At 70.4% G+C, this 57,671-nt stretch carries 48 protein-coding genes and 1 other RNA gene (1 of these 49 running past the window's edge); 31 read left to right on the forward strand and 18 right to left on the reverse strand.

The genetic code is table 11. The features are described from left to right. Positions 1-168: 168 nt before the first annotated feature. Both AC4IJH_RS24070 and AC4IJH_RS24075 read left to right on the forward strand, forming a co-directional pair. Positions 169-933, forward strand: a complete 765-nt coding sequence (locus AC4IJH_RS24070) for a class I SAM-dependent methyltransferase (protein ID WP_490853905.1) — start codon at positions 169-171, stop codon at positions 931-933. Next, entirely contained in the window at positions 930-1,997 is a 1,068-nt protein-coding gene (locus AC4IJH_RS24075; RefSeq protein WP_490853906.1) for a prenyltransferase, read from the forward strand. The genes AC4IJH_RS24070 and AC4IJH_RS24075 overlap by 4 nt, the downstream gene beginning before the upstream one ends. Before the next feature lie 9 nt (positions 1,998-2,006). Here AC4IJH_RS24075 and AC4IJH_RS24080 read toward each other — a convergent pair whose 3' ends face one another. Continuing rightward, complete coding sequence (locus tag AC4IJH_RS24080) at positions 2,007-2,306, reverse strand: hypothetical protein (RefSeq protein ID WP_490853907.1); 300 nt, start codon at positions 2,304-2,306, stop codon at positions 2,007-2,009. Positions 2,307-2,501: 195 nt separating this feature from the next. On the opposite strand from AC4IJH_RS24080, the gene AC4IJH_RS24085 reads away from it, so the two are divergent. Both AC4IJH_RS24085 and AC4IJH_RS24090 read left to right on the forward strand, forming a co-directional pair. Then, the gene (locus tag AC4IJH_RS24085) at positions 2,502-3,059 is read left to right on the forward strand and encodes a hypothetical protein (RefSeq protein WP_490853908.1); all 558 of its coding nucleotides are present in this window, start codon (positions 2,502-2,504) and stop codon (positions 3,057-3,059) included. Positions 3,060-3,088: 29 nt separating this feature from the next. Then, entirely contained in the window at positions 3,089-3,889 is an 801-nt protein-coding gene (locus AC4IJH_RS24090; protein WP_490853909.1) for a maleylpyruvate isomerase family mycothiol-dependent enzyme, read from the forward strand. 12 nt (positions 3,890-3,901) lie between these two features. On the opposite strand, the gene AC4IJH_RS24095 is transcribed toward AC4IJH_RS24090, so the two are convergent. From AC4IJH_RS24095 to AC4IJH_RS24110, 4 genes are all read right to left on the reverse strand, one after another. Then, complete coding sequence (locus AC4IJH_RS24095; RefSeq protein WP_490853910.1) at positions 3,902-4,912, reverse strand: LLM class F420-dependent oxidoreductase; 1,011 nt, start codon at positions 4,910-4,912, stop codon at positions 3,902-3,904. Between the two features lie 171 nt (positions 4,913-5,083). Further along, positions 5,084-5,938 (reverse strand): DUF5336 domain-containing protein, encoded by an 855-nt coding sequence (locus tag AC4IJH_RS24100; RefSeq protein ID WP_490853911.1) that lies wholly within the window; start codon positions 5,936-5,938, stop codon positions 5,084-5,086. Positions 5,939-6,181: 243 nt separating this feature from the next. Beyond that, complete coding sequence (locus tag AC4IJH_RS24105; RefSeq protein ID WP_490853912.1) at positions 6,182-7,180, reverse strand: N-acetylmuramoyl-L-alanine amidase; 999 nt, start codon at positions 7,178-7,180, stop codon at positions 6,182-6,184. 70 nt (positions 7,181-7,250) lie between these two features. After that, positions 7,251-7,895 carry a class I SAM-dependent methyltransferase gene (locus AC4IJH_RS24110; protein ID WP_490853913.1) on the reverse strand — a complete coding sequence of 215 codons (645 nt, stop codon included), beginning with the start codon at positions 7,893-7,895 and terminating at the stop codon, positions 7,251-7,253. 331 nt (positions 7,896-8,226) lie between these two features. On the opposite strand from AC4IJH_RS24110, the gene AC4IJH_RS24115 reads away from it, so the two are divergent. The 4 genes from AC4IJH_RS24115 to gcvH all read left to right on the forward strand — a co-directional run bounded on the left by AC4IJH_RS24115 (position 8,227) and on the right by gcvH (position 12,316). After that, positions 8,227-9,417, forward strand: a complete 1,191-nt coding sequence (locus tag AC4IJH_RS24115; RefSeq protein ID WP_490853914.1) for a lipid-transfer protein — start codon at positions 8,227-8,229, stop codon at positions 9,415-9,417. A 160-nt stretch (positions 9,418-9,577) separates the two neighbouring features. Beyond that, positions 9,578-11,038: an MFS transporter gene (locus AC4IJH_RS24120; RefSeq protein ID WP_490853915.1), complete on the forward strand. Its 1,461-nt coding sequence runs from the start codon at positions 9,578-9,580 to the stop codon at positions 11,036-11,038. Further along, entirely contained in the window at positions 11,010-11,870 is an 861-nt protein-coding gene (locus AC4IJH_RS24125) for an SDR family NAD(P)-dependent oxidoreductase (RefSeq protein ID WP_490853916.1), read from the forward strand. Before AC4IJH_RS24120 ends, AC4IJH_RS24125 begins: the two co-directional genes overlap by 29 nt. A gap of 50 nt (positions 11,871-11,920) precedes the next feature. Next, positions 11,921-12,316 carry a glycine cleavage system protein GcvH gene (gcvH, locus tag AC4IJH_RS24130; protein ID WP_490853917.1) on the forward strand — a complete coding sequence of 132 codons (396 nt, stop codon included), beginning with the start codon at positions 11,921-11,923 and terminating at the stop codon, positions 12,314-12,316. Positions 12,317-12,353: 37 nt separating this feature from the next. On the opposite strand, the gene AC4IJH_RS24135 is transcribed toward gcvH, so the two are convergent. Continuing rightward, positions 12,354-12,959: a response regulator gene (locus tag AC4IJH_RS24135; protein WP_490853918.1), complete on the reverse strand. Its 606-nt coding sequence runs from the start codon at positions 12,957-12,959 to the stop codon at positions 12,354-12,356. Beyond that, positions 12,956-14,173, reverse strand: a complete 1,218-nt coding sequence (locus tag AC4IJH_RS24140; protein ID WP_490853919.1) for a sensor histidine kinase — start codon at positions 14,171-14,173, stop codon at positions 12,956-12,958. The genes AC4IJH_RS24135 and AC4IJH_RS24140 overlap by 4 nt, the downstream gene beginning before the upstream one ends. Before the next feature lie 480 nt (positions 14,174-14,653). Here AC4IJH_RS24140 and AC4IJH_RS24145 point away from each other — a divergent pair, with 480 nt between their 5' ends. The 3 genes from AC4IJH_RS24145 to AC4IJH_RS24155 all read left to right on the forward strand — a co-directional run bounded on the left by AC4IJH_RS24145 (position 14,654) and on the right by AC4IJH_RS24155 (position 17,758). After that, entirely contained in the window at positions 14,654-15,529 is an 876-nt protein-coding gene (locus AC4IJH_RS24145; protein WP_490853920.1) for a MaoC/PaaZ C-terminal domain-containing protein, read from the forward strand. A gap of 101 nt (positions 15,530-15,630) precedes the next feature. Further along, positions 15,631-16,707, forward strand: coding sequence for a Zn-dependent alcohol dehydrogenase (locus tag AC4IJH_RS24150; RefSeq protein WP_490853921.1), 1,077 nt, complete (start codon positions 15,631-15,633; stop codon positions 16,705-16,707). Between the two features lie 76 nt (positions 16,708-16,783). Then, positions 16,784-17,758 carry a 3-oxoacyl-ACP reductase gene (locus AC4IJH_RS24155; protein ID WP_490853922.1) on the forward strand — a complete coding sequence of 325 codons (975 nt, stop codon included), beginning with the start codon at positions 16,784-16,786 and terminating at the stop codon, positions 17,756-17,758. 70 nt (positions 17,759-17,828) lie between these two features. Here AC4IJH_RS24155 and AC4IJH_RS24160 read toward each other — a convergent pair whose 3' ends face one another. Continuing rightward, positions 17,829-18,023, reverse strand: a complete 195-nt coding sequence (locus AC4IJH_RS24160) for a hypothetical protein (RefSeq protein WP_490853923.1) — start codon at positions 18,021-18,023, stop codon at positions 17,829-17,831. A 215-nt stretch (positions 18,024-18,238) separates the two neighbouring features. Beyond that, positions 18,239-19,492: a hypothetical protein gene (locus AC4IJH_RS24165; RefSeq protein ID WP_490853924.1), complete on the reverse strand. Its 1,254-nt coding sequence runs from the start codon at positions 19,490-19,492 to the stop codon at positions 18,239-18,241. Positions 19,493-19,680: 188 nt separating this feature from the next. On the opposite strand from AC4IJH_RS24165, the gene AC4IJH_RS24170 reads away from it, so the two are divergent. From AC4IJH_RS24170 to AC4IJH_RS24190, 5 genes are all read left to right on the forward strand, one after another. Continuing rightward, positions 19,681-20,718, forward strand: a complete 1,038-nt coding sequence (locus AC4IJH_RS24170) for an ABC transporter substrate-binding protein (RefSeq protein WP_490853925.1) — start codon at positions 19,681-19,683, stop codon at positions 20,716-20,718. A 42-nt stretch (positions 20,719-20,760) separates the two neighbouring features. Next, the gene (locus AC4IJH_RS24175) at positions 20,761-21,597 is read left to right on the forward strand and encodes a Nif3-like dinuclear metal center hexameric protein (protein ID WP_490853926.1); all 837 of its coding nucleotides are present in this window, start codon (positions 20,761-20,763) and stop codon (positions 21,595-21,597) included. Between the two features lie 17 nt (positions 21,598-21,614). Beyond that, positions 21,615-22,358 (forward strand): zinc ribbon domain-containing protein, encoded by a 744-nt coding sequence (locus tag AC4IJH_RS24180; RefSeq protein ID WP_490853961.1) that lies wholly within the window; start codon positions 21,615-21,617, stop codon positions 22,356-22,358. Positions 22,359-22,361: 3 nt separating this feature from the next. Continuing rightward, positions 22,362-23,546 carry a bifunctional RNase H/acid phosphatase gene (locus tag AC4IJH_RS24185; RefSeq protein ID WP_490853927.1) on the forward strand — a complete coding sequence of 395 codons (1,185 nt, stop codon included), beginning with the start codon at positions 22,362-22,364 and terminating at the stop codon, positions 23,544-23,546. A 232-nt stretch (positions 23,547-23,778) separates the two neighbouring features. Next, positions 23,779-25,815, forward strand: coding sequence for an alkyl/aryl-sulfatase (locus AC4IJH_RS24190; protein ID WP_490853928.1), 2,037 nt, complete (start codon positions 23,779-23,781; stop codon positions 25,813-25,815). A 56-nt stretch (positions 25,816-25,871) separates the two neighbouring features. Here AC4IJH_RS24190 and AC4IJH_RS24195 read toward each other — a convergent pair whose 3' ends face one another. Both AC4IJH_RS24195 and yaaA read right to left on the reverse strand, forming a co-directional pair. Next, complete coding sequence (locus AC4IJH_RS24195; RefSeq protein WP_490853929.1) at positions 25,872-26,522, reverse strand: bifunctional 4-hydroxy-2-oxoglutarate aldolase/2-dehydro-3-deoxy-phosphogluconate aldolase; 651 nt, start codon at positions 26,520-26,522, stop codon at positions 25,872-25,874. Between the two features lie 67 nt (positions 26,523-26,589). Then, entirely contained in the window at positions 26,590-27,387 is a 798-nt protein-coding gene (gene yaaA, locus AC4IJH_RS24200; protein WP_490853962.1) for a peroxide stress protein YaaA, read from the reverse strand. A gap of 137 nt (positions 27,388-27,524) precedes the next feature. Between yaaA and AC4IJH_RS24205 the strand changes: the two genes are divergently transcribed. Continuing rightward, on the forward strand, positions 27,525-28,991 hold the full coding sequence (locus AC4IJH_RS24205; protein WP_490853930.1) for an RNB domain-containing ribonuclease: 1,467 nt from the start codon (positions 27,525-27,527) through the stop codon (positions 28,989-28,991). Here AC4IJH_RS24205 and AC4IJH_RS24210 read toward each other — a convergent pair. Both AC4IJH_RS24210 and AC4IJH_RS24215 read right to left on the reverse strand, forming a co-directional pair. Then, a complete protein-coding gene (locus AC4IJH_RS24210) occupies positions 28,942-29,691 on the reverse strand; it encodes a hypothetical protein (protein WP_490853931.1) in 750 nt (249 codons plus the stop codon). The two genes, AC4IJH_RS24205 and AC4IJH_RS24210, sit on opposite strands and share 50 nt — an antisense overlap. Beyond that, positions 29,688-30,518 (reverse strand): MerR family transcriptional regulator, encoded by an 831-nt coding sequence (locus AC4IJH_RS24215; RefSeq protein ID WP_490853932.1) that lies wholly within the window; start codon positions 30,516-30,518, stop codon positions 29,688-29,690. The genes AC4IJH_RS24210 and AC4IJH_RS24215 overlap by 4 nt, the downstream gene beginning before the upstream one ends. Before the next feature lie 128 nt (positions 30,519-30,646). Here AC4IJH_RS24215 and rnpB point away from each other — a divergent pair. Further along, positions 30,647-31,048: RNase P RNA component class A (rnpB, locus tag AC4IJH_RS24220), an RNA gene on the forward strand. Between the two features lie 1,176 nt (positions 31,049-32,224). Continuing rightward, complete coding sequence (locus tag AC4IJH_RS24225; protein ID WP_490853933.1) at positions 32,225-33,097, forward strand: DUF3387 domain-containing protein; 873 nt, start codon at positions 32,225-32,227, stop codon at positions 33,095-33,097. A gap of 110 nt (positions 33,098-33,207) precedes the next feature. Here AC4IJH_RS24225 and eccCa read toward each other — a convergent pair whose 3' ends face one another. Next, positions 33,208-37,173, reverse strand: a complete 3,966-nt coding sequence (gene eccCa, locus AC4IJH_RS24230) for a type VII secretion protein EccCa (RefSeq protein ID WP_490853934.1) — start codon at positions 37,171-37,173, stop codon at positions 33,208-33,210. A gap of 195 nt (positions 37,174-37,368) precedes the next feature. On the opposite strand from eccCa, the gene eccD reads away from it, so the two are divergent. The 8 genes from eccD (at position 37,369) to AC4IJH_RS24270 (ending at position 46,104) form a co-directional block, all read left to right on the forward strand. After that, entirely contained in the window at positions 37,369-38,844 is a 1,476-nt protein-coding gene (eccD, locus tag AC4IJH_RS24235) for a type VII secretion integral membrane protein EccD (RefSeq protein WP_490853935.1), read from the forward strand. Between the two features lie 176 nt (positions 38,845-39,020). Next, positions 39,021-40,577, forward strand: coding sequence for a type VII secretion protein EccB (eccB, locus tag AC4IJH_RS24240; RefSeq protein WP_490853936.1), 1,557 nt, complete (start codon positions 39,021-39,023; stop codon positions 40,575-40,577). Between the two features lie 156 nt (positions 40,578-40,733). Beyond that, positions 40,734-41,855: a type VII secretion-associated serine protease mycosin gene (gene mycP / locus AC4IJH_RS24245; RefSeq protein ID WP_490853963.1), complete on the forward strand. Its 1,122-nt coding sequence runs from the start codon at positions 40,734-40,736 to the stop codon at positions 41,853-41,855. Between the two features lie 173 nt (positions 41,856-42,028). Beyond that, on the forward strand, positions 42,029-42,502 hold the full coding sequence (locus tag AC4IJH_RS24250; protein ID WP_490853937.1) for a DUF2563 family protein: 474 nt from the start codon (positions 42,029-42,031) through the stop codon (positions 42,500-42,502). Between the two features lie 105 nt (positions 42,503-42,607). Continuing rightward, positions 42,608-44,113, forward strand: a complete 1,506-nt coding sequence (locus tag AC4IJH_RS24255) for a WXG100 family type VII secretion target (RefSeq protein ID WP_490853938.1) — start codon at positions 42,608-42,610, stop codon at positions 44,111-44,113. A 40-nt stretch (positions 44,114-44,153) separates the two neighbouring features. Continuing rightward, positions 44,154-45,350 (forward strand): type VII secretion-associated serine protease mycosin, encoded by a 1,197-nt coding sequence (gene mycP / locus AC4IJH_RS24260; RefSeq protein WP_490853939.1) that lies wholly within the window; start codon positions 44,154-44,156, stop codon positions 45,348-45,350. Positions 45,351-45,403: 53 nt separating this feature from the next. Further along, complete coding sequence (locus tag AC4IJH_RS24265) at positions 45,404-45,745, forward strand: WXG100 family type VII secretion target (protein ID WP_490853940.1); 342 nt, start codon at positions 45,404-45,406, stop codon at positions 45,743-45,745. 62 nt (positions 45,746-45,807) lie between these two features. Then, positions 45,808-46,104 carry a WXG100 family type VII secretion target gene (locus AC4IJH_RS24270; RefSeq protein WP_490853941.1) on the forward strand — a complete coding sequence of 99 codons (297 nt, stop codon included), beginning with the start codon at positions 45,808-45,810 and terminating at the stop codon, positions 46,102-46,104. Positions 46,105-47,427: 1,323 nt separating this feature from the next. Here the strand turns inward: AC4IJH_RS24270 and AC4IJH_RS24275 are convergent. Together AC4IJH_RS24275 and AC4IJH_RS24280 are read right to left on the reverse strand one after the other, a co-directional pair. Then, positions 47,428-49,758: a DUF6571 family protein gene (locus tag AC4IJH_RS24275; protein ID WP_490853942.1), complete on the reverse strand. Its 2,331-nt coding sequence runs from the start codon at positions 49,756-49,758 to the stop codon at positions 47,428-47,430. Positions 49,759-49,767: 9 nt separating this feature from the next. Continuing rightward, complete coding sequence (locus AC4IJH_RS24280; RefSeq protein WP_490853943.1) at positions 49,768-50,226, reverse strand: hypothetical protein; 459 nt, start codon at positions 50,224-50,226, stop codon at positions 49,768-49,770. A 451-nt stretch (positions 50,227-50,677) separates the two neighbouring features. Here AC4IJH_RS24280 and AC4IJH_RS24285 point away from each other — a divergent pair, with 451 nt between their 5' ends. Further along, positions 50,678-50,959: a hypothetical protein gene (locus AC4IJH_RS24285; RefSeq protein WP_490853944.1), complete on the forward strand. Its 282-nt coding sequence runs from the start codon at positions 50,678-50,680 to the stop codon at positions 50,957-50,959. A 247-nt stretch (positions 50,960-51,206) separates the two neighbouring features. Here AC4IJH_RS24285 and AC4IJH_RS24290 read toward each other — a convergent pair whose 3' ends face one another. Next, positions 51,207-51,692: a cupin domain-containing protein gene (locus tag AC4IJH_RS24290; protein ID WP_490853945.1), complete on the reverse strand. Its 486-nt coding sequence runs from the start codon at positions 51,690-51,692 to the stop codon at positions 51,207-51,209. A gap of 173 nt (positions 51,693-51,865) precedes the next feature. Further along, positions 51,866-53,131 carry an MFS transporter gene (locus AC4IJH_RS24295; protein ID WP_490853946.1) on the reverse strand — a complete coding sequence of 422 codons (1,266 nt, stop codon included), beginning with the start codon at positions 53,129-53,131 and terminating at the stop codon, positions 51,866-51,868. 782 nt (positions 53,132-53,913) lie between these two features. On the opposite strand from AC4IJH_RS24295, the gene AC4IJH_RS24300 reads away from it, so the two are divergent. The 3 genes from AC4IJH_RS24300 to AC4IJH_RS24310 all read left to right on the forward strand — a co-directional run. Beyond that, positions 53,914-54,759 carry an arylamine N-acetyltransferase family protein gene (locus AC4IJH_RS24300; protein WP_490853947.1) on the forward strand — a complete coding sequence of 282 codons (846 nt, stop codon included), beginning with the start codon at positions 53,914-53,916 and terminating at the stop codon, positions 54,757-54,759. A 351-nt stretch (positions 54,760-55,110) separates the two neighbouring features. After that, a complete protein-coding gene (locus tag AC4IJH_RS24305; protein WP_490853948.1) occupies positions 55,111-56,715 on the forward strand; it encodes an AMP-binding protein in 1,605 nt (534 codons plus the stop codon). Then, positions 56,712-57,671: the 5' portion of an FAD-dependent monooxygenase gene (locus AC4IJH_RS24310; RefSeq protein ID WP_490853949.1), read on the forward strand. Its footprint extends 669 nt past the window's final position; the window shows 960 of its 1,629 coding nt (coding positions 1-960); the start codon lies at positions 56,712-56,714; its stop codon lies beyond the right edge, outside the window. The genes AC4IJH_RS24305 and AC4IJH_RS24310 overlap by 4 nt, the downstream gene beginning before the upstream one ends.

Below are 57,671 nucleotides of genomic sequence, written 5' to 3' on the forward strand. Positions count from 1 at the left end.
GCCCGGCACGGCCGGCCCACGCCGCCCGGGCTGCCCGCCGCGGCGACGGGCGCAGACAGACCTCCGCCGCGGGGCAGCGCATCCCCACGGAGCCGGCCGGCGGCCGGCCGAGCAGCGCAACCGACCACGTTCACCCCGCAATATCCCGCCGGACGAAAGCAGAACGCCGTGCTGACCGTCGACTTTTCCCGTTTCCCGCTCGCGCCGGGCGATCGCGTCCTGGACCTCGGCTGCGGCGCGGGCCGGCACGCCTTCGAGTGTTACCGGCGTGGCGCGCAGGTCGTCGCCCTCGACCAGAACGGCGAGGAGATCCGCGAGGTCGCCAAGTGGTTCGCCGCGATGAAGGAGGCGGGCGAGGCCCCGGCGGGCGCCAGCGCCACCGCCATGGAGGGCGACGCGCTCGCCCTGCCCTTCCCCGACGACAGCTTCGACGTCGTGATCATCTCCGAGGTCATGGAGCACATCCCCGACGACAAGGGGGTGCTGGCCGAAATGGTGCGGGTGCTGCGCCCCGGCGGCCGGATCGCGGTGACCGTGCCGCGCTACGGGCCCGAGAAGGTCTGCTGGGCGCTGAGCGACGCGTACCACGAGGTCGAGGGCGGCCACATCCGCATCTACAAGGCCGACGAGCTGCTGGAGAAGATGCGCGGGGCCGGTCTTGAGCCGTACGGCACCCACCACGCCCACGGCCTGCACAGCCCCTACTGGTGGCTCAAGTGCGCCTTCGGCGTGGACAACGACAAGGCGCTGCCGGTCAGGGCGTACCGCAAGCTGCTGGTCTGGGACATCATGAAGAAGCCCCTCGCGACCCGGGTCGCCGAGCAGGTCCTCAACCCCGTCATCGGCAAGAGCTTCGTGGCGTACGCGACCAAGCCGCACCTGCCCGAGCAGGCCGCCGCCGACTCCGCAACCGCTGCCGAGGCCGCCAAGTGACCACCCCCGGACGTACCGAGCACCTCGTGCTGCCCGGAGTGCTCACCGCCGAGCAGGCCGCGCACACGGTCGCCGGCATCCTGGCCGTCCAGCGCACCGACGGCGCGATCCCCTGGTTCCGCGGCCACCACCTGGACCCGTGGGACCACACCGAGGCCGCCATGGCGCTGGACGCCGCGGGCGAGCACGAGCGCGCCGAGGCCGCGTACACCTGGCTGGCCCGGCACCAGAACACCGACGGCTCCTGGTACGCGGCCTACGCCGACGGCGAGGCGGAGCGGCCCACCGACCGCGCCCGTGAGACCAACTTCTGCGCCTACATCGCCGTCGGCGTCTGGCACCACTACCTCTCCACCGGCGACGACGCCTTCCTGGACCGCATGTGGCCCAGCGTGCTCGCCGCGGTCGAGTTCGTCCTGGAACTCCAGCAGCCGGGCGGGGAGATCGGCTGGAAGCGGGAGGAGGACGGCACGCCCGTCACCGACGCCCTGCTCACCGGCTCCTCCTCCATCTACCAGGCGCTGCGCTGCGCGCTGGCCATCGCCGAGCAGCGTGAAGAGCCGCAGCCCGACTGGGAGTTGGCGCTCGGCCGCCTCGGCCACGCGATACGCCACCACCCCGAGCGCTTCCTGGACAAGTCCCGCTACTCCATGGACTGGTACTACCCGGTCCTGGGCGGCGCGCTGCGCGGCACCGAGGCCAAGGCCCGCATCGAGGAGCACTGGGACGCGTTCGTCGTCCCCGGGCTGGGCGTGCGCTGCGTACTGCCCAACCCCTGGGTCACCGGCGGCGAGAGCGCCGAACTGGCCCTGGCGCTGTGGGCGATGGGCGAGTCCGACCGCGCCGTACAGATCCTGAAGTGGATCCAGCACCTGCGCGCCGAGGACGGCATGTACTGGACCGGCTACGTCTTCGAGGACGACGCGGTGTGGCCGCGCGAACTGACCGCCTGGACGGCGGGCTCCCTGCTGCTGGCCGTGGCCGCGCTCGGCGGAGACGAGGCGACCACGGCGGTCTTCGGCGGCGAACGCCTGCCGGAGGGGCTGGCGCCGGACTGCTGCTGAGCGCTCGTCTCAGCGTTCGATGCGGCGGATGCGGGCCGCTATCGCGTGCCCGATCACCAGGTAGAGCAGCGCCGGGATGCCGTAGTTGAGCAGGGTGCGCAGCCAGTCGGTGTCGAAGGTGAACAGGTCGTGCGACCAGCCGGCCAGCCAGCTCGCGGCGTCCTGGATGAAGCTCACCAGGTCGTTGGCGCGGTTGGCGTCCAGCAGGTACATCAGGATCCACAGGCCGAGGATGAGGGCCATGATGTCCGCGATGACGGTCACCACCGTCGCCGCCTGGCTGCTTCCGTAGCGATGTCGTCTGGCCATGCCGTACGGGTAGCCAGGCGGCAGCGGCGCAAACCGGCCGCCGGGCGGCGAACCGGCCCCGGCGCGCCGCCTTGCGCATCCGCACCGGTCCGGGGGGTACGGGCCCCGTACGGACGGTCCCGGATGGCGGGCGCGGTCCGCGCGGGTGAGGCTGCCGGAAGCAGTCCCAGCAAGTGCCCGCCCCGGAGGCCCGCCGTGTCCGCCAGCCGCACCCCGATCCGCCGTGCAGCGGTCGCCCTCGCCCTCGTCGGCGCTCTGAGCGCGGGCGGCGTCGCGTGCAACGACAAGAACGACAAGCGGGCGGCCGGGACGGGGGAGCAGCCCAGTGGCACCAGCTCCGCCGAGCGGCAGAAGTTCGCCAAGACGCGCTTCGTCACCAACGCGGGGCTGGCGGCGGGCGCCACCTACCAGTGGATCGTCAAGCCCTACAAGGCGGGGAAGTTCCAAAAGGGCGCGGACGGACGGAAGTTCGCGCTGGTCAAGGCGGGGCTCGCGGGTGGCTTCACCTACAACCGGCTCAAGGCCGCCCTGGACAACGCCAAGGGCGACCCGCTGCTGGCCAGGGCGGTCGCCCCGCTCGCCGGCGGCATCGACGCGCTCAAGAACCTGGGCGCCAAACTGCGCAAGGGCGAGGCGGGCGGGAGCGACGTCGGCGCCTTCGAGAACGTCATCAACGACGTGAAGGGCGCGGGCAGGAGCGCGGGCGCCGAGGTCACCGACAAGGTGCCCTCGGTCTCACAATTGACGGGCTGAGGGCCCCTGCCGCGTACTACCGTGCGGCCATGACGCTGCGGACCTCGCTCAGCCACGACTACTTCTGCGACCGGATACTCAGCCAGACCGACCAGTTCCGGGAGTCCCTGCGCGGCGCCGACCTGTCGGCGACCGTACCGACCTGCCCCCAGTGGACCCTGCGCGACCTCGCCCGGCATCTGGGCCACGCGCACCGCTGGGTGGGGGCGATCGTGGCGCGCCGGGCCACGGAAGCGGTCCCCGACGACCAGGTCCCCGGCCATCTGGGCCCGGCCACCGAGGACCCCGAGGCGCTGGATGCCTGGCTGGCCGAGGGCGCGCTGGGGGCCGTGCAGGCCCTGCGCGAGGCGGGGCCGGACGCGAAGGTGTGGGCCTGGATGCCCGGCCAGCCGACCTCCTTCTGGTCGCGGCGGATGGCCAACGAGACCGTCGTCCATGGCGCGGACGCGGCCCTGACCGTGGACCACGCCGTGCGCATCGAGCCGGAGCTGGCCGTCGACACCGTGGAGGAGTGGATCCAGCTGGTCGGCCTGCCGCTGATGCGCCGGCTCAACCCCAGGCTCGCCGAACTCCCCGGCCCCGGCCGCTCCCTCCAGCTCCACGCCACCGACACCGACCCCGGCCTGAACGCCGACTGGCACATCGACCTCACCGGCGAGGGCATCACCCACCGCCGTACCCGCGAGCCCGCCGCCGTCACCCTCAGCGGCCCGCTGACCGAGCTCCTCCTGGTCTTCTACCGCCGCCTGCCCCCGGACACCGACCGCGTCGAGGTCAGAGGCGATTACGAACTGCTGGACAAGTGGCTGGAGTTGGTGTCCTTCGGCTGAGGGCGGTCCGGTTCAGGAGTTCAGCTCGGCCAGCACCCGCAGCGTGTGCGGATCGGGCGCGGTGACCAGCAGATCGGTCACCGGCCCTTTGCGCCAGGACTCCAGCCGCTCGGCGATGCGCTCGCGCGGGCCGACCAGGGAGATCTCGTCGGCGAAGGCGTCCGGCACGGCGCGTACCGCCTCGTCCCTGCGCCCGGCCAGGAACAGCTCCTGGACGCGATGAGCCTGCTGTGCGAAGCCCATACGGGCCATCAGGTCGGCGTGGAAGTTCTTGGCGGCGTGCCCCATGCCGCCGATGTAGAAGCCGAGCATCGCCTTGACCGGCAGCAGGCCCTCGGCGACGTCGTCGCAGACCTGGGCGCGGGCCATCGGCGCGATCAGGAAGCCGTCGGGGGCGTCGGCGAGGGAGGGCTCGTAGACCTCGGTGCGCAGCGGTGACCAGTACAGCGGGAGCCAGCCGTCGGCGATACGGGCGGTCTGGGCGATGTTCCTGGGGCCCTCGGCGCCCAGGAGGACGGGCAGGTCGGGGCGCAGCGGGTGGGTGATGGGCCTGAGGGGCTTGCCCAGGCCCACCGCGTCGGCGCCGCGGTAGGGGTGGGGGTGGAAGCGGCCTTCGAGGGCCACCGGGCCCTGCCTGCGCAGGACTTGGCGGACGACCTCGACGTACTCGCGGGTCGCGGTGAGCGGGGAGGCGGGGAAGGGGCGGCCGTACCAGCCCTCCACCACCTGCGGGCCCGACAGGCCCAGGCCCAGCATCATCCGGCCGCCGCAGAGGTGGTCCAGGGTGAGCGCGTGCATCGCGGTGGCCGTGGGGGTGCGGGCGGCCATCTGCGCTATGGCGGTGCCCAGTTTGATACGGGAGGTGTGCGCGGCGAGCCAGGTCAGCGTGGTGAAGGCGTCCGAGCCCCAGGCCTCGGCCGTCCATACGGAGTCGTAGCCCAGCCGCTCCGCCTCCCGGGCCAGTTCGAGGTGGCGGGCGTCGGGGCCGCGGCCCCAGTAGCCGAGCGCCAGACCGAGCCGCATGACGTCCCCTCTCCCGTGCCGTGGACGGTTCTCCCGCGCCGCCACCGCTTCTTGATGGGTCGTCAGATCTGTCCGGCGCCGGCGCGCCGGCCGACTGTACGGGCCGTGGCCGGGGAAGGCAACGGCCCCCCGCCCGAGGGGCGAGGGGCCGTGGAGCTCTCGGCGGGGGGCTCAGCCGCGCTGGATGCCCGTGGTGTCCTGCAGGACGCCGCGGCGGCCGTCCTGGGTCTGCGCGATCAGCGCCTGCCCGCGCTGCTCGACCGCGAGGTACCAGGTGCCGGGCGCCAGCTCGGCGATCGGCGTCGGGGCGCCGCTCTCGTCGTACAGCGGGCGGGTGACCGGCACCGCGAACCAGAACGGGGCGAACTCCGCGGCGGGCGCCGCGCCCTGCTGGCCGCCGGCGGTCCCGCCGCCGGGCTGCTGCTGGGCCTGCTGCGCGCCGTAGGGCTGCTGGGCGCCCTGGGCCGGCTGCTGCTGGGCGCCCGGGTAGCCGTAGCCCTGGCCGGGCTGCTGGCCCTGCGCGCCGGGGTAGCCGTAGCCGCCGCTCTGCGCAGCGCCGTACGGGGAGGGGGTCTGCGGCGCCGGGGCGCCGAGCAGGGCCGGCTTGAGGGCCGGGACGAGCGGCGAGGCCACCGCGGCGCCCGCCAGGATCAGCGCGGCGATCAGACCGAGGATCAGGCCGATGCCGGCGTTCGACCAGCCGATGATCGTCCAGAGCGCGGTCCAGGCCGAGAAGACGGCGAAGGCGACGCCGAACTGGCCCAGGTCCAGGCCGACGATCTTGCGCGGCTGCGGCAGCATCCGGGAGACCACGATCAGTGCGGCGCCGATCACGCCCGCCAGGTAGAGGCTCATCAGCAGGCCCAGCGAGTCCCAGCTGTTGGACGACTCGATCTTGGGCGGGCAGAACTGTCCGACGCAGGGCGGGGCCTCGTACGAACTGAGCTTGAGGAACGAGGCGACGAACAGCACCACCGCTGCTCCGATCACCACGCCGTCGCCTCTAGTGAGGGAGCGGATGTTCACGTAAGGATCCTTTGTCGGTCGTCGGGTGTACGTCGTAGTGGTCGCCGCTGTCGCTCGTACGCGGGGTGCGAGGCGCTGGGATGGGCCCCCATCGTAAAGGGGAACCTATCGCCGAATCCTGTGGGCCGTCCCGTTGGTATCGGCTTGGTATCGGTGACGTATCGGAGGCTGCTGTCACCTGGTCCGTAAGGTCATCGCATCTCCGGTGAGAAGGTCACCGCGGTGCGGTCCGGAAGGGCACTGTTACCCGGGTTGCCCGGCCAAGAAGTCCGTAATGCCCTCGGTGATCCCACGCGCCGCCTTTTGCCGCCACTGCGGATCGGTCAATTGGGCGGCATCTTGGGCATCGCGCATATTGCCGCACTCGATGAACACCTTGGGAACGGTGGACAGGTTGAGGCCGCCGAGATCGGAGCGTACGTCCAGGCCCGTGCCGCCGCCGACGTAATTGGAGGGCGCGCTGCGGGTGACGGCCACGAACCGCCCGGCCAGCCGCTCGCCCAGCTCCCGGGAGGGGCCCACGATCGGCGAGGTGTCCGCCGCGCCCGCCTTGACGAGCGCGGGCAGGATGACGTGGAAGCCGCGGTGCCCGGCGCCCGCGCCGTCGGCGTGCAGGGAGACGGCGGCGTCGGCCCGCGCCTTGTTGCCGATCGCGGCCCGCTCGTCCACGCACGGTCCGTAGGGGCGGTCGCCGTCCTGGGTGAACACGACCTCGGCGCCCTGCTCGGTCAGGAGCGTACGGATGCGGCGTGCCACGTCCAGGGTGAAGGCCGCCTCGGCGTAGCCGTCGTTGGTCGAGGTGCCGGTGGTGTCGCACTCCTTGCGGGCGTTGCCGACGTCCACCTGGCGGGCGATCTCGCGGGTGTGATCGCGGTTGCGGGGGTTGTGGCCGGGGTCGATGAGGACGACCTTGCCCCTCAGCGGGCCGTCGGCGGCGGGCGCCCGGCGGTGCTGCCCCGCCCGCCCGCCGTTCTTGGCGCCGCCCTGGGCCGGGGTGGAGGCGTCCTGGGCCGGGGTGGAGGCGGACGCCGTGGGGGCGGGCGCGGAACTCGGCGTCCGGGCGGCCGGCGGCGAGCTCGCCCCCGGGGCGGGCAGCGCCTTCGGCGACCCGCTGCCCGAGCCCCCCGCCAGGGATGTCCAGATCAGCCAGCCGGCGAAGCAGGCGGGCACCAGGGCCGCCAGGACCAGGGCCACGGTCAGCAGCGGGCGGCGGCGGGAGGGGAAAGTACGGCCGTTCGACACGCCCGCGATGGTAGTGGCGCGGCCCGCGCGATGGGCACACCGCGCGGGCGGGGCGGAGGCGTCCGCCGGGTCAGATGCCGCTGCCGGTACGGCGCAGTACGTGCAGCGAGCGCCGCGCGGCGACCTCGGTGAAGGCGCCGGACTCCAGCGCGCGCCGGTAGATCCGGTACGGGGCCTGCCCGCCGTCCGCCGGGTCGGCGAAGACGTCGTGGATCACCAGCAGGCCGCCGGGCGCGACGTGCGGCGCCCAGCCCTCGTAGTCGGCCGTGGCGTGCTCGTCGGTGTGCCCGCCGTCGACGAAGACCAGGCCGGCCGGGGCGCTCCACAGGGCGGCGACCTGCGGGGAGCGGCCGACGACGGCGATGACGTGGTCCTCCAGGCCGGCGGCGTGCAGGGTGCGGCGGAAGGAGGGGAGGGTGTCCATCCGGCCCACCTCGGGGTCCACGACGGCCGGGTCGTGGTACTCCCAGCCCGGCTGCTGCTCCTCGCTGCCGCGGTGGTGGTCGACGGTGACGGCCGTGACGCCCGCCTCCCGCGCGGCGGCGGCCAGCAGGATCGTGGACCGGCCGCAGTACGTGCCGACCTCGACGAGCGGCAGCCCCAGCTCCGCCGCCCGGGCCGCGGCCTCGTACAGGGCCAGGCCCTCGTCCACGGGCATAAAGCCCTTGGCCGCCTCGAATGCGGCGAGTATCTCCGGCTTGGGCGCGGCGGTCATCGGGATTCCTCCTGGTCGTACGGGTCGTACGTAGCGGGCTCATAGTGGCGCATGGGCCGGTGGCCGTCGCATACGGGGTGGCGGTTGCGGCACGGATTTCGGTGAAAGGCGTTCTGGCCGGGCAGCGGGAAAGGAACGGGCGCACGGGGGAAATTTCCCGGTGCGCGGGCCGGTGGGGCCGGTGGAAATAGCGGAGTGTTCCCGCGGTCTTCCTCTGCCCTTCCTCCGGCCTTCCTTCGGCCCGCACTTGACCTTCCCTCCTACTGGAACGTGTTCTAGTCTGCCCGCGCCGGTCGCGGAATCGCGCCGGAGCGAGGGGAGAGGGTTCGGGATGAAGGCGTACATCGTCGGTGTCGGGATGACGAAGTTCGAGAAGCCCGAGACGCGCGAGTGGCAGTACTGGGACATGGCGAAGGAGGCGGGGGGCAAGGCCCTGGCCGACGCCGGGATCGCCTACGCGGACGTCGAGCAGGTGCCGGTCGGCTACTGCTACCAGGCCTCGACGGCCGGTCAGCGGGCCGTCTACGAACTGGGCCTGACCGGCGTCCCCGTCTACAACGTCAACAACAACTGCGCGACCGGCGCGACCGCGCTGATGATGGCCCGCCAGTTCGTCGCCGGCGGTCTGAGCGACTGCGTACTGGCGCTGGGCTTCGAGAAGATGAAGAGGGGCGCGCTGGGCGGCGGCTCCGCCGGTGAGGACTTCGCCGCCTCCCCGGTCGCCCGCCACTACGGCGTGATGGCCGCCCGCCACGGCTTCGAGATGACCCCGCCCACCGCCCAGATCTTCGGCAACGCCGCCCGCGAGCACATGGAGCGGTACGGCACCACCGAGGCGCAGCTCGCGGCGGTCGGCGCCAAGAACCACCGGCACTCGGCCGACAACCCCTACGCCCAGTTCCAGGAGATCCACTGCGTCCAGGAGATCCTCGACGCCAAGACCATCCACCGCCCGCTCACCAAGCTCCAGTGCTCGCCGACCTCCGACGGCTCGGCCGCCGTCGTCGTCGCCTCCGAGCGCTTCGTACGCGAACACGGCCTCCAGGAGCGGGCGGTTCAGATCGCGGCGCAGGCCATGACCACCGACACCGAGGACTCCTTCGCCTCCGGGAGCTGCATCGACGCCGTCGGCCTGCCGATGTCGCGCCAGGCCGCCCGGCAGGTGTACGAGGCGAGCGGGCTCGGCATCGAGGACGTGGACGTGATCGAGCTGCACGACTGCTTCTCCGTCAACGAGCTGCTGACCTATGAGGCGCTGGGGATGTGCGCGCCGGGCGGCTCGGGCGAGCTCGTCGAGGAGGGCGCCACCACCCACGGCGGGCGCTGGGTGGTCAACCCGTCCGGCGGGCTGATCTCCAAGGGGCACCCGCTGGGCGCGACCGGCCTGGCGCAGGCCGCCGAGCTGGTGTGGCAGCTGCGCGGCGAGGCGGGCGCACGCCAGGTGCCCGGCGCCCGCACCGCCCTCGCCCACAACATCGGCCTGGGCGGCGCCGCGGTGGTGACGATGCTGCGCAGGTCTTAGGGCGTCGCCGGGCGGGCCGGGGTTCGCGCACGCGCCCCCCGGACGTCTGAGTCCTAGGACTGTTGGCCGAGGCGGTCGTACGACAGCTCGGTCCTAGGACTCTTGCCAGATGGCCTGTGCATCGATATACCGATGCGGCGCTCGCGGGCCGGATGCGAGCATGGCGCCCATGCCCTCGACCGCTACGCCCACCGCCCTGCCCGCACCGTCCCGCCGCAGACCCTCGCCCGCCTGGCTCGTCACCCTCCTGGTGTGCGCGGGGCAGTTCCTCGTCGTCCTGGACGTCTCCGTCGTCAACGTGGCGCTGCCGTCCATGCGCGGCAGCCTGGGGCTGAGCGAGCTGGGTCTGCAGTGGGTGGTCAACGCCTATGTGATCACCTTCGCCGGATTCATGCTGCTCGGCGGGCGGGCCGCGGACATCTTCGGGCGCAAGCGAATATTCGTGGTCGGGCTCGCGCTGTTCACGGTGGCGAGCCTGGGCGGCGGACTGGCCCAGGAGCCCTGGCAGTTGATCGCCGCGCGCACCGTCCAGGGCATAGGGGCCGCGGTGCTCTCCCCGGCCTCCCTGACCATCCTGACCACCTCCTTCCCGGCCGGGCCCGCCCGCACCCGGGCCATCGCCACCTGGACGGCGGTCGGCGCGGGCGGCGGCGCGGTGGGCGGCCTGGTCGGCGGTGTGCTCACCGAACTCCTCTCCTGGCGCTGGGTGCTGCTGATCAATGTGCCGATCGGCGCGCTGGTGCTGGCCGGAGCGGTGCGGTGGCTCACCGAGAGCCGCCAGGGCGACGGCAGGCGCCTGGACGTCCCCGGCGCGCTGCTGGTGACCGGCGGCCTGGGCCTGGTGGCGTACGGCATCGTGCACAGCGAGTCCAACGGCTGGGCCTCGGCGGGCGTGTGGGTGCCGCTGGGGGCGGGGCTGCTGGTGCTGGCGGCCTTCCTGGCGGTCGAGGCCCGTACGAAGGCGCCGCTGATCCCGCTGAAGCTGTTCCGGGTGCGATCGGTGTGGTCGGCGAACGCGACGATGGTGCTCTCCGGCGCCGCCATGTTCTCCATGTGGTACTTCCTCTCGCTTTACATGCAAAAGACCCTCCACTACTCGCCCCTCCAGTCCGGGCTGGCCTTCATCCCGCACTCCCTGAGCATCGTGATCGGCTCGAAGATCGCCCCGCGGCTGATGACCCACGTCGGGCCCAAGACCCTCGCCGTCCTCGGCGCGCTGATCTCCGCGTCCGGCACGCTCTGGCAGAGCACGATGACCGCCCACGGCACCTTCGCCGGCACGATCCTGGGCCCCGGCATCCTGATGGCCTTCGGCGCGGGCCTGATGGCCACGCCGGTCGCCTCGCTCGGCACCTCCGGCGCCGCCCACTGCGACCAGGGGCTGGTCTCCGGACTGATCAACACCTCCCGCCAGATGGGCGGGGCGCTGGGCCTGTCCGTCCTCTCCACGGTCGCCGCATCGGCGGCCGCCGCCGGCGGTGACGGCCTGGAGGCGCTCGCCCACGGCTACGGCATGGCCTTCCGCGTCGGCACCTGCATCCTCCTCGGCAGCGTCCTGATGATGCTCCTCGCCCTGCCCCGCCGTCAGGAGGATGCCGCGCATGCCCGAGACGACGCCTGACGCGCCCGTGTCCCGGTCCGGTACGGGGACGCCGCCGCCCGGTGCGCAACAGCCGCCCGAGACACGCCCGTTCGCCTCCACGGGGCGCCGCGTCCTGGTCAGCGGGGCCTCGCGCGGGCTGGGGCGGGCGCTGGCCCGGGCCTTCGCCGAGAACGGCGACCGGGTCGCGGTGCACTACGGGACGCGGCGGTCCGAGGCCGAGAAGACCCTGGCCGCGCTCGCCGGTACGGGGCATGTGCTGCTGGGCGCGGATGTCGCGGACCCGGCGGGGGCCGACGGGCTGGTCCGCGGCGCCGTCGCCGAACTGGGCGGCATCGACGTCCTGGTGAACAACGCCGCCGTCAACACCCCGCACCCGCCGGCGACCACGCCGTACGCCGAGTGGACCGCCGCCTGGGAGCAGCATGTCGCGGTCAATCTGCTGGGCACGGCCTACCTCAGCCACGGCGCCGCGCGGCGGATGATCGAGCAGGGCGGCGGCGGGAGGATCGTCAACATCGGCTCGCGCGGCGCCTTCCGCGGCGAACCGGACCACCCCGCCTACGGTGCGACCAAGGCGGCGGTGCACGCGCTGGGCCAGTCCCTGGCGGTGGCGCTGGCCCCGTACGGCATCGCGGTGGCGTCCGTGGCGCCCGGTTTCATCGACACCGACCGGGTCGCGCACCGCCTCACCGGCGAGGAGGGCCGGGCGATCCGCGGGCAGAGCCCGTTCGGGCGGGTGGCCGCGCCGGAGGAGATCGCGGCGGCGGTGTGCTGGCTGGCGTCCCCGCAGGCCCAGTGGAGCTCGGGGACCGTACTCGATGTCAACGGGGCCTCGTACCTGAGGACTTGAGCCCGGTTTCCGCCTTGTCGGCCGGTGCCGGTGGTGCCACCGTCGGCGGCATGACGAACATCCCTGCGGACCTTTCGTACACCAAGGATCATGAATGGGCCCGTGCCAAACGCGGGCGGCTCACCGTCGGCATCACCGATTACGCCCAGCGGCAGCTCGGCGACATCGTCTACGCCGAACTGCCCAAGCTGGGGGAGCGGCTGCAGGCCGGTGAGCCGTTCGGCTCCCTGGAGTCGGTCAAGGCCGTCAGTGAGGTCTATATGCCGGTGTCCGGCTCGGTGATCGCGGTCAACGGCGCGCTGAACGACGCCCCGGAGCAGGTCAACGAGGAGCCGTACGAGGGCGGCTGGCTGATCGTGGTCGAACCGGACCCCGACGCACGGCGCGAGGGCCTGCTCACCGCCACGGAGTACGAGAACTACCTCAAGGAGGGGGCCGACGGCTGACCCGGAGGAACCGGGCGGGCGGCCCCGCCCCGCCGCCCTACAGCCAGCCGTTCTGGCGGGCCGCCCGCACCGCCTCCATGCGGTTGCGGGTGCCCGTCTTGCCGATCGCCGCCGAGAGGTAGTTGCGCACCGTCGCCTGCGACAGGTGCAGCTTGCCCGCGATATCGGCGACCGTCGCGCCGTCCACCGCCGCGCTGAGCACATCACGCTCGCGCTGGGTGAGCGGATTGGGCCCCGCGCTCAGCGCGGCGGCCGCCAGCCCCGGGTCGATGACCTGCTCCCCGGCCAGCACGCGCCGGATCGCCGCGGCCAGGTCCTCCACCGGGCCGTCCTTGACCAGGAACCCGCAGGCGCCCGCCTCCATCGCCCGGCGCAGATAGCCCGGCCTGCCGAACGTCGTGACGATCAGCACCTTGCACGAGGGCAGTTCGTCGCGCAGCTCGGCGGCGGCGTCCAGCCCGCTGCGGCCGGGGAGTTCGATGTCCAGCAGCGCGATGTCGGGCCGCACCTCCAGCGCCTTGCCGACGACCTCGTCGCCCGCCGCGACCTGCGCGACGACCTCCATGTCCGCTTCCAGGTTGAGCAGCAGCGCCAGCGCGCCCCGCATCATTCCCTGGTCCTCGGCCAACAGGACCCTGATCACCCGGTCATCTCCTCCGTCTGCGCGGTCGTCGCCGTGTCCTCCGTGTCCACGGGAAGCTCGGCCACGACGCGGAAGCCGCGCCTGCCGTCCGGCCCGCAGTCCAGGGTGCCGCCGGCCGCGGCCAGCCGCTCGGCCAGGCCCTTCAGGCCCGTGCCGCCGGTCGGGGCGCTGCCCGCGGCCGTGCCGGAGGCCTCGGAGGCAGAGCGTACGTGACCGCGGCCGTCGTCCGTGATCGTCAGGCGCACCCGGTCGGTGGTGGCGCGCACCTCGATCTCGCAGCGGGTGGCCGCGCTGTGCCGGACGGCGTTGGTGACGCCCTCGCGGACGACCCAGCCGAGCAGCGCCCCGGCCTGCGGCGGCAGCGGCGGGCCCGACTGCCGTACCACCGGCTCGATCCCGGCGGCCTCCAGCGCCGAGCGGGCCCGGTCCAGCTCCGTTGCCAGGCTGCCCTCGCGGTAGCCCGTGACGGCCTCGCGGATCTCGGTCAGCGCCTGGCGCCCCACCGCTTCGATGTCGGAGACCTGGGTGAGCGCCGCGTCCAGGTCGCGGGGCGCCAGGCGCCGGGCGGCCTCGGCCTTGACCACCACCACCGACAGGGTGTGGCCCAGCAGGTCGTGCAGGTCCCGGGAGAAGCGCAGCCGCTCCTTCTCCACGGCGGTGCGGGCGAGTTCCTGGCGGGTGTCGCGGAGTTTGCCGATGGCCTCGAAGAGGCTGAGGATCGTGGAGGTCACCATCCCGGAGATGAAGGTGCCGTAACCGATCGTCATGGCGTCCCAGGCGTCGGTGCCCGCTTCGTGGCCGGTGATCAGTCCGGCGGAGGCGCTGACGGTCACCAGCACCACGGCCAGGGGTTTGCCGCGCAGGACCGTGCCCGCGGCGAGCGAGAGCAGCGGGAAGAACAGCCGCCAGTTGTCGCCGTAGCCGATGGCGACGGCGTAGGTCACGCCCGCCAGGGCGGCGAGCTGGTAGTACGGCAGGCGGCCGCACTTCAGGTGGGGCTTGAAGGCGGAGACGACCACCGTGATGTAGAGGCTGTTGAAGGTCAGCAGGGCCAGGCCCGCGATCCAGGGGTTGCCCGACTTGCCCTGGACGAGGTTGGAGAACGCGCCCATGCCCATGAGCAGCCAGGGCAGGAAGGCGACCGGGCCCGGGCCCCTGTTCTTGTGCTTCTCCTGCCCGCCCTCGACCCACTCCTCGATCCTGGAGTCCTGCATGGCTCGCCTGGTTTTCACTGCCCTCGCCGTTCCGATCATGCCGTTCGTGCCGCTCGACGGTACGCGTACACCGCGTACCCGGCGAAAACGCACAGCCACACGGAGGCGGGTGTCCGCCGCGGCAGTGAGGCCGGCCACCGGGGGAAGGCCTCGGGCGAGTCGTTCGCCGCCATGCCTCAGACGCTACGCACACCGCGCCGGCCTCGGCAGATACGAATGTGGGCGGTCCACCGGGACACATGTCACGGTCGGCACCGACGCCCCGGCCCCCGCCCCCGTATCCATCTGATGGTCCGTCAGAGGTCTTCCGGGGCGTCGGCGGATCGGCTATACATGGCCCATCGGCTAGAACGCGTTCTACAGACGCCCGCCGGGCGCCCGCCGGAGCGCGGACCGGCCGACCCGATACGACCCCGGCGCGGGCGACGGTGCGGACGGCCGGGCCGGGGTCTTCCTCCACGGCGAAGGAGCACCACCCCCATGCCCATCGACGCCGCCAAGGCCACCTCCGCCGAGCCGCGGACCACCGAACTCGCCTGGGGCCACAAGGACGTTCAGCTCTACCACCTCGGCATCGGCGCGGGCGCCGCCACCCCCGCCCGCCCGCATGCGGCCACCGACCCCGCCGAACTCCGCTACACCCTGGAGAGCCGGCTGCACGTCCTGCCCAGCTTCGCCACCGTCGCCGGCGGCGGCATGGCCCTGGCGGGCGGCCTGTCCGCGCCCGGCATCGACGTCGATCTCGCCAAGGTCCTGCACGGCGGCCAGAAGGTCACCACGCATCGCGCCGTCCCCGTCGAGGGCCGCGCCGTCCAGACCTCCACCGTCCCGGCCGTCTACGACAAGGGCAAGGCCGCCGTCATCGTGCTGCGCTCCGAAGTGGCCGACGACGACGGCCCGTTGTGGACCTGCGACACCCAGATCTTCGTACGCGGCGAGGGCGGCTTCGGCGGCGAGCGCGGCCCCTCCGACCGTCTCGAACTCCCCGACCGCGCCCCCGACCGCACCCTCGAACGCCACATCCGCCCCGACCAGGCCCTCCTGTACCGCCTCTCCGGCGACTGGAACCCGCTGCACGCCGACCCCGAGTTCGCCGCGCTCGCCGGCTTCGACCGGCCGATCCTGCACGGCCTGTGCACCTACGGCGTCACCCTCAAGGCGGTCGTGGACGAGATCCTGGACGGCGAGGTCGCGCGCGTGCGCTCGTACGCCACGCGCTTCGCCGGGGTCGTCTATCCGGGCGAGACGCTGCGGATCAGCGCGTGGCGCGAGCCGGGCCGGGTGCAGGTGTCGGTGACGTCCGTGGAGCGGGCGGAGGCCCCCGTACTGGCCGACACGGTGGTCGAGCACAACTAGGGCGCTTCTGACGGATCTTCGCGGCCCGAGGGAGCGAACGCGACCCGGCAGCCGCTCGTCCTCGAACGCCGGACGGGCCGACTATTGAGAGGAGCCGCGCCATGCGCGCAGCCGTACTGCACGAGACAGGGCAGGACAAGCTCGAAGTGCTCGACGACGTCGAGGCGGTGGGGTTCGGGCCCGGCAAGGTCAGGATCCGGATGCGGGCGACCGGGCTGTGCCACTCCGACCTCTCGGCGATGAGCGGCGTGCTGCCGCAGCCCGCCCCCTTCGTCCCCGGGCACGAGGGCGCGGGCGAGATCGCCGACGTCGGCGACGGGGTGAGGGGCCTGGCGCGCGGCGACCGCGTCCTGCTGTGCTGGCTGCCCGCCTGCGGGGCGTGTCCGTCCTGCCGGCGCGGCCAGACCCATCTGTGCCTGGCGGGCTTCATGAACGCCGGCACCCCCAACTTCAAGCGCCCCACCGGCGACCTCTTCGGCTTCGCGGGCACCGGCACCTTCGCCGAGGAGATCGTGGTCGGCGCCGGCTGCGCGGTCCCGATACCGGACGACGTCCCGTACGAGATCGCCGCCCTCGTCGGCTGCGGCGTCACCACCGGACTCGGCGCGGCCCTGAACACCGCCCGGGTGGAGGCCGGTTCGTCGGTCGCCGTCATCGGCTGCGGGGGAGTGGGCATCTCCACCATCCAGGGCGCGCGGGTCTCGGGCGCGGCCCAGATCGTCGCCGTCGACCCGGTCGCCTCCCGCCGCGAGGCCGCGCTGCGCTTCGGCGCCACCGAAGCCGTGGACCCCGGCGGACTCGCCGATGCCAAGCAGCGGATCACCGCGGGCGAGGGCTTCGACTACGTCTTCGAGGTGGTCGGCACGTCCGCCACCGCCCGCACCGCGTACGAGACCACCCGCCGCGGCGGCACGCTCTGCGTGGTCGGCGCCGGAGCCGTGGACGACCACTTCCAGGTCAACATGTTCGAGCTGTTCTTCGACGAGAAGCGCATCCTGCCGTCCCTGTACGGCGGCGGCGACGCGCTGCGTTCCTACGAGCGGGCCATCGCCCTGTGGCGCGCGGGCCGCATCGACCTCGAAGGGCTGATCACCCACCGCGTCCAGCTCGCCGAGATCAACGACGCGCTCGGCCAGATGCGCAGCGGCGAGGCCCTGCGCACCTGCATCACCCTGTGAGGACCTACCCCAGGCGCGCCGTCGGCGAGGCGTCCTTGCCGGCGCGCCAACCACCTGCGCTTTCCCGGGAGTACGGATGACACTGCACGGCAAGACGGCCATCGTCACCGGCGCGGGCCGCGGCCTGGGCCGCGCCGAGGCGATCGAACTCGCCCGCCTCGGCGCCCGGGTGGTCGTCAACGACCTCGGGCAGCCGGGCCGAGGGGGGTCCCCCCTGCTCGATCGGAGCCGAGAGCTCGGGGAAGGCTCCGGCGAGGCCTCGGCCACCCCCGCCGAGGAGGTGGCGGCCGAGATCCGCGCGGCGGGCGGCGAGGCCACCGCGCACCTCGGCGACATCGCCGACCACGAACAGGCCCGCGCGCTGGTCCGGTTGGCGCTGGAGACCTACGGCTCGCTGGACATTCTGGTCAACAACGCCGGAATCCTGCGCGACCGCATGATCTTCTCCATGACCGAGGACGAGTGGGACTCGGTGATACGGGTCCACCTCAAAGGCCACTTCAACACCACCCACTTCGCCGCCGCCCACTGGCGCGAGCAGTCCAAGGCGGCGGGCGGCCCGGTCTACGGCCGGATCGTGAACACCTCCTCCGAGGCCTTCCTCGCGGGCTCGGCCGGACAGCCCAACTACGCCGCGGCCAAAGGCGCAATCGTCGGCCTGACCACCTCCACAGCCCTCGCCCTCGCCAAGTACGGCGTGACCGTCAACGCGATCTGCCCGCGCGCCCGCACCCGTATGACCGAGGACGTCTTCGCCGGATTCGAGCTGCCCGAGGAGGGGCAGCTGGACCCGCTCGCGCCCGAGCACGTCGCCCCGCTCGTCGGCTATCTGGCCTCGCCCGCCGCCGCCCGCGTCAACGGACAGCTGCTGGTCGTGCACGGCGGCATGGTCGCCGTCGTCGAACGCCCCAGGGTGGCGGCCAAGTTCGACACCGCCAAGGAGGCCTTCACCTACGAGGAGCTGGACGGGCTGCTCACGCCGTACTACGCCGAGCGCCCGCCGAACGAGACCTTCGGCGCCGCGGAGGTGCTGGGCCTGAAGAAGGGCTGACCGGTACGGAAAACACCACGAGCGCCCTCCCGCCGGATGCGGAAGGGCGCTCGGTGTGCTGCGGACCGGCTCAGGCGACCCGGGTCTGTTCCGGGCGGCGGTGCCGTCCGTGCACGGACTGTTCCGCGTCGTCCGGCGCTGCCGGACCGCGGTGCTTCCCGGCGCCCGCGGCCTCACCGGCCAGGTCGGGCACCGCTCCCCGCGCCTCCGGCAGGGGCGCCCCCAGCGGCCGCGCCTCGGTCGTCGTGGTTCGGGCTTCGGACATGGAAAGAGTCACTCCGTCAGATCGCTTACAGCTGTACGCGTCGGGACACCCGCGGCATCACCGTCGGTGGCCGGGTCAACCGGCTGCGTAGCCCCGCGGAATTCTAACGGGGTGCCACATTCCGCTCCACGGCACCTCCGCCCCGTACCGCGCACACGCTCCCCGGCTCCTGGGCCCCTGCCGCGTACAGCTCCCCGCGCCCTCCCCTACGCCGCTCAGCGAGCCGCCAACGGGGCCTGCTGCAACGGCACCGGCCGGCACGGCTGAGGACGCGACGGATCGCCGGGAGGTTCCGCCGCGGCGTCCTGCGGTGATTCCGGCGCGCCGTCCGGCTGCGCGCCGCAGGTGTCCTCGTCCGCCGAACGCTCCTCGTCCGTCGCGGAGTTGGGGGCGGCCGCGGCGTCCGGCGCGGGGCCCGGCTCCGGTGGCAGCACCAGCCGCGCCACCCCGCACGGCACCGCCGGCGTCGCGTACGGCAGCCGCAGCTCGCCCTGTGCCGTCCACAGCCCGGCGCCCGCCAGCCACCCCGGCGGCGCGGGGAACTGCCGCAACCGCCGCTCCTGCGGCCGCCACACGCCCAGCCAGGTCCCGCCCTGCGCGTCGATACGGAAGGCGACCGCGCAGCTCTCCGGCGACAGCGGCTGCCCCGGCTGGGCCGCGAAGGGCGTCAGCAGCGCACCGCGGCGCACCACGCCCGGCTCCGGCTCCTCGGGGGCCGAACTCAAGTCCCGCAGGCACTCGGGGAAGCGCACCGGCAGCGCGCTGCCCAGCACCCCCCAGCCCAGCCGGGGCCGTCCCGGCGCGTCCGAGCGCAGCACCAGCAGCCCGCTGTCCGGATCGGCCAGCAGCAGCCGGTCGTTGCTCTCCTCGGTGATCTGCAGCAGCGGGCTGACCTCGCCGCCGCGCTCCAGGTCCACCACCACCGTCTTGGTCCGCCCCGCCAGCTCCCGGTCCAGCGCCAGCAGCCGGCCGCCGCGGTCCAGCCAGACGCCGCCCGTGCAGCGCCCCGGCACCTCCGCCATGTGCTCGGGGCCGAAGCTCCCGCCGGCCACCAGCCACACCGCGGTGGAGCGCTCGCCGGGCGCCAGCGCGTAGGCGAGCGTCCCGCCCGGCGCGGGCGGCAGCAGGTTCAGCTCCGCCGACTCCACGGCGCCCAGCGGGAGTTCGCCGGTCCCCGGGCCCGTGGGGTACAGCAGGCTCAGCGTGAACCGCTCCGCGACCCTGCGCCTGATGAGCACCCGCCCGTCGGCCAGCGGCAGCAGCGTGCTGTCCGGCTCCTCGGGCTGTCCTGCGGGCAGCGGTACGGCGTACGGCTCCGGGCCGCCCATCGTCCAGCGCTCCGGGAACCAGTTCCCGCTGTCCGCGTGCCGGGCCAGCCGGGCGGCGTAGGAACCGTCGGCGGCAATCGTCAGCGCGGGGGGCCGAGTGGTACCGAGCGCCGCGGCGTCCTCGGTGACACAAGCCGTCATCGAGTCGTCACCTCCTGTTGATGCGACCCGAAGCTAGTTTTTGCGATTCCGGACGGTCGTCGCGAGTTGCGGCACTTCACGCATAAGGGTGGCCGTTGTCCGATTCGCCTGCGCTTGAGGGGGTGGTTGTGCTTCGCGTAGCGGGGGTGCTTAAAGTTAGGTACCCCTAAGTTTGTTTGGAGTACGTGATGTCCCCACGCCGCCGCGGCACCGCCGCCGTAGCCCTCGCCGTCGCCGGCGCGCTGTCCCTCGCGGCCTGCGGCGGCTCGGACTCCGACGGGAAGAAGAACGAGAACGGCGCGGGCTCCAAGGCCGTCGCCCAGGGCGGCAAGGACTTCGGCAAGGCCGCCGAAGAGACCGCGAAGATGGGTACGGACGCCAAGCGCGGCCAGTTCCCGCGCACGATCCGGCAGGCGATGGGGCAGACCGAGCTGAAGGCCGCCCCCAAGCGCGTGGTCGTCCTGGACGTCGGCGAGCTCGACAACGTCGTCTCGCTCGGCATCAAGCCCGTCGGCTACGCGAACGCCGACGCCGACGGCGGCATCCCGGACTACCTGAAGAAGGCCGCCGGCGACCCCAAGAGCGTCGGCACGATCAACAACCTCAACCTTGAGGCGATCAAGAACCTCGAACCCGACCTGATCCTGGGCAGCAAGCTGCGCGCCGAGAAGCAGTACGCCGCGCTCTCCAAGATCGCCCCCACCGTCTTCTCCATCCGCCCGGGCTTTACGTGGAAGGAGAACTACCTCCTCAACGCCGCCGCCCTGGACCGCACCGACGAGGCCAGGGCCAAGCTCGCCGCGTACGGGAAGAAGGCCGAGAAGCTCGGCGAGGACGTCGGCCCCCAGAAGCCGACGATCACGATGCTGCGCTACATGCCGCAGTTCACGCGCCTGTACGCCCAGCAGTCCTTCATCGGCACCATCCTCAAGGACGCCGGCCTGCCGCGCCCCAAGAACCAGCAGGTCAACGACCTCGCCGTGGAGATCAGCCCGGAGAACATCAAGCAGGCCGACGCGGACTGGATCTTCACCGGCGTCTACGGCGACCCCCAGAAGGTCAAGGCCAAGCGGGACACCGCCGAGCAGAACCCGCTGTGGAAGAACCTCAAGGCGGTCAAGGACGGCCACGCCAAGGACGTGAAGGACGAGACCTGGTACCTGGGCCTGGGCGTGACGGCCGCCGACAGCGTCCTGGACGACCTCCGCGGCTTCCTGGTGAAGTAGCGGCTCGTCATGGGGGCACGGGTGGGAGGTAACCTTCCCTCCGTGCCCGCACTGTCTGAAGTCCTCGCCGCGCTCGACGCCCTGTGGCCCCCTGAGCGGGCCGAACAGTGGGACGCCGTCGGCACGGTCTGCGGAGACCCCGACGCCCCGGTGAGCCGGGTCCTGTTCGCCGTGGACCCCGTCCAGGAGATCGCCGACGAAGCCGTACGGCTCGGCGCCGACCTCCTGGTCACCCACCACCCGCTGTATCTGCGCGGTACGACGACGGTCTCCGCGGCCACCTTCAAGGGCCGGGTCGTGCACACCCTGATCAAGAACGACATCGCCCTGCACGTCGCGCACACCAACGCCGACACCGCCGACCCCGGCGTCTCCGACGCCCTGGCCGGCGCCCTGGACCTGCGGGTGGTGGCCCCTCTGGTCCCCGACCCGAGCGACCCGGCGGGCCGCAGGGGCCTGGGCAGGATCTGCGAGCTGCCCCGTGCCATGACGCTCGCCGAGTTCGGCACGTACGCCGCCGAGCGCCTGCCCGCCACCGCGCAGGGCATCCGCGTCGCCGGCGACGTGGAGCGCACCGTCCGCCGCGTCGCCGTCTCCGGCGGCTCGGGCGACAGCCTCTTCGCGGACGTACGGGCCGCCGAGGTGGACGCCTTCCTCACCGCCGACCTGCGCCACCACCCCGTCTCGGAGGCGACGCAGAGGCCCGGCCCCGGCCTGGTCGACGCCGCGCACTGGGCCACCGAATGGCCCTGGTGCGAGCAGGCCGCCGCCCAGCTGGAGGCGGTCTCCGACCGCCACGGCTGGGACCTGCGCGTCCACGTCTCCACGACCGTCACCGACCCCTGGACCGCCCACGCGGCGTCCTCGAACCCCAACTAATCAACAGGAGCCCCACGCTGAACGCCGCGCCCGCAGACCAGATCCGCCTTCTCGAGGTCCAGGCCCTCGACGTACGGCTCACGCAGCTCGCGCACAAGCGCAAGAACCTGCCCGAGCACGCCGAGATCCAGACCCTGGAGGGCGACCTCCTCCAGCAGCGCGACCTGCTGGTGGCCGCGCAGACCGAGGAGAGCGACACCTCCCGCGAGCAGACCAAGGCCGAGCAGGACGTGGACCAGGTGCGCCAGCGCTCCGCCCGCGACCAGCAGCGCCTGGACTCCGGCGCGGTCACCTCCCCCAAGGACCTGGAGAACCTCCAGAAGGAGATCGCCTCGCTGGCCAAGCGCCAGGGCGACCTGGAGGACGTCGTCCTGGAGGTCATGGAGCGCCGCGAGTCCGCCCAGGAGCGGGTCGCCGAGCTGACCGGCCGCGTCGGCGCCATCCAGGCCAAGGTCGACGACGCCACCGCGCGCCGCGACGCCGCCTTCGCGGAGATCGACGCCGAGGTCGGCACGGTCACCAAGGAGCGCGAGCTGACCGCCGCCGACATCCCCGCCGACCTCCTGGCGCTCTACAACAAGCTGCGCGAGAAGCAGGGCGGCCTCGGCGCGGCCCGCCTCTTCCAGCGGCGCTGCGAGGGCTGCCGCCTGGAGCTGGACATCACCGAGCTGAACGAGGTGCGGGCGGCCGCCGCCGACAAGGTCGTGCGCTGCGAGAACTGCAGCCGCATCCTGGTGCGTACGCCCGACTCGGGTCTGTAGGCCGTGGCGCGTACGTTCGTCGTCGAGGCCGACGGCGGGTCCCGGGGCAACCCGGGACCCGCGGGCTACGGCGCGGTCGTGATCGAGGCGGCGACCGGCGAGACGCTCGCCGAGGCCGCCGAGTACATCGGCACCGCCACGAACAACGTCGCCGAGTACAAGGGCCTGGTGGCAGGACTGCGCGCGGCCCACGCCCTCGACCCCGAGGCGCGGATCACGGTCCGGATGGACTCCAAGCTCGTCGTCGAGCAGATGTCGGGCCGCTGGAAGATCAAGCACCCGGACATGAAGCCGCTGGCCGCCGAGGCCCGGTCCGTCCACCCGCCCGCGCAGGTCACCTACGAGTGGATCCCGCGCGAGAAGAACAAGCACGCCGACCGGCTCGCCAACGAGGCCATGGACGCGGGCAAGCAGGGCAAGCAGTGGGAGCCGCGCGACTCCCGGGCCGGGCTGGAGGCCGCGGCGGGGCACAGCGCCGCGGCCGTCGCCGACGAGGCGGCGCTCGCGGCGGAGGAGGCGGCTCGCACGGCACCGCCGGTCGGCTGGGCCGCGCCCGCCGACCTCGGCGCCCCCACCACCTTCGTCCTGCTGCGGCACGGCGAGACCGCGCTGACCCCGCACAAGCGCTTCTCCGGCAGCGGCGGCTCGGACCCCGAGCTCTCCGCCGCCGGCCGCCGCCAGGCCGAGGCGGTCGCCGCCGCTCTCGCCGCCCGCGGCACGGTCCAGGCCGTGGTCAGCTCGCCGCTGGCGCGCTGCCGCCAGACCGCCGAGGCGGTCGCCTCCCGGCTCGGTTCGCAGGTCCGTGTCGAGGAGGGGCTGCGCGAGACGGACTTCGGGGCGTGGGAGGGCCTGACCTTCGCCGAGGTGCAGGAGCGCTTCCCGGCCGACCTTCAGGCCTGGCTCGGCTCGGCCAAGGCCGCGCCCACCGGCGGCGGCGAGTCCTTCGCCGCGGTCGCCCGCCGCGTCGCCCTGACCCGCGACAAGCTGCTGGCGCGCTACGCGGGCAAGACGGTCCTGCTGGTCACGCACGTCACCCCGGTCAAGACCCTGGTACGCCTCGCGCTGGGCGCCCCGCCGGAGTCGCTGTTCCGCATGGAGCTTTCGGCCGCTTCGCTGTCGGCCGTGGCGTACTACTCCGACGGCAATGCGTCGGTGCGGCTGCTGAACGACACGGCGCATCTGCGGTAGGCGGCCGCCGTATTCCGCGGTCCTGCGGCCGCGTCGTCCGTACACGCCGGACAGGCCGGTGTCCTCGAACCTGTCCGGCGTCGGCATGATCCAGCCCGGGTGGGGCTGGCCGGGATCGATTCCTTGTGCGTATCCATATGGTTGCATAGCGTCACCGGCGTACCAGGCGCACCGTACGCCGCCCCCCCCGTTGCGTGCGGTGAATTCCGCATGCCCTTATGGAGGTTGCGACATGACGAGCCAGTGGGAGCCCGTAGAGACAGCGCCGGCCATCGCCGAGGCGAACCGCAAGGTGATCGAGACCATCCCGTCGAGCGACGAGGACTTCGCGGACGCCAACCGCGGTCTGCTGGCCGTCCCGGACATCCCCTTCATCCCGGCCCGCAAGAAGGGCGACGAGCCGGTCTGGGACTTCGCCGGCTACGACTTCCTGCGCGACGGCGACGAGCGCGCCCCGGACCCGGTGAACGCGAGCCTGTGGCGCCAGGGTCAACTCACCTCCGTCGCCGGGCTGTTCCAGGTCACCTCCGGTCCGCGCGGTGCCATCTACCAGGTCCGCGGCTACGACCTCTCCAACATGACGATCATCGAGGGCGACACCGGCATCATCGTCCTGGACCCGCTGGCCTGCTACGAGACCGCGCAGCACGCGCTCAAGCTCTACCGCGACAACGTGGGCAACAAGCCGATCGTCGGCATCATCTACACCCACAGCCACGTCGACCACTTCGGCGGCGTCCGCGGCCTGTTCGCCGAGAAGAACGATGTCGTCCCCGACATGCCCATCATCGCGCCCGACGGCTTCCTGGAGCACGCGGTCAGCGAGAACGTCTACGCGGGCCCGGCCATGGGCCGCCGCGCGGAGTACATGTACGCCGCCAAGCTGGACAAGTCCCCCTACGGGCAGGTCGGTTCGGGCCTCGGCCTGACCATCTCCACCGGCGAGGTCACCCTCCTCGCGCCGACCGTCAGCATCGGCGACGCCGACAACGGCCCCGTCAAGCGGGAGGACTGGTCCGAGAAGGACGTCATCCCCTGGCGCCCCGGCCTGTACCGCCAGATCATCGACGGCGTACGCATGGTCATCCAGCTCACGCCCGGCACCGAGGCCCCGGCGGAGATGAACCTCTACTTCCCGGAGCTGCGCACCCTGTGCGCGGCCGAGAACGCCACCCACACCCTGCACAACCTCGTCACCCTGCGCGGCGCCCAGGTGCGCGACGCCCACGCCTGGTCCAAGTACCTCACCGAGGCCATCCAGACCTTCGGCGAGCACACCGACGTCGAATTCGCCTCCCACCACTGGCCGTTGTGGGGCCAGGAGAAGATCGTCGAGTACCTCAGCGTGCAGCGCGACGTGTACGCCTACCTCAACGACCAGGCGCTGCGCCTGATCAACGTGGGCAAGAACGGCCTGGAGATCGCCGAGGAGCTCCAGCTCCCCAAGTCGCTGGCCGACCACTGGTACACCCGCGGCTACTACGGCTCGGTCAGCCACGACCTCAAGGCCGTCTACCAGCGCTACATGGGCTGGTTCGACGGCAACCCGGCCCACCTGTGGACCTACCCGCAGGCCGAGGCGGGCCGGCGGTACGTCGAGGCCATCGGCGGCGTCCAGGCCGTACAGAGCGTGGCGCAGGCGGCGTACGACAGCGGCGACTACCGCTGGACGGCCGAGCTGCTCAACCACGTCGTCTTCGGCTACCCCGCCGAGAACGAGGAGGCCAAGAAGCTCCAGTACAAGGCGCTGACGCAGCTCGGCTACGGCTCCGAGAACGGCACCTGGCGCGACTTCTACCTCACCGGCGCGTGGGAGCTGGCCAACGGCGTGCAGCCCCGGGCCAACCAGGAGGCCGGTGACCTGGTCAACAGCCTCAGCCTGGAGCAGTACTTCGCCGCCCTGGCGCGCAGCATCGACGGGCCGAAGGCGGGCGCGGAGCAGTCCGCGCCGATCGTGCTCCAGTGGCGGATCACCGGCGCGACCGACCAGCTCTGCACCACGGTCCTGCGCAACGGTGTGCTGGTCTACGTACCCGGCAAGGACCTCTTCGCGGGCACCCCGGACCTCACCCTCAAGCTCTCCCGTGAGGTGCTGAACCGGCTGCTCCTCAAGGGCCCGGACTTCCCGCGGAACTTCGACGACGCCGTCGCCAACAAGGAGATCGAGATCGTGGACGGGGAGCAGAGCGCCGCCGACACGGTGTTCTCCTACCTGACCGCGTCCGACCCGAAGTTCCCGCTCGTGGCGCCGAACGTCACCGGCGCGTAAGGGAAACGAGCGCGGGGTCCGGGGGATGTGCCCCCTGGGCCCCGCGCCGTCGCGCCTCAGCCCAACTGCGCCGCCTCGCGCGCCAGTTGCTCCACCCGGCCCCAGTCCTTGGCGCGCAGCGCGTCGGCCGGCAGCATCCACGTACCGCCCACGCAGCCGACGTTGGGCAGTGCGAGGTAGGCGGGCGCCGAGGCCAGGCCGATGCCGCCGGTCGGGCAGAAGCGGGCCCGGGGGAGCGGCGAGGCGAGGGACTTGAGGTAGGCCGTGCCGCCCGCCGCCTCCGCGGGGAAGAACTTCATCTCCGTGACGCCCTCGCCCAGCAGCGTCACCACCTCCGAGGCCGTCGAGACGCCGGGCAAAAACGGCACCCCGGATGCCTGCATCGCCGCCAGCAGCGTCGGCGACCAGCCCGGGCTCACCAGGAAGCGGGAGCCGGCCGCCACCGACGCGTCCACGTGCTCGGGCGTCAGGACCGTACCCGCGCCGACGACCGCGTCCGGGACCGCCTCGGCGATCGCCCGGATCGCGTCCAGGGCCGCGGGCGTGCGCAGCGTCACCTCGATCGCGGGCAGCCCGCCGGCCACCAGGGCGCGGGCGAGCGGTACGGCGTCGGCGGCGTCCTCGATGACGACGACGGGGATGACGGGGGCCAGGCCCAGGACGGAGGGGAGGGCGGCGGGGGCGGCAGCGTTAGTCACGCCGCCCATAGTGCGCCCGGCTTCACGTCATGCGCAACGGGCGTTGCGCATGACGCAATGCGCCGCCGCTGTCGGCTCAGAGCTCGGTCACGATCACATCGATCGCCCACGCCTTGCCGCCCTTCGCGGGCGCCTCGGCCTCCACCGCGTACCCCAGCCCGCGCAGCGCCTCCACCAATTCCGCGGGGGAGCCCGGCTCCAGGCCCGCCGTCAGCAGGTCCCGGACCATGCGTCCCTTGGTGGCCTTGTTGAAGTGACTCACCACCGAGCGCTTCTCCACCCCGTTCACGATCTTCGACTGGAGCACCCGCACCGTCGCCGTGCGCTCGGCGACCTCGCCCTTGGGCTTCCACGCCGTCGCGTACGCCGCCGAGCGCAGATCCAGCACCAGTCCCTCGGCCGCGGCCTGCGGCAGCACCTCGGCCATCGGCGCCCGCCAGTACGCGCCCAGCGCCCCCAGCCCCGGCAGCTTCACCCCCATCGAGCAGCGGTAGGAGGGGATCCGGTCCCCGATCCGCACCGCGCCCCACAGCCCGGAGAACACCAGCAGCGAGCGCCCGGCCAGCTTCTTCGCCTTGGCGTCCAGGGACCCCAGGCCCAGCGCGTCGTACAGCACGCCCGTGTAGATCTCCCCGGCGGGCCGCGTACCGGCCGTCCGCAGCCCGGCGTTCTTGGCGATCTCGCCCTTCAGGCCGTCGCTGAGCCCCAGCACCTCCTGCGCCTTCGTCTCGTCCGCCGCACACAGCTCGACCAGCTCCGCCAGCACCTCGGCGCGCGCCGCCGCCAGCCCCGGCAGCGACAGCGAGTCCACATCCAGCGGGCTCCCGGCCCCGGAGGCGGCCTTCCCCTCGGACGGCGGCAGCAGCACGAGCACGGTGTTCTCCTTCACGTTCACAGCAGTACGGCGGACCCGACGGGTACGGCCCCCCCGAAAGCCTAGGCCGTACCAGGAGCCACTCCCGCCCGCCGCTTGCCGCGCCCCCGCGGCGCCGCGGCCATACGCTCGACACCATGCCCCGTCGCCATATGCATGTGACCGACGCAGCCGAGGCACCGCTGCGCGCCGCGCTGCGCGAACTCCGCCGGGACCTCGAACTCCCCGAGGACTTTCCCGCCGGGGCCCGGCAGGAGGCCGAGCGCGCGGCCCGCGAGCCGCGCCTGCCCTCCCACGACGCCACCGACATCCCGCTGTTCACCATCGACCCGCCCGACTCGATGGACCTGGACCAGGCGATGTTCCTGTCCCGGCGGGCGGGCGGCGGCTACCGCGTGCACTACGCCATCGCCGATGTCGCGGCCTTCGTCACCCCGGGCGGGGACCTGGACGCCGAGGCGCACCGCCGCGTGACGACCCTGTACTTCCCCGACGAGCGCGTCCCGCTGCACCCCGACACCCTCGGCGAGGGCGCCGCCAGCCTGCTGCCCGACCGGGACCGCCCCGCCGTCCTGTGGCAGCTCGACCTCGACGCGGACGGCGCGCTCATCGCCACGGACCTGCGCCGGGCCCTCGTACGCTCCCGGGCCAAGCTCGACTACGCGGGCGTCCAGCGCGCCATCGACTCCGAGACCGCCGAGGAACCGCTCAGCCTGCTGCGCGAGATCGGCAGACTGCGCGAGGAGCGGGAGGCGGCCCGCGGCGGCATCTCCCTCAACGTCCCCGAGCAGGAGATCGCCAAGAGCGCCGAGGGCGGCCCGGCAGGCGGCTACACCCTCGAATACCGCGCCCCGCTGCCCGCCGACGGCTGGAACGCCCAGATCTCGCTGCTCACCGGCATGGCCGCCGCCGACCTCATGCTCGACTGCGGCACCGGCATCCTGCGCACGCTCCCCACCGCCCCCGACGGCGCGGTCGCCCGCCTGCACCTGGCCGCCCGCGCGCTGGGCATCGACTGGCCGCCGCACACCTCCTACGCCGCCCTCGTGCGCACCCTGGACCCCCGGCACGCCGCGCACGCCGCCTTCCTCCAGGAGTGCACCACGCTGCTGCGCGGCGCCGGATACACCGTCTTCGACGGCACCGCGCCACCCCCGGCCGAGGCCCTGCACGCCGCCGTCGCCGCCCCGTACGCGCACGCCACCGCGCCCCTGCGGCGGCTGGCCGACCGCTACACCTCCGAGGTGTGCCTGGCCGCCGCTGCCGGCACCCCGGTGCCCGACTGGGTGCGTACGGCACTGCCCGGGCTCCCCAAGGAGATGGAGGCGGGCGGCCGGCGCGCCAACCAGGTCGAGCGCGCCTGCGTGGATCTGGTCGAGGCGGCCCTGATGCGCGGCCGGATCGGCGAGACCTTCGAGGGTTACGTCGTCGACGTCCAGGACGGCAAGCCGCGCCAGGGCACGGTCCACATCGAGGACCCGGCGGTGATCGGCCGCATCGAGGCCGCTCCCGAGGACCCGCCGCTGCCGCTGGGCGAGCGCCTGCGCGTCCGCCTCACCGCGGCCGAACCGGGCCGCGACCCGGTCCGCTTCGCTCCCGCCTGACGCCCCGCTCGTCGCCCGTTCGCGGGTGGCGGCCCGACGGCTGTACGGCGCGGGCCTCCCCGTCCGCGACCGTTCCCGTGGCCGTCCCCGCGGCCGCCTCCTCCACCGCCTTCTTGATCAGGGCGACCGCGGCCCGTGCCTCGTCCGCGTGGAAGCGGACCGTACGGACCTGCTCCGGCTCGCCCAGCAGCCGCACCACCGTGACCGGTTCGCACAGCTCGACGGTGATGTCGGTCTGCGAGGCGATGGGCAGCTCCAGCACACCCTCCCGCGCGGCCGCCCGCGCACCCGCCTTGTCCAGCTTGGGAAAGCGCAGGTCGTAGCGGACCGAGGCGATCCGCTCCAGCGGTATCCACACCTCGAACTGGGCGCTCCTGCGGACCCGCAGCCCGTCCGGGGCCAGGACGTGCGGCCGGGTCACCGCCGCGGCCTGGAAGCCCAGCACCATCAGCAGCGTGTAGAGATCCAGTACGAACACCACCAGCCGCACCGTCGGCGCCCCCGCCAGCATGAAGTGCAGCCCGACCGTCTCCACCAGGCACACGAAGCCCAGCCCGTACAGCGTCGAGGCCTGCGCCCGCGCGTACCCGATCATCCGGTCCCCGGGCCGCACCCCGTACCGCCGCCGCCCCACCCACAGGACCAGGCTCGCCAGCCACCGCCTCTCGTGCGCGGCCAGCCGCCCCACCACCGAGCTCACTGCCCCATCCCCTTCTCCCCCTGCATCTCCATCACCAGGCGCAGCGCCTGCCGCACCGCCTCCGCCTGGGCCGGTGCGAAGTCCGCGAACAGCGCCTGGACGAACCCGCCGCCCGCCTCCGCGTCCTGCGCCTTCGCCGCCTGACCGCCCTGCCTGCCGATCTGCTGCACCAAGTCCTGCGGAAGGCACTCGGCCAGCGCCCAGGCCGCCTCCGCCACCCGCGGATCGTCCGTCGCCGCCTGGGCCAGCTCGTCCAGCAGCTCATAGACCTCGTACGTACGCTGCACGGCCTGCGGCGTCGCCAGGGACTGGCGCAGCAGCGAGGTCACCCACTCCCGCTGCCCGGCGTCCATGCTCGACTCCAGCAGCGCCAGCACCTGGCGGTCCTTGGCCGCCATCGCGGGCTCCGGACCCGGCAGCGCGGCCTGGATCCGCCCCATCTCCGCGAAGAACGCGGCCAGTTGCGCGGACACCAGCCCCTCGGACGGCAGCCCGCCGTGCTCCTTGGCCTGCCGCAGCACCTGGGCCAGCCGGGCCCGCCGCGCCCGGATCGCCTCCTCCTGGCGCGCCAGGTCCGCGTCCAGTTCGGCGAGCACCTCCTCCAGCTCCCGCCCGGCGTCCTCGGCCATCACATCGCGCACCTCGTCCAGCCCGAGCCCCAGCTCGGCCAGCCGGCGCACCCGCGCCAGCGCCACCGCGTCGCGCAGCCCGTACTCCCGGTACCCGTTGGCCCGCCGCTCCGGCTCCGGCAGCAGCCCCAGGTGGTGGTAGTGCCGCACGGTCCGCGTACTGACCCCGGCCAGCGCCGCCAGCTCCCCGATCCTCATGAGCCCATTCCGATTCTCATGCCCTCACGCCTTCGCGTCCGGTCCCCATGAGCCCAAGTAGAAACGTTGCCGCTACGACAAGGTCAAGGCCCGCCCACCAGGCCAGGTAGCATGGTCGACACGGCGGACGAGCCGGCCGGACGGCCGCGTGGGGTTCTTGACGAGCCCCCCGAGGAACGTCCGGGCTCCACAGGGCAGGGTGGTGGGTAACGCCCACCCGGGGTGACCCGCGGGACAGTGCCACAGAAAACAGACCGCCGGGGGCTTCGGCTCCCGGTAAGGGTGAAACGGTGGTGTAAGAGACCACCAGCCTCCGAGGTGACTCGGAGGGCTAGGTAAACCCCACCCGGAGCAAGGTCAAGAGGGGCCGTTTCACGACGGCCCTGCGCGGACGACCGAGGGCTGCCCGCCCGAGTCCGCGGGTAGACCGCACGAGGCTGTCGGCAACGGCAGCCCTAGATGGATGGCCGTCTCCCTCCGGCCGCAAGGCCCGGAGGCGACAAAACCCGGCGTACAGGCCGACTCGTCCGCCCCCATGGCCCTGACCAGGCAAAACACTCTGGCCGGGGCCACTTCGCGTCACATGACGCCTCCCTCCCCCACCTGCGGTTTTCCCGCGAGTTCCCGCGCGATTGTGCACTGGTTGTGCACTGGTTGTGCACGCCGTCCCCTGGGGCATCGGGGCGCGCCAGCGGGCCGTGAACCGGTCGCGGCCGGGAGCCCCCGGCACTGGACCCAGAACATGCGACCGGGGGAAGCCGCATGTCAGCACGGGGCCGCTGGCGGTCCGGGCCGTCATCGGGTTGCAGCGGCAGACCGCTTGGCTGGGAGCAAGGGGGCGCAGGTTCGAAATCCTGTAGTCCCGACGGTGCAACGCAGGCAGGGGCCCATCTACGGGTGGGCCCCACCTATTTCCGGGAACCCTCGCCCCCACTCCCCCGACTCGGTCGACTCCTCCCCCTGCCCCGCACCGACGCCTGCTCCGGGAGCATCACCGGGCCGTTCCCCACTCCTCGAAGTGTGTTACTCGGCGCGCCCCCCTTCCGCCTCCAGTAATAGCCGCCCCGGAACCCGTGTTCCCACCGCACACCGACCGCCACTCTGCCCGTTCCGCCAAGTCGTGAACGCGCACAATGCTCTGTGGCAGGTAAGCAGCTCTGCTGCGTTTCACCGGTGGGGCCCCGGCAGCCTCCTACGGCTACCCCTTAACCGCGCCCATCGCGCCATCGGAGCCCGTTGTGGGCTCTCTGGCGTTGCTCGGTGATGGGGTGCCAGGATCGTGGGAGTTCAATTCGGAGGGGGGGCTTGTGCCAATAGCCCACGCCTTAACTCGCTATCAACCGAATTTATTCTAGGCTTTACGTAGCCTTTTGGCTACTGATGATGAGGAAATTGCTGATGACGTCAGCTCCGGTCCACACATGTAGCTCACGCCCGCTCGGCCGCTGAGTAGCGTTGCAGCTGAGCTAGCCTCCGCACAGGCAGCGTCGTGTCCCCGGCGGTTGGGGACGCCGTAACCTCCTCTTCCCCCACTGAAGATGGAGAGAGGGACACAATCTGCGGGAGCGCCGGGCCGCAGGTTCGCGTCCTGGGCGGGGGATTCGGGGCATGGAACGCACGGAACGGCGTCTCGGTAAGGGACGACCGATGGGGGCGCTACCGGTCGCGGAGTACCACCGGCCCCCGGCAACAAGGTGGAGCCGGGGGTGAAGCCGCTCTCCGTCCGCTTCAAGGAGAGCGCCTCTCGCCTCGACCGCTTCTACCGGATCTGCTCCATGAGCCGGGACATCACCGAGCGCTGCGCCGACCTAGAGGAAAGGCGTCGCGACATCGCCTTCTTCAGCGAGGTCCGCGGTTGGATGATCAAACTGGACACCGCCGAGCGCGACGCGACAGGCCAACCGGTCGCCACCGAGGTCCGTATCTACCTCGAACAGCTCGCCGCCTCCGTCGTCGATGCCGACGAGATCACCGATCTGTACGACCAGGCCGGCATAGGCCGCCTCGACATCACCCGCCTCAACGAAGCCCAGCTCCGCAAGATGGAGAACTCCGAGACCCCGCATCTGGTCGCCGAAGCGCTGCGCCGCATCATCCAGGAGAAGATGCGCGAGGTTACCAAGCACAACATCGTCCGCCACGATAGTTTCGCCGAGCGCCTCGACGACCTGATGCGGCGCTACATGCTCCAGCAACTCACCAGCGCCCAGGTGATCGCCGAACTCGCCGCTATGATCCAGGAAGTTCTGGCGGAAGCAGATCGAGGAGACCGCTTCGACCCGCCACTGAGCCCCGCAGAACTCGCCTTCTACGACGCCGTCGCCCACCGCGACATGGCAGAGCTTATGGCTGGCGGCGACGAGACCCTGGCCAAGATCGCTCGAGCGCTCGTCGCGGACATCCGCAAGAACCTGTCCGTCGACTGGCTCTCCCGTGAACCCGTGCGTGCCAAGCTCCGTACCCGGATCCGCCGGGTCCTGGCCAAGTTCGACTACCCACCGAAGGAAGAGGAAGAGGCGATCAAGCTGATCCTCAAGCAGATGGAGACCTTCGCACGGGAGTGGGCGCCTCAGGCGTAACAGGCGGCACGGGCCTGATCGGCTCACTTCATGGTCAGGCAGCTGGCCTCGTGCTCCAAGGAAGGAATCAAGCCCAGCCACCCGACGCGTCATTACGACCTTGCCGGAGGCTATTGGCTAGGCAGCCAGCCGAGTTGGACCAGTGGCGTGCCGCGTTTGCGGGTGACGTAGTGAGCGCGACCGGGGGGCATGGGGTGGGCGCGGGTCGTGCCCAGGATGTCGCCTTCGTTGGGGTCGCCGGAGAGGATCAGACCCTGGGCGCCGAGTTCTTTGAGGCGTTGGAGGACGGGTTCGAAGAGGGCGCGGGAGATGCCGGCGGTGGTGCGGGTGATGACGAAGTGGATGCCGGTGTCGCGGGCGTAGGGGAGTTTGTCGGTGAGGGGGGAGAGGGGGTTGTTGGTGCTGGTGGCGATGAGGTCGTAGTCGTCGAGGAGGACGAAGAAGCGGGGGCCGGTCCACCAGCTGCGGTCGCGGAGTTGTTGGGGGGTGGTGTCGGGGGTGGGTTCGCGGCGTTGCATGAGGGCGGCGAGGGCGGTCATGTGGGTGGTGAGGGTGGCGTCGGTGGGGGCGTATTCGAGGAGGTGGGAGGAGGGGATGGCGTCGAGGAGGGTGCGGCGGTAGTCGCCGACGACGATTTTGGCTTCGTCGGGGGTGTAGCGTTCGGCGATTTTGTGGGCGATGTGGCGCAGGGTGGCGGTCTTGCCGGATTCGCTTTCGCCGAAGATGAGGAGGAAGGGGTCGGTTTCGAAGTCGACGTAGACGGGGGCGAGGTGGGTTTCGTCGAGGCCGAGGGGGATGCCGCGGTCGGGGTGGTCGGCGCCGTTGGGGAGTTGGTGGGCGGGGACCTTGTGGGGCAGGAGGCGGACGGCGGGGGCGGGTGGGCCGGACCAGGCCGCGGCGGCGGTGCGGATGAAGTCGGTGGTGGCGTCGGCGAGGTCGTCGGTGGTGTGGGTGGAGTCGGTGCGCGGTAGCGCGGCCATGAAGTGGAGTTTGGTGGGGGTCTGGCCGCGGCCGGGGACGCCGGGTGGGACGTTGGCGGCGACTCTGCGGTCGAACTCGGAGTCCATGGGGTCGGGGAGACGCAGTTCGAGGCGGCCGAGGAGTTGGTCCTTGAGGGCGGCGCGGACCTCCATGTGGCGGGAGGCGGTGAGGATGACGTGGATGCCGAAGCCGAGGCCGCGGGAGGCGATGTCGGTGACGACGGGTTCGAGGAGTTCGTATTCGTCCTTGAAGGGGCCCCAGCCGTCGATGAGGAGGAAGACGTCGCCCCAGGGCTGGTCGGGGAGTTGGCATTCGGCGCGGCGTCGGCGGTAGGTGGCGATGGTGTCGATGGACTGGGCGCGGAAGTATTCCTCGCGGCGGGCCAGGATGCCGGCGACCTCGGCGATGGTGCGGCGGATGCGTTCGGGGTCGAGGCGGGAGGCGACGGAGCCGACGTGCGGGAGGTCGGTCATGGAGCTGAGGGCACCGCCGCCGAAGTCGAGGCCGTAGAACTGGACTTCGGCGGGTGTGTGGGTGAGGGCGAAGGCGCCGATGAGGGAGCGCAGCAGGGTGGACTTGCCGGATTGGGGGCCGCCGATGATCAGGAGGTGGCCGGTGGCTCCGGAGAAGTCGTGGTAGAGGATTTCGCGGCGCTGTTCGAAGGGCTTGTCGACCAGGCCGAGGGGGACGGTGAGTTTGCCTTCGAGGTGGTAGGTGGCGGCGTGCAGGCCGCGCTCTGGGGTGGTGGCCAGGGTGGGGAGGAGTTGGTCGAGGGCGGGGGCCTTGTCCAGGGGCGGGAGCCAGACCTGGTGGGCGGCCGGGCCCTGGCCTTCGAGGCGGCGGACGATGACGTCCAGGACGGTGTCGGCGAGCCCGTCGTCAGTTGAGGGTTCGGCAGCGGGGGTGTCCGGGGACGGGGGGATGTAGGTGATGGGGACGGCGGGGGCGGTGAAGAGGGCGGCGCGGCGTGCGAGGGGGAGCGGGCCTTCTTCGGTGCGGTGGGTGCCGGTGTGGTGCGTACCGGAGACGTAGGCGGCCTTGAAGCGGGTCATCTCGTCCGTACCGAACTTGAGGTAGCCGGAGCCGGGGACGGAGGGGAGGTGGTAGGCGTCGGGGACGCCCAGGGCGACGCGGGATTCGGCGCCGGAGAAGGTGCGCAGGCCGATGCGGTAGGAGAGGTAGGTGTCCAGGCCGCGCAGGCGTCCTTCTTCCAGGCGCTGGGAGGCGAGGAGGAGGTGGACACCGAGGGACCGGCCGATGCGGCCGATCTGGATGAACATCTCGATGAAGTCGGGCTTGGCGGTGAGCAGTTCGCTGAATTCGTCGATGACGATGACGAGGGAGGCGAGCGGGGTAAGGGCGTGGCCGGCGGCGCGGGCCTTTTCGTAGTCGTGGATGTTGGCGAAGTTGCCTGCGCGGCGCAGGAGTTCCTGGCGGCGTTGGAGTTCGCCGCGTAGGGAGTCGCCCATGCGGTCGACCAGGGAGAGGTCGTCGGCGAGGTTGGTGATGACGGCGGCGACGTGGGGGAGGTCGGTCATGCCGGCGAAGGTGGCGCCGCCCTTGAAGTCGGCCAGGACGAAGTTGAGGGTTTCGGAGGAGTGGGTGACCGCCAGGCCCAGGACCAGGGTGCGCAGGAGTTCGGACTTACCGGAGCCGGTGGCGCCGACGCACAGGCCGTGCGGGCCCATGCCGTTCTGGGCGGCTTCCTTGAGGTCGAGCATGACGGGCTGGCCGGCCTCGTCGATGCCGATGGGGACGCGGAGGCGTTCGGCCTGGGAGCGGGGGCGCCAGGTGCGGGCGACCTCGATGGCGGCCGGGTCGCCGAGGTCGAGGAGGTCGGTGAAGTCCAGGTTGGCGAGGAGGGGTTCGCCTTCGTCGTGGACGTCGATGCGGAGGGGGGCGAGTTGGCGGGCGAGGGTGTCGGCGCGTTCGAGGGAGAGGGTGTCGGGGGTGCCGTCGTAGCGGGAGACGGCGGACTGAAGGCGCAGGCGGGCGGGGTGGGCACCGGTTGCGGGGTGGACCTGTACGGCCAGGCCGCCGCGGGGCTCGTCCAGGTCGCCGGAGATGACTTCGATGACGGTGACGCCTTGTAGGCCTTCGGGGGTGGCGAAGGCGGAGTCCGCGGGGACCATGCCGCCGTCCAGGACGAGGACGAGGTGCGGCTGGTCGAGGAGGGGGGCGGCGTCGCGGCTGAAGCGGGGGCGGTCGGAAAGGTGGTCGGCGAGGAGGGTTTCGAGTTCGGTGAGGTCGTCGGCGAAGAGGCGGCGGGTGCCGGCGCCGTCCAGGGAGCTGGGCAGTTGGGTGTGCGGCAGCCATTTCGTCCACTCCCAGCGCTCGATGGCTCCGGGGGCGGCGACGACGGCGACCATGAGGTCCTGGGGCGAGTGCAGGGTGACGAGTTGGCCGATCAGGGCCCGTGCCGTGCCGTGGGCGGAGGCGGGGTCGCCGGAGACGGTGACGTGGTAGAAGGCGCGCAGCGAGACGGCGACCGGCATGTGCGGCAGCGAGCCGTGGGTGGTCAGGAAGCGCTGCATGACGCCCGCGGTGAGCGGTTCGAGTTCGTCGACGGGTGCGGTGTCGGGGGCGATGAGCGGGGTGGCGAGCTGCTGGGTGCCCAGGCCGATGCGGGCCTGGCCGAAGTCCGCATCGCCGATGCGCCGCTCCCACACGCGGGTGCCTTCGGCGACGACCGACCAGAGCTGGTCGGGGGCGGGGTGGAGGTAGTGCTGGGCGTTGCGCTGAGCCGTTGCCGTACGGCGGATCCGGCGGCGGGTCTGGGCCAAGTACTTGAGGTAGTCACGGCGACTTTGCGCCATTTCCCCCTGCGTACCGCGGCGATAGCGGACCACCTGGGCGACGACCATGCCGATTGTTGAAACGAGCATTAGCGCGCCCATGATGCGCATGAAGCCGGGCATCCCCGGCATGAAGAAGAACACCACCGACGAGCCCATGCCGATCATCGGCAGGAGCTGCATCAGCACGCCCTCCTGCTGCCCGCGCGGCAGTTCCGGTGGCGCTTCGAGCCGCAGCTCGTCACTGGGAACGTCCGGCGGAAGCGCCCGCGGCGGGCGCTTGACGACGATCTGACTCACCGCGCACCAATCCCTCGGTTCCCTCACGTGCGGGAATCCCTTGATACGGGCAGGCGCATTTCGTACCCATCGCCTTCTGGCGACGGCGCCCCCCGCGCCAGGCGATCCTACTGCCGACTAATGTGACTGGTGGGGGAAGGGTTTCGTGGCACGGCCGGCCTGACCCGCATCGGACGGGAACAGGGGGACGAGAAGTTGAGTACGAGCGTGGGCACCGGCTTTCGCAGGGTCGCTGTGGTCGCCCCCGACAGCCGTATCGATGTGGCCCTGCCCGAGAACATCCCGGTCTCCGACATCTACCCTCAGATCCTGCGGCTGACCGGCCAGACTCAGCCCCCGGACGCACCGACCGGCTACTACCTCTTCCGCGGCGACGGCACCGCCCTGGACAGCTCCCGCACCCTCGCCGACCAGCGGGTGGTGGACGGTGAGATGCTCCACCTGCGGCCCTTCGCACAATCGCTGCCACCGGCCGTCTTTGATGATGTCTCCGACGCCGTGGCCTCCGCCGTCACGCGCGATCGGCGGCTGTGGAACGACGGCATGCTGCGCGGGGCGGGTCTGGCCGGAGTCGGCGTGCTGCTGGTCCTTCTCGCCTTCGTGCTGTGGAGCGCCGATCCCGTACGGCACGACGTGCACAGCCTGCCCGGCATCGTCGCCGGTACGGCCGGGCTGCTGCTGGCCGCGCTCGCGGGCGTACGGGCACGGGTCTACCGCGACCAGCCGTCCGCCGTCGCCCTCGGCCTGGGATCGCTGCCGATCGTGCTGTGCGCGGGCTCGGGAATTATCGGCCCGGACGCCGGACAAGGGGCAGGGCGGCTGCAGTTCCTGCTGGGGTGCATTGCCGTACTGGTTGTCTCCGTCGGGCTGGTCGCGCTGTCGCCGCAGGGCGATGCGCCGTTCATCGCTGCGGTGTTTGTCGCCGCGGTCGGCACCGTCGCGGCCTTCCTCGCCATCATCACCGAGGCAACGGCAACTCAGGCCGCGGGTGTCTGTATCCCTGCGGCCATCGGCCTCATGGCCTTCCTGCCCGGACTCTCCACGCGCCTGGCCCGGCTGCCCATCGGCTATGTGACGCCGCGAAGCCTGGCCGAGCGGGATGCGGAGACGGACCCCAGCGGTACGGATCCCCTCGGGCCGGAAGCTGTCGACGAGCAGCGCATCGCGGCACAGGCCCGCCGCGGCCACGAGTTGCTCTTCGGGCTGCTCGGCGGCTGCTGCGTGGTCGTCGTCGCAGCGGCAGGCGTCCTTGGATTCTCGGCCTCGATGTGGGCTCAGCTCCTTGCCCTGGCGGCCGGTCTGGCGACGCTGTTGCGTGCCCGGCTCTTCCGCTACACAGCGCAGGTTGTGTGCACGCTCGTCGCGGGGCTCGGCGCGCTGGTGCTGCTCGTACTGGGCATGGCCGTCCATCCGCCGACCAGAGCGCTTACCGACTTCCTCGCGGGTGACCGTGCCCGGATGGACTTTCACACGCTGTGGCTGGCGCTCGCCCTCGTCGGCGGAGTGGCGCTGCTGACGTTGGTGGCGCTCACCGTCCCGAAGCGAGGTCTCACTCCGTTCTGGGGACGTGCCCTCGACCTCACCGACGGGCTGCTTCTGCTGTCCCTGATGCCGCTGTGCCTGGCAGTCCTGGACCTGTACAGCCGGGCGCGCAGCATGACCAGTGGGTGAGAGCCGGTGACGTACGGGGCGCGGTGACCAGCAACTCCTGGCCTCTGTACGGCGAGAGTGACGGACGAACGGCAAAGTGCCGGATAGGCCCACCGGCGGCAGTGTTCGGGGCCGGGGAAGACGAGACCGAATATCCGAATAGTCGAATTAGCGGTCGCAGGGGGAAGCGCAGCACCATGGCATCACGGCGGGACGAGCTCAACGGCTACACCTTCGCCAAGAAGCGGCTGGTGGCTGCCTTTTTGCAGCCCTCACCGGATCGTACGGACGAAGGCGCCCCAAGCCCCCTGCGCGCCGTACTCCCCGGCCTGGTCATCGCCGCACTCATCCTGGCGGGATTCGGCGCCTGGGGCATGTTCCGGCCCAAGGCCCCCAAGGGCTGGGACAAGCCCGGCCAACACGTCATCGTCGGCAGCAAATCCGCCACCCTGTACGTCGTCCTCAACACCGGGGGCAAGCGGCAACTGCACCCCGTACTCAACATGGCCTCCGCCCGACTGCTGCTGAAAACCGAGCAGTTCAACCTTCTCAAGGTCGACGAGAACGAGCTCGACAACGGGAAGATCCCGCACGGGCCAACCCTCGGCATTCCGTACGCACCGGACCGTATCCCGGAAGCCAAGGAGGCGGAAAAGCGCAAACGCTGGGCGGTCTGCGAGCAGCCGGGGAGCAACGGCAAGTCCGTACAGAAAGCGACGTTCCTCCTCGCCGACCGCGACGCGGAAAAGGTAGAGGGCCCGGGTCGACTCCACGGCGGCCAGGTGCTCTACGTCCAAGAGACCGGCGGCGCCGAGGGCGCGCGCTATCTGATCGACCCCAAGGGCACCAAATACCTCATCAATGGCGGCCGCGACACAGAACTCCTGCTGCGCGCGCTGGTGGGCAGCAGACAGCCACAGCAGGTCACCAAGGACTGGCTGGCCACCTTCCACGACGGAACACCGATCCAATTCCCCGCCCTTCAAGGGACGGTTGGCCAACCGGCCGGCATCAAGGGACTCGGCGCGCGAGAGAACCGCGTCGGCATGGTGCTGCGCGCCACCACCGGCGCTGGAGCCCAGCAGTACGTCGTCCTGCAGGGCAAGGTGGTCCCGGTCTCGGACTTCGTCGCCCGGCTCCTTCTCTTCTCCCAGCAGACAGCCCAGCTGGAACAGCGCAACCGGCCCACCGAGGTGGACGCACAGTCCTTCACCCCGCAGACCGAGAATCTCTTCGCGGAGAAGGAATGGCCGCAGGCGGTTGCCGAGCAGGCCAATACGGCCACGGCCCAGGGAAACCGCGACACGGTGTGCAGCGTGCTGCGCGACGTATCCAAAACCGGCGGCACGGAACTCAGTACATGGGCCGGGACAAGCTACCCGCAGCAGGTCGTCAATGGTGGCACCAGCGCCTACGTCACCCCCGGAACGGGCCTTTTCTACAAGCAGATCCAGGCCGGAGACGTGAACTCGGGTGCGACCTTCCTGGTGACGGACACGGGGCTGCGGTACGGCGTCCAGGCGAACAACGACAGCAGCGCGAAGCAGTCCGGCATCGGAGCGGACGATACGTCGCCAGACGGCGGCAAGGACAAGCAGCAGGGCACGAAGAAGCAGCAGGAGTCCCACCAGGCGCAGATCCTGCTCGGGTACAAGGACATCAAGCCCGTACTGGTGCCGGCGAACTGGTCGACGTTCCTGCCGATGGGACCGCGGCTGGACACCAAGGCCGCCCGGCAGCCGCAGGGCTCGTAAGGAACGGGGGACCCACAGGTGGGGAGGAAACGCACTGCGGCATGGCCGGCGGCCGTGCTGCTCGTAGCCGCGACGGGCGCACCCTCGCCCGCGATGGCAGCAGGCGGGGAGGACGTCACCCCCGTACCGGAGGGCAACGGCGCGTGCACCTTCCCCATGAAGCAGCAGATCAAAGAGCGCCCCTGGTCCCTGCAACGCCTCGTCTTCGACCGCCTGTGGCAGGACACCAAGGGACGTAACGCCACAGGCGACCCGGTCCGCGTCGCCGTCATCGACACCGGCGTGGACAACACCAACCCGCAGCTCACCGCCGCCGTCGACGCCAAGAGCGGCTGGGACTTCCTGACCAAGGCCAAAGACGCGGACCCGAAGGCGCCCAAGGACGGCACGTACGACCCGGTGGGCCACGGCACCAAGGTCGCGGGAATCATCGCGGCCCGCCCCCGCCCGGGCACCGGCTTCGTCGGCCTGGCCCCCGAAGCAACGATCATCCCCATCCGCCAGAACGATGAGAAGGGCACCGGCACCGCCGCCACCCTGGCCCAGGCCATCCGCAAGGCCCTCGCCGCCCGCGCGGACATCATCAACATCTCCCAGGACACCGCCAAACCGCTCTCCCACGACTCCGACCTGGCCGCAGCCGTACGGGAAGCACGGGCCAAGAACGTCGTTGTAGTCGCCTCCGCGGGCAACGACGGCGTCGACGGCCAGCTCAAAGAGACCTACCCGGCGGCCTACGAAGGCGTCCTGGCCGTCGCCTCCTCCGACCGCAACAACGAGCGCGCTCCCTTCTCCCAGAGCGGCCACTTCATCGGCGTCGCGGCCCCTGGCGTGGACATGGTCTCCACCGTCCCCAAGGGCGGCCAGTGCGTCGACAACGGCACCAGCTTCTCCGCCCCCTACGTCGCTGGCGTCGCCGCCCTCCTGAAGGCCAAGCACCCCGACTGGAAGGAACACCAGATCGTCGCCCAGATCGAGCAGACCGCCGAACGCACCGTCAACGGCCACGACAGCTTTGTCGGCTGGGGCGTCGTCGACCCCGTACGCGCCCTCACCGAGGACGACCGCCCCATCGACAAGCCCACCGCCGACAGCGGCCCGTCAAAGGCCACACCCCCCGACCCGATCGCCCTACCGACCGGTGAAACCCCGCAGGAGCGAGCGGAGCGGTACGCGACCTACGGCCTGGGCGCCGGCGGCGTCGCGGTCGCGGTGATCGCGGGAACGGCAGTGGTGTGGCGTGATGTCCGTCGCCGCTCCAACCGTGTCAATGAGTAGCTGTACCTACGTTGTTGAGGAACGCGACACATGAGCCCAGTGGTGGACGGAACTACCATTCATGATCAGAGCGATTGGCGCTTTTCGAACCCCTTGGCGCAACACAACCGGTCGATGTCATAGGTGGTGACTAGAGTGGCTCCTGACGTTAGTGACTTACGGGGGGAAGCGCTATGGGGACCGACGAAACCACGACCACGCAGGTCAACGGAGTTGCGCCGATGACCCAGAGCGCGGCGCTGGCCGTCGAGGCCGAGACGCTGGGTAAGTTCAAGAAGCGGGTCGATGACCTGCTGGCGCGTCTGAGGGCATCAAACGCGGACCCCGGAACGCTGAGCCAGCGCACCATCGCCCGGTCTTCCTTCGGCCAGGGATTCGCCGAGGCGGAAGGCCTGGCCGCCGCCTACGAGAAGGTTCTCTCCCAACTGGAGACATTCTCCAAGGCGTTCAGCGATCAGATTGAGACATTGAGCATCGGCTCCCAGGTCGCCGAGCGCGGATACGAAGCCGTGGATACCGATGTGAAGCAGCGCCTGGCCGAGATCCAACGTCGCACACAAGGGTTGTACAAAGCACCGCAGCCGGACCAGCGATCCGCTGATCCGCACATGGGCAGCGGGCAGTCCGCAGGCGCCGACGGCATCTAACGCGACGGGGGACAAATGGCGGGGAACACCGGAACTTCCGGCAGAAGCAACTTCGAGGGACAGTCCCACCGCGCCCTCTACGGGATGGTGGCCGGCGGAAACCACATGGAGATCGGGCTCATGGGCACGAGCCTGGTCGACGCCGGCAAAGAGATCGACAGGATCGCCACCGAACTCAAGGCGCATATCGACCAGGTGCAGTGGGAGGGCGACGGCGCCGACGCCTTCCGCCAGTGGGGCCATGACACCGTCAAGGAAAGCCACAAACTGGGCCGCTTCACCCAGAACACCGGCGACGCAATCGTCGAAGCCGCAGGCGCACTGGGCCAAGCCAAACTGATGCCCAAGCCGAAGCAGGACAATTACGTAGAACTGGACGGCGGAGCACCTGGTGCATCCGGCCCGAAGAACGGTGTAACCGCCCCGTCCCTCATGAAGGACCCGGAGCGGGAAGAGGCCGTCGCCGAGATGAACCGGCTGGCCTCCTACTACCGGACCGCCCAGGAGAAGATCGAGCGCCAGGAGCCGCCCAACTTCAGGCCGGCGTCGGGGTTCGTACCGGAGGCCGAGGAATGGGGCAAGCGGAGGGCGGACTATGCCCTGGAATCATCGACAAAGAGCGGACACGAGCAACCGGCTGGTTCTACGCGAAGCAACTCGTCATCCGTTGAGAGCGCGGGCAGGCAGTACGGTGGCTCGCCCCGCTCAATCATCAGTGACGTACCCCAGGACCGACAGGTCGGTACGGCCATCGACTCCACCGCGCCTGCCGTCCTGCCCGACGCTTCGCCGTCGTACAAAATTTCGACTCCGCCCCAGCCTGATGGCCCCGGGGCGCCCCCTCCGACGGCCATGCCCGGGGGCCTACCGGTTCCTGGGGGAGTGGAAGCGCCCACCACGTCCCGGGATGTTGTACGTGGCCAGCAGCCGGTCACCAGCCGCCCGAGTATCACGCCAGCTCGGCCCAGCTGGCCCGTAGACGACGGCATCACCGGCGGTACGGCCCAACCCCAGCAACGCGGAGGCGGCTCCACGGTTCGCCCCCGCTTGCCGGGCGGGACGGTTATCGGCGAGCAGCCCGGTGTGATCCCGCCCCGGGCGACCGGCCCGGCCACGAAACTGCCCGCGGCCTGGAATGGCACCGCCCCGGGCAGCCCGGAGACGGCGGGTCGGCACCTGGCCGTTCCGCCCGGAGGAAGCGTGGACTCGCGCCGCGGCCCGGTGGGGGGTGAGGAGCGCGGTCCGATGCGGCACGGCGTGACCGGTGGCGGTCATCCGGGCGGCGTGGCCACCGGTGGACGCGAGGGGGCTCCGCGTGTTCCCGGCCGCCGCCTGGCCTTCGAGCCCGGCAGCACGATGGGCACAGCCACGCCCCCAACCGGGGTGGGGCACAGCGCGATGCCGACGCCCTCCGGCCGATCGAGGGAATTCACGCCGGGCGGCTCCGGCCTGACGCGCGGCAGCACACCCAACGGCGTACTGCCCGCAGCAGGCGGCGCAGCGTCCGGGGCTCGGCGCCGTACGCCTGCTCAACGGCCGGGCTACCTCCGGGAAGACGAAGAGACCTGGGCCGCAGACCACCCGCCGGTGCTGCCCCCGGTGATCGAATAGCCCGGATGAGTTCGTGGAACTGACAGGAGAATCCCGCATCGTGACCCGTCCAACCAAGAGTGCGCGGCGGACGAGCCGGATGTCGGCAGCTGTGGTTGTCTGCCTCACAGTGCTGTGCCTGGGGACGCTCATGCCGCTGGCTGCCGCGGCGGACAAGCGGCCCCGCCAGTGGTATCTGGATGCGATGCAGGCCGAGAGCATGTGGCAAACCAGTACAGGGGAGGGCGTCACCGTCGCCGTGATCGACAGTGGCGTAAACAACTCCGCACCCGAACTGCAGGGACAACTGCTCCCCGGCAAGGACTTCTCAGGCCAAGGACACGGTGCCAACTACGACGATGAAGGCCACGGCACCGGCATGGCCATGGTCATCGCCGGTAAGCGGAACGGGGCCGGCACATGGGGCCTGGCACCGAGCGCGAAGATTCTCCCGATCAGAAGCGTTGGGAAGAAGGGCATTGCCAGCATGGCTCAATCGATCCGATATGCGGCGGATCGGGGAGCGAAAGTAATCAACATTTCCCAGGGCGGGCCAGTAAGCGATACGGCAAAAGCTCAGCTGCAACCAGCAGTTGACTATGCGAATCAGAAAGGGAGCTTGATTTTCGCGGCGACAGGAAACCACGCTCAGGAAGGTAACGCCGCAGACTATCCCTCGAGCCTACCCGGGGTGGTTGGAGTCGGTGCCGTGGACAAGTCGCTGAAAGCCACAAAGTTTTCGGTGTACGGGCCGCAAGTTGCGCTCGCAGCACCCGGGGTCGATGTGCCCAACCGTTGCACGGAACAACTGCTGGACTGCACCACATGGGGCACGAGCGACGCCACTGCCATTGCCTCGGCCTCCGCAGCACTGATCTGGTCCGCGCACCCGAACTGGACGAACAACCAGGTGCTGCGGGTCATGTTGGAGACCGCCGGGAAGCCGGAGGACGGCAAGGTCCCCAGCAAGTACCTGGGTTACGGAATCGTCCGTCCCCGCAAGGTCCTGCTGGACAAGGAGGGCGATCCCGGCCCCGCCCACATCAATCCCCTTCTCGCGGCCCGGGAGACCGCTACGCCAGATCAGGCTCCGCGGCCCAAGCAAGACCAGAGAACGGTCGGTACCGGGGCGGCGCAGAAACCGGCCAACTCATCCGATGATTCCGCGTCATGGCCGGTCATTGCTGGAGGCGCCGCAGCAGTGGCGGTGGCAGCGGCCGTCGGTGGCCTGTTGATTGCTCGCCGACGCCGGGCGTAATACACGCCACCCACATCACGTATCTCTCACTCATTCATGGCGAAAGGTGAACCATGGCAGGCAATACCGCACTTACCTATGCGGAGATCGAGAACCTTAAGAACGAGATTCAGAGCGGCAGTCAGGCGATGACGGCACAGCTGCGCACGCTGGTCAACGCCATCGCCGCGGTCGAATCGACGTGGACTGGTCAGGGCGCCGGCGCCTTCCGCCAGGCCCAGACGGCACTGAACGAGGACCACGCCGCGCTGCGCCGCACCCTGGACACCCTCAACGAGGCCATCGCCCGCACCAGCACCACCAACCAGGCCAACGACGCCGAGGTCCGCGCCAGCTTCCGCAGCGTCGACACCGGCACCAACGGTGGCACAGCCAGCTCCATCGGCAACTACTAAACGGCGCAGACACCAACCACACCCAGCCCACCAACCAATCAGCCACCACCAGTGGGGGAAACATGGCAGGCGACCAGAACCTCCGGGTCACCTACGGCGCGGTCGAGCAGACCGCAGCCGACATCGAGCGTGCAGCCAAGGAACTGCAGGCCGAACTCGACAAAATCTGGAGCGCAGTCAAGCGCGTCTCCGACTCCTGGGAGGGTGAGGCACACCAGGCGTTCCAGGCCGCGGAGCGGCAGTGGAACTCCCGGGCGAGCCACATCCAGAGCACTTTGCAGCAGGTTTCAACCAAAATCCGTGCGGGCAGCGCGGACTACCAAGCGACGGACCGCCGGGCTGCTGGCTTCTTCCACTAGCAACCGACGGGCGGCACGGTGTGGGGTGGGTGCTCCGTTGGACGGGCGCCCACCCCACCATTCTGGATATGCGATGTGTGCCCGCGTGGTTGTGCCGGTCCGCAGGCGGATAGCTGTGGAGTAGCTGAGGCGGCGGAACTCGGAGCGGGGGAACAGGTCGGCGGTCTCGTCCTGACCACTCGCGGCGTCGCGTGCCGTGATGCCGCGAGGCAGTGCCCGATCCGTTCATCGGCAGCTCCTATCCGTGACCAGGTATCGGTCTCCGGGCGAGTCATGAGCACTCTTGCGGATCCCGTGGCCGATCGTTTCGCCACGGCGGGTGTCGCCGACCACCTCAGAATGCAACGTTCAGAGGGAGCCGGTGGGTTTGTCGCACGCCTCGCGATAGCACCACATTTGCAGAGTGAGGCGCGGAGGCATACATGCCCGGTCCGGGGATGGTGGGCACGGCAGCCAGGTCCGGCACGCCGGGGACCGCAGGCTACTGGCGGTCTTTTTGCCACAAATTTTATGGGCATGGGTGTCGGTGAGAAGAGGTGCCTTGCACTGGTGGTCGCTGAGGCCGACCGCATACTGGGCGATAAGGAGCCAGAGGAACCCGCCCCACGCTGTTGCTGTCAGTAGGGGTAAGGCTCGGCTCCATGTTCGTGCTTAAGCTTGTCCGCCTTGGCCTGTATTGCCCGTTCGTTCTCTTCTGCGTCAATCATGTCGCACTCTCGATTCAGCTCCAATGGGCACCGGACCGTTGTGGGCAAGTTAAAGAGAGCCGCACCTGAGGCTGACTCTGCGATGGATCTCTTACTGCCCTGCGCCTGCCTGTGTCTCTGTAGCACGTGGTCTGACACGGTTGAAGGCGACAATGGCGACTGCACCCGCTATAGCGAGGGTAGAGAACCCAAGGCGCTGAGTGCGAGCGACCGCGCAGTCTGCATTGCGAGTCGCAGCTCCGGAATCCTCGTGTGGAGAGATCACGGAGCCGCACTCTAGACTTCGAGTCTCGTTATCGAACACGCCATAAGTCTTCTCGAAGTTGAGCGGAAACATGAGCGCAGCCGCAGCGCCTACACAGAGGAGTACTGACGAAATCAAGCGAATCGTATGCGCGGACACAATCCTGCTATTTTGACCGGCCACCTTCGGGGTGCTGGGGGTATTAGAATCATTGATCTTATCTGGCATGTGCATCCTCCCTGTGGGGATTATTACGCCTCGAAGGCTGCGATTGCTGCGTGATGGTCGTGGTCATTAGAGGCGTTGTACGGTAGGCGACTGGCTTTTAATCTGTTGCAGTTCTAGCCATTTCACCCAGTAGGGTGTTTGATGTTACGAGCGGCCAAGGATAGTGAGTGCAGTTGTTCGGGAGACAACATAGCTCTGTGATGCCTCATCTCGCATATTGTCGATCATGGCATCCTTAAACGGGTTCTTCTTCCGCTCTATTGCCCAGTTATTAATCAAGTCGTCCACACCCTTGCTCTTGGCTTCGAGATCCCTGGTGCTCTGCGCCTTAGCGACCTGATCGGCCTCCGCTTTTACATCATTTGCCCACTCGTACGTTGCCGCATCAAGCACGCGCTGAGCAGCATCGCCTACGATGGGGATTGCCGTGATGGGTGTGCCGCCTCCATGGTAGGAATACTTGGCAACATCATCCGCCCAGGATTTTCGAGTATCACGATTGTCGAGGATGACATCGGTGCCGATGGCGTTGAAGGTTCCCAAACCCCTACCAGCTTCTCGGGCGCGCGTGTCCCAATTCTCGGTACCCCGGCCGGGGGTAGCTGGTGCTGCTGTCAATGATTCTGCAGCCTGAGACCGTTCCGCCTCGTAGAGCAATGTGAAGTTATCGGGAGATTCAGAAAGGCCACGCAGGATTCGGGTCAGACTTGCCTTGGACGGGTTTATGTGTCCCCCATGGCTGTCCGATCGTGCATTCCCTCCTTGATGGTGATCGAATTCTGGGTCATCGGACAGAATTTTATGAGTATCCCCAGCGTAATTGGCTAGTGACCGAGCCAAAGGGGCTTGTAGATTGCGATGTACACTTTCGCCGTTTGCATCTTTGTCGATGAGTTCGATGGTGTGATGCATCACCCGAGCCTGCTCGATGCTGTGCCTGCCGCTACTTTCGACTTCAGGGGAACCCGAAGGATTTCCGGTTGTTGCGGCTTCTAGGGCAGCAGCCAATCCACTGCGACTGTCTTTGTCCTCGGCGTCGGCGCCTTCGATTGCGTGCTGCAGCTCGCCGTGCCAGTTGACGGTGTCGACCACATTCCAGTCCCGCTTGCTGAGGAGATAGTTCAGCCTGTCGTTCTGTTCGCTCTTGTTGTCCAGGGGGTTCGGGTCGCTGTTGGGGTCGAGGTATGCCGTAGCGGCGCCCGGCTCGTGGCTCATGACGTTGAGTACGCCGTCGAGGGGGTCATTGGCGAACCAGCCGTCGCGCTTGCCGCTGTAGTCGCCTTGGAGGTCCCAGATGTTGGGGTTGCCTCCCTTGGACTTGTCTTCGGCGGTGCGGATGTCGTCCGCCAAGTCGTGCAGGAACTGTGGGGAGTAGCCACTGCCCTGCTGCATGAGGGTGACGAGGCTTTGGTAGCCGCGTGTCTGCTGGTCGCGGTAGGGACTGACGGAGTTGACCCGGTTGGTGACGGCTTCGAGGTCGTACGTTTCGACGCCTGCCTTCTTCAGCCCGCTGTGCCACTCCCGGTAGAAGGAGGAGTCTGAACTCTTTAGCCACTCTTGGTACTTCTGGTTGTACTCCTTCGAGCCGATGGGGTACTTCTCGGCCCATTTCGGGAGCCGGGTCGCGGTGGCGAGGGTGGTGGCCAGGCCCTTTTCTGCGGTGAGGTAGTCCTTCTTGTGGGCCTTGTCGTTGTAGTAGGCGAGGTCGTTGAGGCGGTTGGTGAGCAGGATTGTGCCCTTGGGGCCGAGGCTGTCGAGGAGCGTGCGGCTGAAGGCTGTGTCGTGGTTGTTGTCTCGAAACAATCGGTTCATCTCGGCCAGCTCGGTGGCGGAGAGGTGGCCGGCGGAGTTGAGCTTGTTGGCCAGTTTGAGGGCGGCGTCGGCTTCGACCTTCTCGATATCGCCTTCTGCCAGTGAGTTGAAGCCGTCGGTACCGGTGAGGAAGGTGTTGGAGGCACTGCCTGTGACGGCGGCCCGCAGGGCGAGCTTTACGCCGTAGTCGGCATCGTCGATGGCAGCGACAGCGCTCTCGATGCGCTTGGTCCAGTCGTGCTCGGCGTGCCGGAACTCCGGATCGCGGCGCATGGCGTCCGCGGCCGCTTTCGACTGTTTGCTGTAGTCGAATGTGGCGATGCCTTGGGCATCGACCTTCATGCCGGCCTCTACGGCTTCCGTGACGGCTGCTTTGACCTTGTTCCGTAGGCTGGTGAACTGAGCGTGAGCGTCCCGGAGGATGGAGGCAATGGCACGTGCTTCCTTCTGTGCCGCTTCGTACTGCTTGGACGTCACGTCCATGCTGGGACGGGCAGCCAGGGCGGCCTGCCCCTGCCAAGTGCCGTCCATCGTGGTGCCTTTGACCTGGCCGTCATAGGCCGCTCGAGTGCCCGCGAACTTGCTGGCCGCCTCATCCCACCGGGCCGCGGCCTTGGTGAGGAAGGAGAAATCGGTGGTCATAACCTGCTGGTAGGTGAGCACAGAACCTCCTCAGAAGCGGGTGAGCTTGGACGGGAGGTCGGGCTTCGGGGGGCCTTGTGGACTATCCGGTGCGCCCTCGCTGAAACGGCCCGCGACCTCACGGTCGTTGTTCTGAAACAGCCGGTTGGCACCGCGTATCCCGTCCTTTTCCGAGGCGAGGCGTGCTTGGAGGTTTCTGACCGACGCTTGCCATCCCTTGGTCGCGTCGTTGATGCCCAGCGCTGTGCCCCAGCCTTGGAACTCTTCGGCAGCGGACTCCATCGCATCATTTGCCCAACCACCAGCAGTCTTGGTGCCGGGCTCGATCTCGCTCTCCAGCGCGGCGATGGCGGCCTGCTTCCTGGCCGGGGACGACAGGAAGTCTGCGCCGGCACCAGGGCCGGAGGGCAGTTGGTTCAGCCGAGTGTGGGCTTCTTGCTGGGACGCCGCGTTGGACCGGAGCTTGTCCCATTCCTCACTGAACGTCATTGATCCCCCCGTTGGGATGGCACCTGGTGTGGTGGGTGCGTTGCATGTATGGAGGTGAAGTTAGCAAGTGGGTACGACAGGCAGCACCTGCTGAGGTGGGTTATCGGCCGGACGGCAAGCCGAGTTCGACGATGAGACGCAGAACGGGAGTGTGCGGCCGAGCCTTGGGGGCCGCCCCGGACGGCCGCTGGCTGGACTACCTGCCTACCCCGGAGCGGCCTTTGGCCAGGCGTACCGGCCTCTTTGGCTCTAACGGTTCGTGCCAGGACCGTTCTCAGCCGTCGGCGGCATAGCGGGATTGAGTATCTGTTGCCATCGGCTGAGTACGTCAGCCGATGGCCCAGCTGCCGCCCGGCCCGCTTCAGTAGCGCACATGACCTTACCTACCCCCGTCCCGCATCCGGCGCCCTAGGAGACCCCGGAGCAGACACGAGGCAGCCGGATTACGGCCATGATCGGACTCGGCCTGCTGGTGCCGGCCCACATTGTCGGCACTGTTGCCCAGGCTGCGCAACAGATGGCGCGTGACTCGTGTTCCGGTGCGGGCTGCCACTACGGCTTGATCAACTACTCGCCCTGGGCCCTGGTCCTCCTCGGTATCTCGTTCGGACTTGGCCTTGTCGTCCTGGCGCTGCCTCCGCGCGGTTTCTCATGGCACCTGCTGCGCCTGCTCTTCGTCGCGGTGCAGTGGATTCTGCTGCCGCTGCCCGCCCTCATCTGCGGCTACCCGTGAACACCCCTGGCACTGAAGGCCGCTGGCAGCCTGGTTACGCCGCCCGACAACTTGCGGAGTTCCCGGCGTACAGGCCGACTCGTCCCTCGCCGGGGCCAGGAACTGGGGTTTGGCCTGGTTCCCGGTCCCGGGTCGTGTTCTTCTTTTGTTTGTCGTGAGATGTGCCAGACCCCCGGGGCGGTGCGTCCCGGGGGTCTGGATTACATCCTGCGTGCGCAGTTCAGATGGGTCGGACTGGGCGTATGCGTCAGCGGATCACGTCGAATTCCAGGGCGACCTTGGCGGCCGTCTTGGTGTCGATTTCGAACTGCTCGGCGGACGGGCGCTGCACGCCGTCGGCGGCCGAGATGCCCAGCTTCTTGAAGTAGCCCTCCGTGCCGCCCGGCGTGTACCAGGCCAGCATTTTGACGGGCTTGTCGCCAAGGACGCTGTAAGTGTGGGCCTTGCCCTTGGGCAGGAAGACGAAGGAGCCCGCCGCGGCCTTCTCCACGCGGCCCTCCCAGCGGAGTTCGAGCTCGCCCTCAAGGAGGTAGAACGCCTCGTCCTCGCCGTGGTGCGTGTGCGGCGGGGCGCCCGAACCGGGGTAGAGCACTACCTCCAGCAGGCCGAAGGCGCCGCCGGTGTCCTTCTTCTCCGCCTTGAAGGTGTAGTGGTCACGGAATACCCACCTGGTGTCACCCTCGCCCTCGGCGACGTGGATGAGCTCTGGAGCCGACTGCTCTTGCGTAGTCACTCATTTCTCCCTTTATGGAAATTCTGTTCTGTGTATGGGGTCATTGCGATGGACGCCGTTCTGGGGAGGCGTCAGATCCGATGGGGTTTACGGGAAATGGGTCACCGCTGCCCCGTCGCTTACTGGATCGCGTTCACTGGATCGCGTCTCCTGCTGGATTGCGGCGGACCGTGTCATCCAGTGGTGCGGCGGCGCGCGGACCAGGCGGAGAGGCAGACGAGGCCGATGCCGATGAGCAGGACGACCGCGAGGAGCAGTGCCAGGCCGGACAGGCCCCCCAGGGCCTGCGGGAGTTGGGCACCCAGGCCGACTCCGAGGTTGAGGATGAAGCTGTAGATGGCGGTGGCGGTGGCCCGTGCGGGCCCCGCGCTGGTGCCGATGGCCTGGATGAGGGCCGGGCTGACGGTGGAGATCGCCAGCACGAAGACGAAGAGCGAGACGCCGAGGCTGAACACGGTGTCCGAGAACAGCGCGGCGCCGAGGAGTCCGACGGCGCCGACGGCGAAGCCGAGGGCGGTCCTGACCAGCGGGGAGATGCGTCCCATGACCGGCGCGAGCAGGACGGCGCCGACCATGGCGGGCAGGGCGCTCGCCCGCAGGGCCAACATGGTGTCGTGGTTCCCGACGACTTCCTGCGGGCCGTAGAGCTGCACCCCGGTGTAGATCGCGGTGAGGCTGCCGAGGACGGCGAGGGAGGCGATGAAGAGCGTGAGGATCGAGACGTTGCCCAGCACGCCTGCGGTCCGGCCCTTGGACCCCCGGGCCGGCAGGTCCTTGGCCAGGTCGGGGAGCATGACCCGCCGGGCCACCGCCGCCATGACCGCCAGCACCGGCGCCACCAGCCAGAACGCCCACTGCCAGCCGAGCGAGGAGCCCACCAGCTGCCCCAGGACCTGGCCGACGATCAGTGCCACGCCCAGGGCGCAGGACACCACGGTGAGGGCCAGTGCGAGCCGCCGGCCCGGGACCCGCTCGCTCAGGTAGACGTACACCACCGGCGTGAACACACCGGCCATCACGCCCTGGAGGACGCGCAGCAGCGAGCCGGTGACGAGATCGGCCGCGAACGGCACGAGTACGGTCGCCACGGCCATGGCGGTGATGCTTGCGACGACCACGCCGCGACGGCTGTAGCGGTTCGAGAGGGAACCGCTCAGCAGCGAACCACCCGCGTAGGCGATGGAGAACGCGGTGGTCGCCCAGGTTGCGGAGCCCTGCGTCACGCCCCACGCGTGACCGATGTCCGACATCAGCGGGATCGCTACGTACCCCTGGCTGACGATGACGATGGCGGCGACGGCCAGGACCACGAGGGTGGTGCCGAAGGGGAACTGTTCGGCACGGTCCTCGGCCGTCAAGGGAACCGCCGGGGCAGAAGCCGATTTTCCGGCCAGGGGGACCGCGGCAGTTGTGCCGGCCGAGGTCGATATTTTCGACACCAGAATTATCTCCTTTACGCGGCCTGATCCGGTCAACGTGCCTCGGCACGCGGACGGTTGGTGATGTTCGAACTCGACGGGTAGCAGGCCGCCAGCCAACCTCCCAAAGGCTGCTGAGACAGCTCATGTACCGACAAGTGACCCCGCGCGGGTCCGTCAAGTCGGTACGCCGCCCGATGCGGACCCACCGGCGCCGGATTCGCGTGCCGTACGGCGAACACCGGATCGGGCCCTTCGCGCGACCTGACGGACACCCGGACCCGGGTTTGACTCCCCCCGGACAACCGGCCCAGCATGGCCGCGTCCGGGGCCGCCGAGGCGGCGCCGCGCCCCGAGGCGATCGCTCACGCGGTGTGGCTGTACCACCGTGTCCCGCTGCCGTCCCGCCTGGACATCCTGTGACGCACCCGCGCGACGCGGCCGCGGCGGAGCGGTTCCTCCGCACCCACATCGAGGACCTTCGGACCGGAACCTTCCGTACGCGCCCCACGTGGCCGTCAGGGGCGAGCTGTGCGGCCCCGTGGCCGCACACCCTCTGCGCACCCACCAACTCACCGCTCACATCGTGAGCTTGACCCTGCGTCGGCACCGGCTGCGCGCCCTGGTGTTCCGGAGCATCGGCTACCGGAACCTGAGGCGCCTGACGGACGTCGCCGACCACTTGACGGACCCAGCACGGTTCATTGGGGTTCCCCAGGGGCGAACCGCACTCTTCGAAGTGTGTCCCCCCACCCTCGTCCGCGCGCTTCGCCACCTTGTCCACACTTTTGAGAGGCCTTACCATGACCCAGCACGACGCCCTGCCCGCCCCGCCCGGTTCCGAGCCCGGCTGGGAGGCCGAACTCCTCGATCTGGACGCCTACTTGGCGCGTATCGGCTACGAGGGCCCCCGTACGGCCACCGTCGAGACGCTCCGTGCGCTGCACCGAGCCCACCTCGCCGCCATCTCCTTCGAGAACGTCACCATCGCGCTCGGTGAGGCCGTCGACATCGGTATCGAAGCCATTCAGGCGAAGATCGTGGGTGCCGGGCACGGCGGCTACTGCTACGAGAACAACCTGCTGTTCGCCGCGGCGCTGGAGCGCCTGGGCTTCCCGGTCTCCCGCCTGCTGGCCCGTGTGCGCCGGGGTGTCGCGCCGATCCGCTGGCGTTCGCACACCGTCCTGCTGGTGGAGGCCGGCGGCGAGGTGTGGCTGGCGGACGTCGGCTTCGGTGACGAGGGCCCGCTGGAGCCGGTCCCCTTCGACGCCGGTGCGCAGCTGACGGTCGGCGACTGGACCTGGCGTCTGGACCAGGAGGGCGACGACTGGATTCTGCGCAGCATGCACGCCGACGGCTGGTTCGACGTGTTCGCGCTGCGTCTGGAGCGCCAGTACCCGATCGACTACCAGGTGGCGAACCACTATTCGTCCACCCACCCGCGCTCGCCGTTCGTCGGCAACGTGGTCGCCCAGCGGCCGGAGCCCGAGGCGCGCTACAGCCTGGTGAACCACTCCCTGGCGAAGACGTTCCCGGACGGCCGCACGGAGCGCTCCGAGCTCAGCGGTGAGGAAGTGGTGCGGGCGCTGCGCGACATCTTCCTCATCAACCTCACCGACGACGAGGCCAAGCTGCTGCGCGACCGCTAGGGTCCGGCTGACCAACCGGCGCCGCCACGGCGCCGGTTCACGCCGGTCGCACCGCTCACCGCCCTTTGCAGCGGAGCCTCACAGTGGGCCCGGTGGCCCCACTCCGGCCCGGAGAGGGTGCGGGCCCCGGAGCCGGCCGGGGCCCCGACGCAGGCCCGGTGCCCCGGTCCCCGTGCACCCGCACGCTGATGACCTGCCGGCCCGATAGGCCCCGCGAGCAGGTCGAACCCACCCCTGATCAGGCCGCCGAGCCTCGCGCGGCCTGTGCCGTGACCGGTACCGGACGGACCGGGACCGATCGCGCCGACCGCCGCCCCTTGCCCCGACCACCTTCGCCGAGGACGGATCTCGATGTCCCGTACCCACGCTCGTCCCCATACCCGTACCCACGCCCATGTCCGCAACGACGGCCTGTACCTCGGACTCGTACCCGAGCAGGCGGCAGCCGACCACCCCGGCACCCCGCTGGAGCTCGACCACGACCTGGACGTCTTCCCCGAGGCCGGCCGCCGCCTGACGGCGTTCGAGCTGGCCGGGTTCGTCGACGACGTCGCCGCCCGGCTGTGGGCCGCCGGAGTCCGCCCCAGCGAGCACGTCGCGGTGTACAAGGCCTCCAACTTCGACATCTACGTGCTGGCCACCGCGGCCGCGCGCATCGGGGCCGTCCCCGTCATGCTCTCCCCGGCCCTGGACGGCAAGAGCGTCACCGCGCTGCTGGACCGCCTCGACCGGCCCCACCTGATCACCGACGAGGGAAAGCTCGACAACGAGCTGGCCGACGTGCCGCTGGCCGACCTCGCCGACGTGGTGGTCAACGCCACCGGATCGCGGCCCGGCACCGTCGCCCTCGCGGACCTGGCCGGCTCTCCGCGCCGCTCCCCGGTGCTGCTGGACCCGGACCTCCCGGCCCTGATGACCCACACCTCGGGCACCACGGGCCTGCCCAAGCTGGTGGTCCACTCGGCTCGCAGCCTGCGCGGCCGCTACCGCCCGCAGAAGCGGCTCGTCTCGCTGATCCGCGGCAAGGAAACCGTCGCCATCCACGTCAGCTACGTGCACTCCAGGCTCTACCTGATGCTCGCCATGGTGCTGCCCCGCGCCTTCCCGGTCGTCGTGATGAGCCACGCGGACCCCAAGCGCACCGCGGAGCTGTTCGCCAGGACCCGTCCCGGTCTCATCGAGACCCACCCCAACTCCTTCATGGAGTGGGAGGAGCTGGCGGACGACCCGCGCCGGCCGTTCGCCGGCGTGAAGTACTTCAGCAGCACGTTCGACGCCATTCACCCCGGCACCATGGACCGGCTCCTGAAGGCCTCGGACCGCTTCGCCCCGCTGTTCTTCCAGATCTACGGGCAGAGCGAGTGCGGCCCCCTGGTCGGCCGCGGCTACTCGCTCAAGAACGCCCACAAGGCCGACGGCCGGTGCCTGGGGTACGGGATGCCGGGCATCACCAAGTTCCGTCTCGTGGGCCGCGAGGGACACAAGCCCTCGCGTGAGCACCCCGGTTACATCGACGTCTACACCCCGGGCCGTGCGGTGACGTACTACGGGGAGAAGGAGCGCTTCGAGAAGCAGGTGGTCGGCAAGTGGTGGCGCGGTGGTGACATCGGCTACCGCACCAAGTGGGGCTGCCTGCACCTGCTCGACCGCGAGGTCGACGTCATCCCCGGCATCCACAGCACGCTGGAGTTCGAGGACGCCGTGCTCGGGCGCATGAAGGACCTGGCCGAACTGGTCCTGGTCCCCGGCCCGGACAAGGAGCCGCAGCCCGTCGTGTGCACCCGCGGCGACCAGCCCCTGGACCTGGAGCGCTGGCGCGCCGCCGTGGCGGGCTTCCCGCCGATGGCGGACCCGCTGCAGATGCCGCTGTCCGAGCTTCCCCGCACGGCCACGATGAAGGTCCAGCGCCTCGCGCTGGCCCGTCGGCTGGCCGAGCAGTCGGGGCGTGCCGCATGAGCGCCGCCGAGCCGAAGACACCCACCCCGGGCAGCGGTTCCCCGGACACCGGCGTCGACGTCCTGGTGGTCGGCAGCGGACCCACCGGACTCCTCGCCGCCTGCGAACTGCTGCGCCGCGGCGTACGGGTGCGGATCATCGACCGTGCCGAGACGCCCCTCAACGTCCCCAAGGCCCTGTCGCTGTGGCCGCGCGCCCACGACATCCTGGAGGACCTCGGGCTGCGCGAGGGCCTGAACGACGCCTCGGTGCGCATCAACGCCTTCAGCTACTTCTCCGACCGCAAGCCGCTGGCCTCGTTCGACTTCCCCGAGGAGCTGGCCCCGCGCCACCTCCCGCAGCCCGAGACCGAGCGGCTGCTCACCAGCAGGCTGCACGCCCTGGGCGGGAAAGTGGAGCGCGGCGTACGGCTCCTCGCCCTGGACGACGTGGACTTCTCCGGCCGGATCACTGCGGACGGCTCTGTCACCGCCATCCTGGAGCAGCGGGACGGGACGGTGGAGCGGGCCCGGGTGCCGTTCGTCATCGGCGCGGACGGCGCGGGCAGCGCGGTGCGCGGCCAGCTCGGCATCGGCTTCGCCGGGGGCACCTACGAGATGGCGTTCGCGCTCATCGACGCCCGCATCGAGGGCTACCTGCCGGCCGACGAGGTCCTCTACTACCAGGCGCCCACCGGCACCCTGGTGATCGTGCCGCAGCCCGACGGGGTCTTCCGCTTCCTGTCGGTCATGCCCGGCGGTACGGGCGAGGCGACCGTGCCGATGATGCAGAAGCTCATCGACGAGCGCGGCCCGCGCGGCGTACGGCTCGCCGAACCGGTCTGGCAGACCGTCTTCCGCGTCCACGCCCGCCATGCCACCGACTTCCAAGTGGGCCGGGTGTTCCTGGCCGGTGACGCCGCGCACGTGCACAGCCCGGCCGGCGGGCAGGGCATGAACAACGGTCTGCAGGACGCG

It is taken from the genome of Streptomyces sp. UF-297, from assembly GCF_058245575.1.

Bases quoted from the DNA above. Each gene is read 5' to 3' on its own strand.
- AC4IJH_RS24080 (WP_490853907.1), bottom strand. From the start codon at position 2,306: ATGGCCAGACGACATCGCTACGGAAGCAGCCAGGCGGCGACGGTGGTG.
- AC4IJH_RS24090 (WP_490853909.1), top strand. From the start codon at position 3,089: ATGACGCTGCGGACCTCGCTCAGCCACGACTACTTCTGCGACCGGATA.
- AC4IJH_RS24095 (WP_490853910.1), bottom strand. From the start codon at position 4,912: ATGCGGCTCGGTCTGGCGCTCGGCTACTGGGGCCGCGGCCCCGACGCC.
- AC4IJH_RS24110 (WP_490853913.1), bottom strand. From the start codon at position 7,895: ATGACCGCCGCGCCCAAGCCGGAGATACTCGCCGCATTCGAGGCGGCC.
- AC4IJH_RS24115 (WP_490853914.1), top strand. From the start codon at position 8,227: ATGAAGGCGTACATCGTCGGTGTCGGGATGACGAAGTTCGAGAAGCCC.
- AC4IJH_RS24120 (WP_490853915.1), top strand. From the start codon at position 9,578: ATGGCGCCCATGCCCTCGACCGCTACGCCCACCGCCCTGCCCGCACCG.
- AC4IJH_RS24125 (WP_490853916.1), top strand. From the start codon at position 11,010: ATGCCGCGCATGCCCGAGACGACGCCTGACGCGCCCGTGTCCCGGTCC.
- gcvH (WP_490853917.1), top strand. From the start codon at position 11,921: ATGACGAACATCCCTGCGGACCTTTCGTACACCAAGGATCATGAATGG.
- AC4IJH_RS24140 (WP_490853919.1), bottom strand. From the start codon at position 14,173: ATGCAGGACTCCAGGATCGAGGAGTGGGTCGAGGGCGGGCAGGAGAAG.
- AC4IJH_RS24145 (WP_490853920.1), top strand. From the start codon at position 14,654: ATGCCCATCGACGCCGCCAAGGCCACCTCCGCCGAGCCGCGGACCACC.
- AC4IJH_RS24150 (WP_490853921.1), top strand. From the start codon at position 15,631: ATGCGCGCAGCCGTACTGCACGAGACAGGGCAGGACAAGCTCGAAGTG.
- AC4IJH_RS24155 (WP_490853922.1), top strand. From the start codon at position 16,784: ATGACACTGCACGGCAAGACGGCCATCGTCACCGGCGCGGGCCGCGGC.
- AC4IJH_RS24160 (WP_490853923.1), bottom strand. From the start codon at position 18,023: ATGTCCGAAGCCCGAACCACGACGACCGAGGCGCGGCCGCTGGGGGCG.
- AC4IJH_RS24165 (WP_490853924.1), bottom strand. From the start codon at position 19,492: ATGACGGCTTGTGTCACCGAGGACGCCGCGGCGCTCGGTACCACTCGG.
- AC4IJH_RS24170 (WP_490853925.1), top strand. From the start codon at position 19,681: ATGTCCCCACGCCGCCGCGGCACCGCCGCCGTAGCCCTCGCCGTCGCC.
- AC4IJH_RS24190 (WP_490853928.1), top strand. From the start codon at position 23,779: ATGACGAGCCAGTGGGAGCCCGTAGAGACAGCGCCGGCCATCGCCGAG.
- AC4IJH_RS24195 (WP_490853929.1), bottom strand. From the start codon at position 26,522: ATGGGCGGCGTGACTAACGCTGCCGCCCCCGCCGCCCTCCCCTCCGTC.
- AC4IJH_RS24205 (WP_490853930.1), top strand. From the start codon at position 27,525: ATGCCCCGTCGCCATATGCATGTGACCGACGCAGCCGAGGCACCGCTG.
- AC4IJH_RS24215 (WP_490853932.1), bottom strand. From the start codon at position 30,518: ATGAGGATCGGGGAGCTGGCGGCGCTGGCCGGGGTCAGTACGCGGACC.
- eccB (WP_490853936.1), top strand. From the start codon at position 39,021: ATGGCATCACGGCGGGACGAGCTCAACGGCTACACCTTCGCCAAGAAG.
- mycP (WP_490853963.1), top strand. From the start codon at position 40,734: ATGAAGCAGCAGATCAAAGAGCGCCCCTGGTCCCTGCAACGCCTCGTC.
- AC4IJH_RS24250 (WP_490853937.1), top strand. From the start codon at position 42,029: ATGGGGACCGACGAAACCACGACCACGCAGGTCAACGGAGTTGCGCCG.
- AC4IJH_RS24255 (WP_490853938.1), top strand. From the start codon at position 42,608: ATGGAGATCGGGCTCATGGGCACGAGCCTGGTCGACGCCGGCAAAGAG.
- AC4IJH_RS24265 (WP_490853940.1), top strand. From the start codon at position 45,404: ATGGCAGGCAATACCGCACTTACCTATGCGGAGATCGAGAACCTTAAG.
- AC4IJH_RS24270 (WP_490853941.1), top strand. From the start codon at position 45,808: ATGGCAGGCGACCAGAACCTCCGGGTCACCTACGGCGCGGTCGAGCAG.
- AC4IJH_RS24280 (WP_490853943.1), bottom strand. From the start codon at position 50,226: ATGACGTTCAGTGAGGAATGGGACAAGCTCCGGTCCAACGCGGCGTCC.
- AC4IJH_RS24285 (WP_490853944.1), top strand. From the start codon at position 50,678: ATGATCGGACTCGGCCTGCTGGTGCCGGCCCACATTGTCGGCACTGTT.
- AC4IJH_RS24300 (WP_490853947.1), top strand. From the start codon at position 53,914: ATGACCCAGCACGACGCCCTGCCCGCCCCGCCCGGTTCCGAGCCCGGC.
- AC4IJH_RS24305 (WP_490853948.1), top strand. From the start codon at position 55,111: ATGTCCCGTACCCACGCTCGTCCCCATACCCGTACCCACGCCCATGTC.